General features: G+C 62.4%; 49 protein-coding genes and 1 riboswitch (2 of these 50 cut by a window edge). Of the genes, 38 read left to right on the forward strand and 11 right to left on the reverse strand.

Annotated elements, in window-relative coordinates:
- From N2597_RS16275 to N2597_RS16355, 17 genes are all read left to right on the forward strand, one after another.
- On the forward strand, positions 1 to 197 hold the 3' portion of the coding sequence (locus N2597_RS16275) for a hypothetical protein (protein ID WP_183598344.1). 142 nt of this gene lie to the left of the window's left edge; 197 of the gene's 339 nt are visible here — the last part of the coding sequence; its start codon lies off the left edge, out of view; its stop codon occupies positions 195 to 197.
- Between the two features lie 139 nt (positions 198 to 336).
- A complete protein-coding gene (locus N2597_RS16280; protein WP_009987986.1) occupies positions 337 to 543 on the forward strand; it encodes a hypothetical protein in 207 nt (68 codons plus the stop codon).
- Between the two features lie 153 nt (positions 544 to 696).
- Entirely contained in the window at positions 697 to 1,509 is an 813-nt protein-coding gene (locus N2597_RS16285) for a pseudouridine synthase (protein WP_096765037.1), read from the forward strand.
- Positions 1,510 to 1,514: 5 nt separating this feature from the next.
- The gene (locus N2597_RS16290; protein WP_183598356.1) at positions 1,515 to 2,210 is read left to right on the forward strand and encodes a phosphoribosyltransferase; all 696 of its coding nucleotides are present in this window, start codon (positions 1,515 to 1,517) and stop codon (positions 2,208 to 2,210) included.
- A 135-nt stretch (positions 2,211 to 2,345) separates the two neighbouring features.
- Entirely contained in the window at positions 2,346 to 4,088 is a 1,743-nt protein-coding gene (locus N2597_RS16295; protein ID WP_096765038.1) for an SLC13 family permease, read from the forward strand.
- An 86-nt stretch (positions 4,089 to 4,174) separates the two neighbouring features.
- Positions 4,175 to 5,119: a phosphoribosylaminoimidazolesuccinocarboxamide synthase gene (locus N2597_RS16300; RefSeq protein ID WP_039621884.1), complete on the forward strand. Its 945-nt coding sequence runs from the start codon at positions 4,175 to 4,177 to the stop codon at positions 5,117 to 5,119.
- A 107-nt stretch (positions 5,120 to 5,226) separates the two neighbouring features.
- Positions 5,227 to 5,829, forward strand: a complete 603-nt coding sequence (locus N2597_RS16305; protein ID WP_038690974.1) for a TetR/AcrR family transcriptional regulator — start codon at positions 5,227 to 5,229, stop codon at positions 5,827 to 5,829.
- 159 nt (positions 5,830 to 5,988) lie between these two features.
- Complete coding sequence (locus tag N2597_RS16310) at positions 5,989 to 7,200, forward strand: efflux RND transporter periplasmic adaptor subunit (protein ID WP_183598342.1); 1,212 nt, start codon at positions 5,989 to 5,991, stop codon at positions 7,198 to 7,200.
- 47 nt (positions 7,201 to 7,247) lie between these two features.
- Positions 7,248 to 10,358, forward strand: coding sequence for an efflux RND transporter permease subunit (locus N2597_RS16315; RefSeq protein ID WP_183598340.1), 3,111 nt, complete (start codon positions 7,248 to 7,250; stop codon positions 10,356 to 10,358).
- A gap of 152 nt (positions 10,359 to 10,510) precedes the next feature.
- A complete protein-coding gene (locus N2597_RS16320) occupies positions 10,511 to 11,950 on the forward strand; it encodes an efflux transporter outer membrane subunit (RefSeq protein WP_077991520.1) in 1,440 nt (479 codons plus the stop codon).
- A gap of 164 nt (positions 11,951 to 12,114) precedes the next feature.
- Complete coding sequence (locus tag N2597_RS16325) at positions 12,115 to 13,164, forward strand: LacI family DNA-binding transcriptional regulator (RefSeq protein ID WP_106795998.1); 1,050 nt, start codon at positions 12,115 to 12,117, stop codon at positions 13,162 to 13,164.
- Positions 13,161 to 14,183, forward strand: coding sequence for an ABC transporter substrate-binding protein (locus N2597_RS16330; RefSeq protein ID WP_096765040.1), 1,023 nt, complete (start codon positions 13,161 to 13,163; stop codon positions 14,181 to 14,183). The genes N2597_RS16325 and N2597_RS16330 overlap by 4 nt, the downstream gene beginning before the upstream one ends.
- Positions 14,184 to 14,250: 67 nt before the next feature.
- Entirely contained in the window at positions 14,251 to 15,078 is an 828-nt protein-coding gene (locus N2597_RS16335) for an ABC transporter permease (protein WP_077991516.1), read from the forward strand.
- The gene (locus tag N2597_RS16340) at positions 15,075 to 15,854 is read left to right on the forward strand and encodes an ABC transporter permease (protein WP_183598338.1); all 780 of its coding nucleotides are present in this window, start codon (positions 15,075 to 15,077) and stop codon (positions 15,852 to 15,854) included. The genes N2597_RS16335 and N2597_RS16340 overlap by 4 nt, the downstream gene beginning before the upstream one ends.
- Entirely contained in the window at positions 15,847 to 16,872 is a 1,026-nt protein-coding gene (locus tag N2597_RS16345) for an ABC transporter ATP-binding protein (RefSeq protein WP_183598336.1), read from the forward strand. Before N2597_RS16340 ends, N2597_RS16345 begins: the two co-directional genes overlap by 8 nt.
- A 4-nt stretch (positions 16,873 to 16,876) precedes the next feature.
- Entirely contained in the window at positions 16,877 to 17,797 is a 921-nt protein-coding gene (locus N2597_RS16350; RefSeq protein ID WP_183598334.1) for a nucleoside hydrolase, read from the forward strand.
- Entirely contained in the window at positions 17,794 to 19,581 is a 1,788-nt protein-coding gene (locus tag N2597_RS16355) for an adenine deaminase (protein ID WP_096765043.1), read from the forward strand. The genes N2597_RS16350 and N2597_RS16355 overlap by 4 nt, the downstream gene beginning before the upstream one ends.
- A gap of 172 nt (positions 19,582 to 19,753) precedes the next feature.
- Here N2597_RS16355 and N2597_RS16360 read toward each other — a convergent pair whose 3' ends face one another.
- From N2597_RS16360 to N2597_RS16385, 6 genes are all read right to left on the reverse strand, one after another.
- Positions 19,754 to 20,920 (reverse strand): M20 aminoacylase family protein, encoded by a 1,167-nt coding sequence (locus N2597_RS16360; protein ID WP_183598332.1) that lies wholly within the window; start codon positions 20,918 to 20,920, stop codon positions 19,754 to 19,756.
- Between the two features lie 91 nt (positions 20,921 to 21,011).
- The gene (locus tag N2597_RS16365; protein WP_077990385.1) at positions 21,012 to 22,517 is read right to left on the reverse strand and encodes a tripartite tricarboxylate transporter permease; all 1,506 of its coding nucleotides are present in this window, start codon (positions 22,515 to 22,517) and stop codon (positions 21,012 to 21,014) included.
- Between the two features lie 9 nt (positions 22,518 to 22,526).
- Entirely contained in the window at positions 22,527 to 22,988 is a 462-nt protein-coding gene (locus tag N2597_RS16370) for a tripartite tricarboxylate transporter TctB family protein (protein ID WP_009982366.1), read from the reverse strand.
- A 199-nt stretch (positions 22,989 to 23,187) separates the two neighbouring features.
- Positions 23,188 to 24,171 (reverse strand): tripartite tricarboxylate transporter substrate-binding protein, encoded by a 984-nt coding sequence (locus N2597_RS16375; RefSeq protein WP_038691001.1) that lies wholly within the window; start codon positions 24,169 to 24,171, stop codon positions 23,188 to 23,190.
- Between the two features lie 197 nt (positions 24,172 to 24,368).
- Entirely contained in the window at positions 24,369 to 25,703 is a 1,335-nt protein-coding gene (locus N2597_RS16380; RefSeq protein ID WP_086156360.1) for a sigma-54-dependent transcriptional regulator, read from the reverse strand.
- On the reverse strand, positions 25,700 to 27,574 hold the full coding sequence (locus N2597_RS16385) for a sensor histidine kinase (protein ID WP_245345039.1): 1,875 nt from the start codon (positions 27,572 to 27,574) through the stop codon (positions 25,700 to 25,702). Before N2597_RS16385 ends, N2597_RS16380 begins: the two co-directional genes overlap by 4 nt.
- Positions 27,575 to 27,685: 111 nt before the next feature.
- On the opposite strand from N2597_RS16385, the gene N2597_RS16390 reads away from it, so the two are divergent.
- Positions 27,686 to 28,348: a sulfite oxidase-like oxidoreductase gene (locus N2597_RS16390; protein WP_077990395.1), complete on the forward strand. Its 663-nt coding sequence runs from the start codon at positions 27,686 to 27,688 to the stop codon at positions 28,346 to 28,348.
- On the opposite strand, the gene N2597_RS16395 is transcribed toward N2597_RS16390, so the two are convergent.
- From N2597_RS16395 to N2597_RS16405, 3 genes are read right to left on the reverse strand one after another with little or no spacing between them, the layout of a single operon-like run.
- Entirely contained in the window at positions 28,333 to 28,956 is a 624-nt protein-coding gene (locus tag N2597_RS16395) for a hypothetical protein (RefSeq protein WP_406549664.1), read from the reverse strand. The two genes, N2597_RS16390 and N2597_RS16395, sit on opposite strands and share 16 nt — an antisense overlap.
- On the reverse strand, positions 28,956 to 29,690 hold the full coding sequence (locus tag N2597_RS16400; protein WP_077990397.1) for a CbtA family protein: 735 nt from the start codon (positions 29,688 to 29,690) through the stop codon (positions 28,956 to 28,958). Before N2597_RS16400 ends, N2597_RS16395 begins: the two co-directional genes overlap by 1 nt.
- Positions 29,691 to 29,703: 13 nt before the next feature.
- Positions 29,704 to 29,913: a CbtB domain-containing protein gene (locus N2597_RS16405; RefSeq protein ID WP_010060821.1), complete on the reverse strand. Its 210-nt coding sequence runs from the start codon at positions 29,911 to 29,913 to the stop codon at positions 29,704 to 29,706.
- A 232-nt stretch (positions 29,914 to 30,145) separates the two neighbouring features.
- Here N2597_RS16405 and N2597_RS16410 point away from each other — a divergent pair, with 232 nt between their 5' ends.
- The 4 genes from N2597_RS16410 (at position 30,146) to N2597_RS16425 (ending at position 36,710) form a co-directional block, all read left to right on the forward strand.
- The gene (locus tag N2597_RS16410; RefSeq protein WP_010060819.1) at positions 30,146 to 30,700 is read left to right on the forward strand and encodes a histidine phosphatase family protein; all 555 of its coding nucleotides are present in this window, start codon (positions 30,146 to 30,148) and stop codon (positions 30,698 to 30,700) included.
- 483 nt (positions 30,701 to 31,183) lie between these two features.
- Positions 31,184 to 32,755, forward strand: coding sequence for a putative bifunctional diguanylate cyclase/phosphodiesterase (locus N2597_RS16415; protein ID WP_183598328.1), 1,572 nt, complete (start codon positions 31,184 to 31,186; stop codon positions 32,753 to 32,755).
- Positions 32,756 to 33,072: 317 nt separating this feature from the next.
- Complete coding sequence (locus N2597_RS16420) at positions 33,073 to 34,251, forward strand: acetate/propionate family kinase (protein ID WP_077990403.1); 1,179 nt, start codon at positions 33,073 to 33,075, stop codon at positions 34,249 to 34,251.
- A 71-nt stretch (positions 34,252 to 34,322) separates the two neighbouring features.
- Positions 34,323 to 36,710 (forward strand): phosphoketolase family protein, encoded by a 2,388-nt coding sequence (locus N2597_RS16425; RefSeq protein WP_086156361.1) that lies wholly within the window; start codon positions 34,323 to 34,325, stop codon positions 36,708 to 36,710.
- Between the two features lie 50 nt (positions 36,711 to 36,760).
- Here N2597_RS16425 and N2597_RS16430 read toward each other — a convergent pair whose 3' ends face one another.
- On the reverse strand, positions 36,761 to 37,651 hold the full coding sequence (locus N2597_RS16430; RefSeq protein WP_096764351.1) for a helix-turn-helix domain-containing protein: 891 nt from the start codon (positions 37,649 to 37,651) through the stop codon (positions 36,761 to 36,763).
- Between the two features lie 116 nt (positions 37,652 to 37,767).
- Between N2597_RS16430 and pobA the strand changes: the two genes are divergently transcribed.
- The 15 genes from pobA (at position 37,768) to N2597_RS16505 (ending at position 56,205) form a co-directional block, all read left to right on the forward strand.
- A complete protein-coding gene (gene pobA / locus N2597_RS16435; RefSeq protein ID WP_183598326.1) occupies positions 37,768 to 38,940 on the forward strand; it encodes a 4-hydroxybenzoate 3-monooxygenase in 1,173 nt (390 codons plus the stop codon).
- A gap of 176 nt (positions 38,941 to 39,116) precedes the next feature.
- Positions 39,117 to 40,289: an ABC transporter substrate-binding protein gene (locus tag N2597_RS16440; RefSeq protein WP_183598324.1), complete on the forward strand. Its 1,173-nt coding sequence runs from the start codon at positions 39,117 to 39,119 to the stop codon at positions 40,287 to 40,289.
- Between the two features lie 66 nt (positions 40,290 to 40,355).
- Positions 40,356 to 41,219: a branched-chain amino acid ABC transporter permease gene (locus tag N2597_RS16445; protein ID WP_097604040.1), complete on the forward strand. Its 864-nt coding sequence runs from the start codon at positions 40,356 to 40,358 to the stop codon at positions 41,217 to 41,219.
- A 1-nt stretch (position 41,220) separates the two neighbouring features.
- Positions 41,221 to 42,225: a branched-chain amino acid ABC transporter permease gene (locus tag N2597_RS16450; RefSeq protein ID WP_106795992.1), complete on the forward strand. Its 1,005-nt coding sequence runs from the start codon at positions 41,221 to 41,223 to the stop codon at positions 42,223 to 42,225.
- Complete coding sequence (locus N2597_RS16455) at positions 42,222 to 42,986, forward strand: ABC transporter ATP-binding protein (RefSeq protein ID WP_077990433.1); 765 nt, start codon at positions 42,222 to 42,224, stop codon at positions 42,984 to 42,986. The genes N2597_RS16450 and N2597_RS16455 overlap by 4 nt, the downstream gene beginning before the upstream one ends.
- Entirely contained in the window at positions 42,967 to 43,683 is a 717-nt protein-coding gene (locus N2597_RS16460) for an ABC transporter ATP-binding protein (RefSeq protein ID WP_183598322.1), read from the forward strand. Before N2597_RS16455 ends, N2597_RS16460 begins: the two co-directional genes overlap by 20 nt.
- A gap of 331 nt (positions 43,684 to 44,014) precedes the next feature.
- Complete coding sequence (locus N2597_RS16465; protein ID WP_183598320.1) at positions 44,015 to 44,839, forward strand: cadherin-like domain-containing protein; 825 nt, start codon at positions 44,015 to 44,017, stop codon at positions 44,837 to 44,839.
- 593 nt (positions 44,840 to 45,432) lie between these two features.
- Positions 45,433 to 45,546: riboswitch (guanidine-I (ykkC/yxkD leader) on the forward strand.
- Positions 45,547 to 45,619: 73 nt separating this feature from the next.
- Positions 45,620 to 46,693: a putative urea ABC transporter substrate-binding protein gene (locus tag N2597_RS16470; RefSeq protein WP_183598318.1), complete on the forward strand. Its 1,074-nt coding sequence runs from the start codon at positions 45,620 to 45,622 to the stop codon at positions 46,691 to 46,693.
- A gap of 57 nt (positions 46,694 to 46,750) precedes the next feature.
- On the forward strand, positions 46,751 to 47,569 hold the full coding sequence (locus N2597_RS16475; RefSeq protein WP_039621946.1) for an ABC transporter permease: 819 nt from the start codon (positions 46,751 to 46,753) through the stop codon (positions 47,567 to 47,569).
- A complete protein-coding gene (locus N2597_RS16480; RefSeq protein WP_039621948.1) occupies positions 47,566 to 48,390 on the forward strand; it encodes an ABC transporter ATP-binding protein in 825 nt (274 codons plus the stop codon). Before N2597_RS16475 ends, N2597_RS16480 begins: the two co-directional genes overlap by 4 nt.
- Positions 48,387 to 49,208, forward strand: coding sequence for an urea amidolyase associated protein UAAP1 (locus tag N2597_RS16485; protein ID WP_183598316.1), 822 nt, complete (start codon positions 48,387 to 48,389; stop codon positions 49,206 to 49,208). Before N2597_RS16480 ends, N2597_RS16485 begins: the two co-directional genes overlap by 4 nt.
- A gap of 10 nt (positions 49,209 to 49,218) precedes the next feature.
- Entirely contained in the window at positions 49,219 to 49,869 is a 651-nt protein-coding gene (locus N2597_RS16490) for an urea amidolyase associated protein UAAP2 (protein WP_038691053.1), read from the forward strand.
- 2 nt (positions 49,870 to 49,871) lie between these two features.
- Positions 49,872 to 53,411, forward strand: a complete 3,540-nt coding sequence (gene uca / locus N2597_RS16495; RefSeq protein ID WP_183598313.1) for an urea carboxylase — start codon at positions 49,872 to 49,874, stop codon at positions 53,409 to 53,411.
- Positions 53,411 to 55,222 carry an allophanate hydrolase gene (atzF, locus tag N2597_RS16500; RefSeq protein WP_183598311.1) on the forward strand — a complete coding sequence of 604 codons (1,812 nt, stop codon included), beginning with the start codon at positions 53,411 to 53,413 and terminating at the stop codon, positions 55,220 to 55,222. Before uca ends, atzF begins: the two co-directional genes overlap by 1 nt.
- Positions 55,223 to 55,407: 185 nt before the next feature.
- Positions 55,408 to 56,205, forward strand: coding sequence for a creatininase family protein (locus tag N2597_RS16505; protein ID WP_088675100.1), 798 nt, complete (start codon positions 55,408 to 55,410; stop codon positions 56,203 to 56,205).
- Positions 56,206 to 56,224: 19 nt separating this feature from the next.
- Here the strand turns inward: N2597_RS16505 and N2597_RS16510 are convergent, their stop codons facing one another.
- Positions 56,225 to 57,175, reverse strand: coding sequence for a LysR family transcriptional regulator (locus N2597_RS16510; protein ID WP_088686153.1), 951 nt, complete (start codon positions 57,173 to 57,175; stop codon positions 56,225 to 56,227).
- A 181-nt stretch (positions 57,176 to 57,356) separates the two neighbouring features.
- Between N2597_RS16510 and N2597_RS16515 the strand changes: the two genes are divergently transcribed.
- Positions 57,357 to 57,671, forward strand: the beginning of a protein-coding gene (locus N2597_RS16515; RefSeq protein WP_077990464.1) for an ABC transporter substrate-binding protein. The gene runs 702 nt beyond the window's last position; 315 of the gene's 1,017 nt are visible here — the first part of the coding sequence; its start codon is at positions 57,357 to 57,359; the stop codon falls past the right edge of the window.

Raw genomic sequence — 57,671 nt, forward strand, 5'->3', positions numbered from 1 at the left:
CTTATGATGAGGCCCTGCCCCGCGCCAAGAATGCCGTCGCCCAGATTAGGGCCGAAGGGGCCGCTGCTGCCGGTGCTGCCCGCGAGCATCCAGCCGCCACGACAACGGCGCTGTTACTGGCTGGGGCCGTTGGCTTCCTCTTTGGTTACCTGCTTTCCGGCAGCCCGCAGCCGCAGCATCGCCATTGGTGGCGCTAATCCCCTACTCCGCTAAAAAATCATATTTTTACGCACCCGCCGATCCGTTTTTCGGTAGGGTGCGTAAATGCTTAGGTCTTAGAAAAACCAATTTTTAATGCAAGCAAGGGACCATAAAAAAAGCGAAAGGGAGGACAACATGGAAAACAAGAGGGCCAATTGCATCATTGAAGTCAGCGTCGATGGTGTTAATGGCCGTTACGCGGTCGGCATCATGAATATGCGTCAGGCACTCGAGCTGCCGGAAATGCCAAGCCTATCTTATACGCATCCCGACCCCGTCAAGGCCGCTGCCGGCATCGTGGTCAGCCGCAAGGAGCTGGCCGGATTCATGGCCTGCCGCTGAGACAGCGCAACCTCTTCAATGGCCTGACGGTGCTTTGTCAGAAGCACTGACGGCGGTCTGCAGCCCCATCGTTCCCTAGATATTGTTCGCCAAGCTGGAATCCTTGTGCCGTTCATGCCAAGAAACGGCATCGAAGCAGCACAGGGATAGCAGATGAGGGACCGTCGCCCATCGCATAAGAAGCGCGAGCGGCCAAAGCTCACCGCCGATGCTGCAGGCAAGCGGGTCACCCTTCCCCGCGCCCTTTCCAAGCTCGGTTATTGCTCCCGCACGCAGGCAGAACGACTGATCGCCGAAGGCCGCGTCTCCGTCGACGGCCGCACGGTCAACGATCCCTCGGCATGGGTCGACCTTGTGACGGCGAAGATCCGCGTCGACGGTCTCGTGATCGCCGCCGAGGCGAAGATCTATCTGATGCTCAACAAGCCTCGCGGGCTTGTCACCACCCGTCACGATCCCGAAGGCAGGCCGACGGTCTACGATTGCCTCAAGGATTTCGAAATCCCACATCTGTCGCCGGTCGGCCGGCTCGACAAGGCGAGCGAAGGCCTGCTGCTTTTCACCAACGATACCGAATTCGCCCAGATCCTGCTGGATCCGATCACACATGTGACGAAGACCTATCACGTTCAGATCGACCGCATCATGGATGACGAGGCGATTGCGGCAATGACATCGGGCATCCGCCACGACGGCGAGTTGCTGACGGCAACCGCCGTGCGGCGCCTGCGCCAGGGCGACAGGAATTCATGGATCGAGGTCGAGCTCGACGAGGGCCGCAACCGCCAGATCCGCCGCATGCTGGAGGCGCTCGGGACTGAATGTTTGCGCCTCGTGCGGGTCGCAATCGGTGGGCTCGAACTCGGCGAACTCCCAAAAGGCGCCGTACGTGCGTTGACCGCGGCGGAATTGCAGGCGCTCCACCGAAGTGCCGGCATGGAAAGGGCGAGACGTAGAACGACATGACGGAGATGGCGCCGCACGACTTCTGGCAGGAGATGCATCCACCCGGCACCTTTTGCTGCGATCGGGAATTCACCTCCTTCTATGTCGCCGCACTGGATGACGGTCGCCAGCTTCGCCTGCCGATCCGCATCCTGGGAGATGGTGAGCAAGCCCTCGCCTCATTGATCGTCAACCAGGCAAGCTTCGCCGTGCTCGATGCGCTGGCCGAAAACCTCGCCGAAAAGATCAGGCCCATGCGCATCGATGTCGTCGCCGGCCTCCCGACGCTGGGCCTGACGCTTGCGGCGGCCGTTGCGCAGAAGCTCGGCCACGCCCGCTACGTCCCGCTCGGCACCTCGCGCAAATTCTGGTACCGCAACGACCTCTCGGTTGCCCTGTCTTCGATCACGACGCCGACACAGGAGAAACGCCTTTATATCGATCCGCGCATGCTGCCGCTGCTGAGCGGACGGCGCGTCGGCCTGATTGATGACGTCATTTCCAGCGGCGCATCGATCGTCTCGGGGATCAATCTGCTCGCTGCCTGCGGCATCGAACCCGTCGTCATCGGTGCGGCCATGCTGCAATCCGAACGCTGGCGCGAAAGCCTTGCAGACGCCGGGCCGCAATGGACCGCGCGGACCGTCGGCGTCTTCTCGACACCCGTTCTGCAGCGCAACGCCGCAGGTCGGTGGCAGGTGCCCGCCCGGCCACAGACCTGAGGCTCGTTCAATCTTTGCCGGTCGGCGCCTCTGTACAGCGGATGCCGAACGATTACAGTCCGCCCGACGCATATCATCGGGAAGCGTGCAGCGGTCCGGGATAGCGTTTTCGTTCACGAAATACCGGATCCGTCCATGTCGTTCGAGCAAGCATCCCTGCTGATCCTTCTGCTGGCAATGCTTTTTCTCTTCTCGTTCGAGCGCGTCCGCATTGAAGTCGTCGCGATCGCTGGCCTGCTTGCCGGCTATGCACTCGGCCTTTATCCCGCCGATCAGATCTTTACCGGCTTCGCCAGTCCCGTCGTCATTACCGTCATCGAAATCCTGCTGATCGTTCAGGTCCTGTCGCGCGCCAAGCTCTTCGATAATCTCGCCGCGCGTTTCACGGCCGCAAGACCGTCGTACTTCAAGGTCATATCCGGCGTTTCGTCGCTTGCCGGCTTTATCTCCATCTTCATGAACAATATCGGCGCCTTTGCGATTACCTTGCCGGTGGCGCTACGGCTCGGCACGGCGCTGTCGATCCCCCGCCGTCAACTCGTCATGCCCGTCTCCTTTGCCGCCCTGCTCGGCGGTCTGGTCTCGCTGATCGGGACGCCGGCCAATCTGCTCGTCAGCAACGCGCTCGCCAGGACAACCGGAGCAGGCTTTCATTTCTTCGATTTCGCCTATGTCGGCCTACCGGTCGCAACCGCCGGCATTCTGCTGATGGCCTTTCGTATCCGGCGCCTGTTTCCCGAACCCGACGAAGCACCGGCAACGATCTCCCAGGGCACACGCCGAGTGGTCGTCGAGCGTCGCGTCCCGGACGTCTCGCCGCTGGTCGGCGTGCGGCTTTCCGAGTGTCCCGCCCGCTTCGCCATCAAACCGCACGCGCTGATCCGGGGCAACAATTTCGTTTTCGGCCCGCTCGACCAGTCGATTATAGAAGCCGGCGACGTGCTGCTTGCCGAAGGCGCCGATGCGGTCTTCGTCGAGCTCGCCGCAACGCAAGCGCTGATCGCCGACGCCCATCTGCATGGTCTCTCGCCGGATTTTGCCAGCATCGAAGCCGTGGTCATGCCGGAAAGCACGCTGGTCGGTTCGCGCATCCGCTCGCTGGAAGTCTTTCACCATCGCGGCATCGTGGTCACCGCCCTTTCCATGCGCGCACCGCGCATCGAGGGCCGCTTCCTCGACCTGCAGCTGTCGATCGGCGATATTTTGACGCTCGAGGGGCCACGCACGGCTATTGCCGAGGCGCTTGAGGAAAGCGAGTGCCTGCCGCTCGCTCCGACGGCTTCAGCCGAACCGGCCCTCCACTCCTGGCGGCCCTTCGCGCTTTTTGCCTGCGGCGTCGCCGCGTCGGCGGCCGGCCTGCATCCTGACATCGCTTTTGCCGGCGTCGTGCTGGCCCTTGCCCTTCTCAATCATCTCAATATCCGTCAGGCGATGGCCGATCTCAACTGGCCGATCATCATCATGCTCGCGGCGATGATCCCAATCGGCCAGGCGGTGGCAAGCACCGGCACGGCCGAAGCGATCGCCGGCTGGCTGAGCCTTGTCGTGCCGATTGGCCATCCGCTTTCCGGCATCGCCCTCATTCTCTTCCTTGCAATGGCGCTGACGCCCTTCGTCAACAATGCGACGGTCGCAATCGTGCTGACGCCGATCGCACTCGAATTTGCAAAGACGGGGCGACATGCGCCCGACGCCTATCTGATCGCGGTCGCCGTCGGCGCCTCTCTCGATTTCCTGACGCCCTTCGGCCACCACAACAACACGCTGGCGATGGGCATCGGCGGCTACCGCTTCAGCGATTTCCTGCGCGCCGGCTGGCCGCTCGCCGTCGTAAGTTATGGCCTGGCTCTGTTTCTCCTGGCTCTGTTCTGGCTGTGATGCGATAGTTGGCGCCTGACTTGACTTCCCCCGCGATGAAACTAGAGCAGGAAGCCTTCACCCAAACACAAGGACAGTCGAGCGCCGTGCGAATCCTCTCCGAAGCCCATTTCCCCGAATTGCCGAACTATTATCGCGGCAAGGTGCGCGAGAATTACGACCTTCCGGACGGACGCCGCATCATCATCAGCACCGACCGGCTGAGCGCCTTCGACCGCATACTCACCTGCATTCCTTATAAGGGCCAGGTGTTGACGCAGACGGCGCGCTATTGGTTCGAAGCGACGAAGGATATCTGTCCGAACCACGTCCTCGATTATCCCGATCCGAATGTCGTCATCGGCAAGCGGCTCGACATCCTGCCGGTCGAGATCGTCGTGCGCGGTTACCTTGCAGGTACCACTGGCACTTCCATCCTGACGCTCTACAAGAAGGGTGAGCGCGAGATGTACGGCATGCGTCTGCCCGACGGCATGCGCGACAACCAGATCCTACCGGAACCCGTCATCACCCCGACCAGCAAGGAATTCGATGGTGGCCATGACGAGCCGCTGACGCCTGACGAGATCGTCACGCGCGGTCTTCTGACCAGGCAGCAATGGGAAACGCTGTCGCGCTACGCGCTTGCCCTTTTTGCCCGCGGGCAGGAGATGGCAGCCAGACGTGGCCTGATCCTCGTCGACACGAAATATGAATTCGGAACCGATGGCGACGGCAACATCATCCTCGCCGACGAGATCCACACGCCCGACAGCAGCCGTTACTGGCTTGCCGAAAGCTACCCGGCAAGTTTTGCCGCCGGAAAGCGCCCCGACAGTTTCGACAAGGACTTCGTCCGCGCCTGGGTGGCAGAGCGTTGCGACCCCTATAAGGACGAGATCCCGGAAATTCCCACTGAACTGATCGAGCAGACCTCGGCCGTCTATATCAGGGCCTACGAGACGATCACCGGCGAGCGCTTTGTTGCCGACGACAGCGGCGAGACGCCGCTTGCGCGTGTCCGAAACAATCTCTCCCGCTATTTCCCTTGAAAAGACGACACACGAAGCCGCCGGGCCGAGCACCGGCTTGGCAGCTTTCGTGCAATCGCGCTAGCATCGGCAAAAAGGGATACCGGGCGCGGCCCGGCGGGGGACAGATGGCAAGAAGGCCGAGACGCAAGGCCGAGGAAACGCGAGAGGACATCTTGTCCATGGCGGAGATGCTGTTTCGCGAGCGTGGCTACGTCGCGGTGTCAATCGCCGATATCGCCGGCGCGCTCAACATGTCGCCCGCCAATGTCTTCAAGCATTTCCGTTCCAAGGTCGCACTGGTCGACGCCATCGCCGGACGCCATCTCGACAATGCCGCCGAGCGTTTCATCCCTCTCGACCAGGACATGCCCGCGAAAGAACAGCTGCTGCGCTTCGTCCTGCGGCTGCTGGAGGGCCATCTGCAGGATATACAGAAGAGCCCCTACATCTTCGAAATGGTCCTTTCGACCATCGAGGCCAAACTTGAAGCCGGCAATCGTTATCGGGCCTGCATCGAGGAAAAACTCGGCGAGATCATCCGCAAAGGCATGGCGGAAGGACGTTACCACTGCCGCGATCCCGAGCACGCGGCACATACCGTCGCCGATGTGCTGGCCTGCGTGCTGCACCCTATCCTCATCGTCCGCGACGACAAGGAGACGCTGGTGCGCCGCGCCGGGGAGATCGTAGGCTTCGTCGATGCCGCACTGCAAAATAGCGCTTGCTAAGTGACGATTGCTGACTTACGTCACTTCGAAAAGCTTTTGTTAGACTCGGATAAATGGCATTTGCAGCCAGATCAATCCTGACGCTTATCTAAGCCTGCGCTCGGCCCGGCCGAGCCCGTGGATCGAACGGCCGATTGCCACTGCATGAGGAAATTCAGAATGATACGGCGTGCCCTGCTCATCTCCTCGGCCCTAATGGCCGGCGCCCTGCTTGGCGCCTGTAGCGACAACGCCAGCAAACCGGCCGGCAATGCCGGCGCAGGCGCGGCGCAGCAGGCAGCACCCGTCGGCGTGGTCGCGCTGAAGAAGGCTAGTTTCCCGATCACCACGATCCTTCCCGGCCGCGCCGAAGCCTTCCAGACCGCCGATATCCGGCCGCAGGTGAGCGGCATCATCCGCGAGATCGCCTTCAGGGAAGGCGGCGAGATCAAGAAGGGCGACCTTCTCTATCAGATCGAGGATGCGCCCTACATCGCCGCCGTCGAGCAAGCCAAGGCGGCAATCGCCAAGGCCGAGGCGAGCGTCCCGAGCGCTGAAAGCAACCTCGAACGCTACCAGCGCCTCGTCGGCAGCGGCGCCACCCAGATCGAATACGAGACAGCCAGGACGACGCTTCTCCAGGCGAAGGCCGAGGTCGAATCCGCAAAGGCAGCGCTTTCCGCCGCGCAGATCGACCTCGATCACACCAAGATCGTCGCGCCCTTCGACGGCATCATCGACCAGACCGCCTACAATGTCGGCAACGTTGTCTCGGCCAACCAGTCGACGGCGCTGACGACAATCCGCCAGCTCGACCCGATCTATATCTCGCTGACGGAATCGAGCACCAACCTCCTGCGGCTGCGCGACGCGATGGCGGCCGGCGACATCAAGGGCGCGGAGAACGTCGCTTTCCACCTGATCCTCGAAAACGGCAAGGAATATAACCAGCAGGGCAAGCTCGACATGTCGAAGCAGGTTGTCAGCGAAACGACCGGCACCTTCATCATCCGCGTGCTCTTCCCCAATCCCGATCGCATCGTCCTGCCCGGCATGTATGTCCGTGCCACCGTCGAGCTCGGCGCCGAGAGCGGTTACGCGCTGCCGCAGCTGGCGACGAGCCGTGACGCCAACGGCCGGCTGACTGCGCAATTCATTTCCGCCGAGGGCAAGGTCGAAACCCGGGCCTTCGAGAACAGCTCGCCCTCCAACAATTCCTGGCTGGTGACCGAAGGCATCAAGGACGGCGATCAGCTGATCGTCAGCGGTCTGCAGTCGATCACGGCAGGCATGCCGGTAAAGCCGGTTCCGATGGAGATCAGCGACAACGGCGTTGTCGTGCCTTCCGAGCAGCCCGCCGCCGGTGACGCCGGAAAGCCCGCAGCGAAATAACCGCTTCGAGCCCGCACGTCACCGTCTCAGCCGCACAGGAACAACCGATGGCCAAGTTTTTCATTCGACGACCGATTTTCGCCTGGGTCATTGCGATCACCATCATGCTCGCCGGTCTGCTGGCGATCTTCACCCTGTCGATTTCGCAATATCCCGACATCGCCCCGACGACGGTCCGCATCAACGCCACCTATCGCGGCGCCAGCGCCGAAACTGTGGAAAAATCGGTGACGACGATCATCGAGGATGGCATGACCGGCCTCGACGACCTCACCTACATGACCTCGACCTCGTCCACCGGCTCGGCCAGCATCCAGCTCACCTTCGGAACCAGCATCGACCCCGACATCGCCCAGGTGCAGGTGCAGAACAAGCTGCAGCTGGTGCAATCGCAGCTTCCTGGGGATGTCATCGATGCCGGCATCAGCGTGACCCGTTCGACCTCGAGCATCCTGCTTGTCGGCTCGCTTGTTTCAACCGACGGCAAGCGCAACTCGGTCGATCTCGGCAATATCATGTCGACCTCGATCGAAGATCAGATCCAGCGCCTCGAAGGCGTCGGCAGCATCAACGTCTTTGGTTCCGGATACGCGATGCGCGTTTGGCTCGATCCCTTCAAGCTATTGAAATACCAGCTGACGCCGAGCGACGTCACATCGGCGATCCAGGCGCAGAACACGCAGGTCTCGGTCGGTTCGCTCGGCGCCCAGCCGACGATCCCCGGCCAGCAGCTCAACGTCACCATCACTGCACAGAGCCAACTGACTACCGTCGCCGATTTCGAGCACATCATTCTGAAAGTCGAAAAGGACGGCGCGACGGTGCGCCTCAGCGACGTCTCGCGCATCGAGATCGGCCAGGAAAGCTACGGCGGCAGCTCGCGTTACAACGGCTTGCCCTCCAGCGGTTTTGCGGTCAACCTCGCGATTGGCGCCAACGCCATCGATACCGCCGCCCGCGTGCGCTCCGCACTCGATGTCATCGGCCGCACCCTGCCGGAAGGCGTGAAGATCACCTATCCCTACGACACGACGCCATTCGTGGAACTGTCGATCGAAAAGGTCGTGCATACGCTGATCGAAGCGATCGTGCTTGTCTTCGTGGTGCTGCTCGTCTTCCTGCAGAATCTACGTGCGACACTCATTCCGACCATTGCCGTCCCGGTTGTGCTGCTCGGAACATTCGGCGTGCTGGCCGCCACCGGCTACTCGATCAACACTCTGACGATGTTCGCCATGGTGCTGGCGATCGGTCTTCTCGTCGACGACGCCATCGTCGTCGTCGAAAACGTCGAACGCATCATGTCCGAAGAGAAGCTTTCGCCGCTCGAGGCGACGGAAAAATCGATGGGCGAGATCACCGGTGCCATCGTCGGCATCGCCCTCGTGTTGACCGCGGTCTTCATTCCGATGGCCTTCTTCGGCGGTTCGACCGGCATCATCTATCGCCAGTTCTCGATCACCATAGTCTCGGCCATGCTGCTGTCGGCGCTCGTCGCCATGGTGCTGACGCCGGCACTTTGCGCCACGATGCTGAAGCCGGTCAGCGAACACAGGAAGCACCGTGTCGGCGACTGGTTCAACCGCAACTTCACACGCTCGACCAACGGCTATGTCAGGACGATCGGCTATCTCCTGAAGCGGCCCATCCGCGTCATGCTGGTCTTCCTTCTCATCGGCGCCGGCTGTGCCTATCTCTTCACTCGCCTCCCAAGCTCATTCCTGCCGCAGGAAGACCAGGGCGTGCTGCTAACCATCGTCACCACGCCGCCGGGCTCGACCACGCAGCAGACCCAGGCGGTCGTCGAGAAGGTCGAAAACTACTACCGTGAGAACGAGAAGGACGCCGTCGAGTCCGTCTTCGGCGCGCTGGGCTTCGGCTTCAGCGGCTCCGGCCAGAACAGCGCCATCGTCTTCACCAAGCTGAAGGATTTCTCTGAGCGCACCGATCCCAATCTGAGCGCCCAGTCGATCGTCAGCCGGGCGCTGCGCAGCTTCTTTGCAATGCGCGAGGCACAGGTTTTCGCGCTTCTGCCGCCGGCGATCCAGGGTCTCGGCGTGTCGAGCGGATTCTCCATGTATCTCGTCGATACCGGCAGCCATGGCAACGATGCTCTGACGGCCGCCTCCAAGCGGCTCATCCAGATGGGCAACTCGTCAGGCAAGGTCGTGGCGCTGCGCAGCAGCAACAAGGAAGTCGAGCCGCAGATGCGCATCGTGCTCGATCAGGAAAAGATCGGCGCCATGGGTGTCGACATCGCCTCGGTCAATTCGATGCTGTCGATCATTTTCACCGGCCGCGACGTCAACGACTTCACGCTGAACGGCGAGATCAAGCCGGTCTATGTCCAGGGCGACGCGCCCTTCCGCATGCAGCCGGACGACCTTGACCACTGGTACGCCCGCAACAATTCAGGCGAAATGGTGCCCTTCTCCGCCTTTACCAAAACCGAATGGGTGAAGGGCGCACCCTCGCTTGCCCGCTTCAACGCCGTCAGCGCCATCCCGCTTGACGGCGCCTCCGTCCCCGGGGTGTCCTCCGGCGATGCGATGAACGAAATGGAAGCGCTAACTGAACAGCTCGGCGGCGGCTACACGGTCGCGTGGCAGGGCATTTCCTATCAGGAACGCCTTTCCGGTTCGCAAGCGCCGATGCTCTATGCGATCTCCGTTCTCGTCGTCTTCCTCTGCCTGGCAGCGCTTTACGAGAGCTGGTCGATCCCCTTCTCGGTGATCATGGCCGTGCCTGTCGGCATTCTCGGCGCGCTGGCGGCGGCAACGCTCTTCGGCCAGGCGAACGACGTCTATTTCAAGGTCGGCCTGCTCACCACCATCGGGCTTGCGGCGAAGAATGCGATCCTGATCGTCGAATTCGCCAAGGATCGAATGGAAAGCGGGCTGGGACTTTACGAGGCGACGCTGGAAGCGGCGAGGCTGCGCCTGCGGCCGATCATCATGACCTCGCTCGCCTTCATTCTCGGTGTCGTGCCGCTGGCGATCGCGACAGGTGCAGGCTCGGCGGCGCAGAACGCTATCGGCATCGGCGTTCTCGGCGGCATGCTGGCGGCGACCATGCTTGGAATTTTCTTTGTGCCGTCCTTTTTCGTCGTCATCCGACGCATCTTTGCCACACGCGGCAAAAATGCGGCAGCAGTGTGATAAAAATGCACTGTGATAATGCTGTTCCGATTGCTACATTGCGCCCGACTGCTTCGGTGTGTGTTTTCAAGTGGGACAAAGGCGCGTCGCGCCGATAGTGAAGCATGAAGCTTCGGACAAGAATTGACTTGCTCGAGTACAGGAAGAAATGAATGGTATCTCTTCGTTTTGCCACACCGGCATTATTGTTATTGTTGTCGGGCTGCGTCGTAGGCCCGGATCATGCTCCTCCTGAAATGCCGCTGCCCGCCAAATTCGGAGAAGGCGGAACGAAGAGCGTCGGCGATGTTGCCACCGCAGCATGGTGGACCGCCTTCAATGACCCCAAATTGAACGGCTATGTCCAGGCCGGCCTCGAGCAGAACCTGACCGTCCAGCAGGCAATCGAGCGCATCAATGCAGCTTCCGCAAACGTTACCATTGCCGGCGCGGGCGGCCTGCCGAGCCTGAACGTCGGCGCCTCGCACACGATCAGCGGCCAGAAGGGCGAACTGCGCACGCAGTTCGACACGCGCAACACCAGTGCCGGCGATGTTCAGCTGAGCTGGCTGCTCGATCTCTTCGGCCTCTATAAGCGCAGCACCGAAAGCGCGGCCGCCTCGCTCGACTCTGCCTACGCATCCGCCGATGTCGCCAAGCTGACCCTCGTGCAGGATCTCGTCTCGAGCTACATCGACGTTCGTTTCTATCAGCAGCGCCTGGCACTTTCGAGGGCCAACCTGAAGTCTCGTCAGGAAACCTTCGAACTGACCAAGTTCCAGCTTGAAGCCGGCGCCGCCTCGCGGCTCGACGTCGTCCAGGCCGAAGGTCTGGTACAGTCGACGCTCGCCGAAATTCCCGGCCTTGAGACCAATATCCGCGTATCGGCCCATCACATCGCCACGCTGCTCGGCTTGCCGGCCTCGGCCCTTGTCAACGAATTGCTGAGGGGCGGTGGTCAACCGGTATACCGCGGCGGCATCAACTCCGGTATCCCGGCAGACCTGATCCGCAACCGTCCCGACATTCGCGTCGCGGAGCGTGATCTCGCTGCCGCAACGGCCAATATCGGCGTTGCCGAGGCGCAGCTTTATCCGAGCATTTCGCTCAGCGGCTCGATCTCGCCCTCCTATATCAACCAAAGGGGTGTGCATGGCGCTCTGACGCCTTGGTCCTTTGGCCCGACGCTGAACCTGCCGATCCTCGATGGCGGCCGCCTGCGCGCCAACGTCAAGTCGGCCCAATCCGAGGCTGCGACCGCTTACCTCAACTGGAAATCGACAGTGCTGACTGCCGTCGAGCAGGTCGAGAATGCGCTCGCCGCGGTCCGGCGTGACGCCCGCACGGTCGCTGCGCTTCAGGCCCAGGTAAAGACCACGCAGGAGACGCTCGAACTTTCTACAGCATCCTATAAGGACGGCGCCTCCTCGCTGCTCGACGTTCTCGACGCCCAGCGCCAGGTTTCGCTTGCCCAGGCAAGCCTTGCCCAGGCCGTCCAGCAGATGGCCAAGGACTACGTATCGCTGAACATCGCAGTCGGCGGCGGCTATGCGCCGGGCGGCCAGGTCACCGCGCCCGCGAAGCCGGCGCCGGCAAAGACTGTCAAAAGCTGATTGGCATTGCCTTTCTGGAAAATACCAAGCCCCGCGATCGTCTCGCGGGGCTTTTTTCATCCCGGCTCTGCACTGGATAATTGCGCAGAAGGGGTATTTGGATTCGACAAGGGGCATTCGCTGATATAAGGCTGATTAAACGATTAATCAGAGCAGCCTCAATTATGGCTTCATCGCGCCCGGGACCGAACCTTAGCAGGATAGCGACCTCGCTCGGCGTCTCCATTGCCACGGTTTCCAACGCGCTTTCCGGCAAAGGCCGGGTCTCCGGCCAGTTGGTCGAAAGAATTCGCGAACATGCCGCCGAACTCGGTTATGTCCCGAGCCAAGCCGGCCGGGCGCTCAGGACCGGCCGCAGCGGCGTTCTCGGCCTGGTGCTGCCTGACATCGCCAATCCGCTCTTCCCGAAGATCGCGCAGGCGATCGAATTCGCGGCTTCGGCCGCAGGCTATGGCGTGCTGATCGCGGATTCCCGCGGCGATGCCGCTGCCCAGGCCGAGGCGATCAACCGCCTGGTCGAACGAGGCGTCGATGGCATGGTCGTCATTCCCCGCCGCGCCACCCGCATTTCATCCGCCGCCTGTCCGGTCGCCATCATCGACACACCTTCGACGCCGGGCAACACCGTTTCCGCCGATCATTGGCAGGGTGGGCGCGAAATCGCTCTCCATCTCGCCGATCTCGGCCACCAGAAAATCCTCATCATCGGCAACAACCAGGAATCCAGCGTCCAGAACGACCGCGCCGGCGGCATTCACGCCGGCCTGCGCCCGGACATGCAGGCTGAAGCCCTGTGGATCGACAAGCTGGAGAGCGATGGCGGCAGCGGCTGTCCGCTCGGCCTCGCCGAAAGGGTGAGACAAGGTTTCACCGCTTTCGCAGCTCTCTCCGATCTGCAGGCGCTGCGCGCGCTGACGGAACTGCAGCAGGCCGGCATCAACGTTCCCGCCGATGTCAGCGTCACCGGCTTCGACGACCTTATCTGGTCGCCTGTTGTCACGCCGTCCCTGACGACGGTCAGGATGGACATGGACAGGATTGCCGGGATTGCCGTGTCCGCCCTGGCCGATACCATAAGCAAAAACTGCGCCCGGGAGGGCATGCTCGTTACCGCGGAGATCGAACGTGTCGCAATGCAATTGATCGTCCGCCAATCATCCGGGCCTTGTGAACCCGGCATTAAAAACCTAAGAGATGGAGAACACGTAAGATGAAAAAAGCTCTCATTGCTTCGGTGGCGCTTGCGGCGCTATCGCCGTTGAGTGCGGCTGCCGCCGAACGGACGCTGACCATTTCCGCCTATGCGTTCGCCCAGGACGATTTCAAGGCGCTGGTCTACGAGCCGTTCGAGGCCCAATGCGGCTGCAAGCTGGTGGTCGAGACCGGCAACAGCGTCGAGCGCCTGGCCAAGATGGAGGCCAACAAGGCCAGTCCCGTCGTCGATCTCGCCGCCGTTTCGATGGCCGATGCGCTGGCCGCCGCCCGCGCTGGCCTGATCGACAAGGTCGACAGTGCAAAACTTTCCAACTTCGGCAAGCTGTACGACATCGCCAAGGACCCGAACGGCGACGGTATGAGCGTCGGTTATACCTTCTACGCCACCTCGATCGCCTATCGTTCGGACAAGATGAAGATCGATTCCTGGGCCGATCTCCTGAAGCCTGAATATGTCGGCCACGTCGCCTTTCCGAACGTGACCACCAATCAGGGCCCGCCGGCCCTCTACATGCTGGGCCTGGCGCTCGGCAAGGACACGCCCGACCTGAAGGGGCCGATCGAGGCACTGGGCGAGAAGAAGGACGACATCGTCACCTTCTACGAAAAATCCTCACAGCTCGTACAACTGATGCAGCAGGAGGAAATCTGGGCGGCACCGATCGGCCGGTTCTCCTGGGCGGGCTTCACCAAGCTCGACGTGCCGGTCGCCTGGGCGACACCGAAGGAGGGCCAGACGGGCGGCATGAACGTGCTGGTGGTGACAAAAGGTTCAAAGAATCAGGATCTCGCCTTGCAGTTCATCGATTTCTGGCTCTCGACCGAGACCCAAACCAAACTCGCCGAAAAGCTGATCGACAGCCCTGCCAACCGCGAGGTCAAGCTTTCCGAAGCCGCCGCCAACAATCTCACCTATGGCGAGGATACGGCCAAGAGCCTAAAGCTGATCCCCTCGGCCGTCGCCCTCGACAACCGTGCCGGCTGGCTGAAGACATGGAACGACAAGGTCGGCCAGTAAGGCTGGCGTGAGAACCGGTCCCGGCGCCTCTGCCGGGGCCATCCAATCTCCGTTCGAAAGGCGCCTCATGTTCCAGAACCGCGCAGAAGCCATGGCGCTTGCCTTGCCGGCAGCCGTCTTTGCGACCCTTGTCTTTCTGTTGCCCGTCGCGATCCTGCTGTCGGAGGGCTTTCGCGCCGGTGGCGGCTGGACGCTGTCGGCCTATACCGATTTCTTTTCCGGGACGCTGAACCGCACCGTTTTCCTGCGATCCTTCCGGCTCGGTCTCGAAGTCACTGCGGTCTCGGCAATCATCGGCTATGCCGCCGCCTTCGCCATCGTCAATCTGCCGCCGAACGGCAAGGGCCGCATGATCGGCCTCATCACCCTGCCGCTGATGATCTCGCCGGTGGCCCGCACCTATGCCTGGATCGTCATTCTCGGCCGCACCGGCATCGTCAACCAGGCGATAACTGGCCTCGGCCTCAGCGCCGAACCGCTGCGGCTGCTGTTCACCGAAACCGCCGTCTTCATCGGCCTCCTGCAGCTCTTCCTGCCGCTGATGATCCTGTCGCTGATCAGTGCGCTGGAAAACATGCCGAGGGATGCGATACCGGCCGCCCGCGTGCTCGGCGCCAACTGGTTCCAGGTCTTCTGGAAGGTTATCTTGCCGCTGACCAGGGAGGGCCTCGTCGTCGGCGGTACACTCGTCTTCACCGGCTCATTGACGGCTTATATCACCCCCGCCGTGCTTGGCGGTTCCAAGGTGCTGATGCTCGAAACGCTAATGTACCAGCAGGTTTCCGTCGCCAATGATTTCGTCTCGGCAAGCGTCATCGCCTTCATCCTGATCGTCATGAGCTTTGCCGCCAACATCCTGCTGAAACGCCTTGCGACGGCGAGGAACCGCCGATGACCCTGCGCCTGTTTTCGCCCATCGTGCTTTTCCTTCTGCTGGTCTTTCTGATCGGCCCGTTCCTGATCATTATTGCCGCTTCCCTATCAGCCGGCGACACGCTGGCCTTCCCGCCGCGGGGCCTGTCGCTGCGCTGGGTGACGAAGGTCTTCGCCATCGAAAGTTTCCGCGACAGCTTCGCCATGTCGATGTTCCTTGCCGTATTCGGAACGCTCGCAGCCCTCGTCCTCGGCATCCCCGCCGCCTACGCCCTGTCGCGTTACCGGCTGCCAGCGGCAGAAACGGTCCGCACCGTCGTCTCGCTGCCGATCATCGTTCCCGGCATTATCGTCGGCCTGGCATTGCTGCGCTATCTCGTCGTTCCCTTTGGCTTCAACATCACGCTCGCCCTTTTCTTCGCTCACGCGGCGCTGGTGCTGCCCTATGCTGTGCGTGTCGTCTCCGCGAGCCTCGACAATCTGCGTTCGGATATCGAGGAAGCGGCCGTCCTGCTTGGTTCCTCCAGGCTCGGCGCCTTCTTTCGCGTCGTCATGCCGAATATCCGTGGCGGCATCCTGGCCGCCTTCATTCTCGGCTTCGTCACCAGCTTCAATCAGGTGCCTGTGTCGCTCTTCCTCTCTGGCCCTGGTGTGCGCACGCTGCCGATCGACATGCTGGGTTATATGGAAACCACCTACGACCCGTCCATCGCGGCGCTCTCCGCCCTTCTCGCCTTCCTCTCGATCGGCATCGTCTTCCTTGCCGAGCGCTTCCTGGGATTTTCGCGTTATGTCTGATGCCTATCTCGAACTCGACAAGCTGACGCTTGCCTATGGCGATACGGTCGCGGTGAAGGATCTCGATCTTGCGATCGGCAAGGGCGAACTCGTCGCGCTCCTCGGCCCCTCCGGCTGCGGCAAGACGACGACGATGCGCGCCATTGCCGGCCTGCTGACGCCCGCCTCCGGCCGCATCGGCCTCGACGGCGCCGATATTACCCGCGTCTCCGCCAACAAGCGCGCCATCGGCCTCGTCTTCCAATCCTACGCGCTCTTTCCGCATTTGACCGTCTATGAGAATGTCGCTTTCGGCCTGCGTCTCAAAGGCATCTCGGGCGCCGATCTTGACGCCCGCGTCGGCGCCGGCCTGAAATCCGTCGGCCTCGCCGCTTTCGCCGGCCGCAAGCCCGCCGAACTCTCCGGCGGCCAGCAGCAGCGCGTGGCGCTCGCCCGCTCGATGGTAATGGAGCCGAAAGTCCTGCTGCTCGACGAGCCGCTCTCCAATCTCGACGCCCGGCTTCGCCTGGAGATGCGCGCCGAATTGCAGCGCGTCCAGAGGGAGACCGGCGTCACCATGATCTTCGTCACCCACGACCAGGTGGAGGCCCTGGCGCTCGCGGACCGCATCGTCGTCATGCTGAACGGCGGCATCGAGCAGATCGGCACGCCGGAGGAGATCTACAACAACCCGGCCTCCGCCTTCGTCGCCGATTTCGTCGGCTTCGAGAATGTCTTCGCGCTGAAGGATGGAAAGCTTGCGACGCCGAACGGCCCGGTCGCGCTGCCCGCCCCGCCGCCGCAAACGGCGGCGGGCCTGGCCTGGCGTCCGAACGCGGTGGTCCTCGGCTCGGGTTCCTTTGCTGGAACGGTGCGCGGCACCTCTTTTGCCGGCAACAGCCGCGAATATCTCCTCGATACGCCGCTTGGGCCGATCAAGGCCGAGATCGATGCAAGCCTGCCGCCATACAGGATCGGCAGCCCGCTCACCTTCGATCTGCCGATAGCCGGCGCGGCCAACCTCAAACGGTTCGGGTGAGATCATGGGCGTCTGGATCGATACCGACATGGGCTTCGACGATATTGCCGCCATCCTGGTGGTGGCGCAGTCGGAATATGAGATCGACGGCGTCTCGCTCGTCTTCGGCAATGCGCCGCTGTTGCAGGTGAGAAAAAATGCCGCCGGTGCCGGCAGCGCCTTCGGCTGGACATTCCCGATGCATACCGGCCGCGCCATGCCGGTTCTCGGCAAGCTCGAAACCGCACAGGCGATCCTTGGCGAAGCCGGCATTCCGACCATCGGCAGGAGCCTGCCGGAGGCGGGGGCCCTTGGCGAAAGCGACGCTTTCGCAGCACTTTGCCTCTGGCTCGAAGGCGACGGGCCACACCGCATCCTGGCGCTCGGGCCTCTCACCAATATCGCCGCCGTGGCGCTCGCCCGTCCTAATCTTGCCGCCCGCATCGACGACCTCGTCTGGATGGGCGGCGGTGTCACATCGGGCAATCATACGGCGTCTGCCGAATTCAACGCGCTCGCCGATCCCGAATCGCTTGCGATCGTCATCGCCCATCGCCTGCCGCTGCGCATGGTCGATCTCGATCTTTGCCGCAGGGTGCTGGCAAAGCCGGAGGATGCCGAGGCGGTGCGCAATGCCGGTGGCGGCAATGCCGAACTGATTGCCGACATGTTCGCTGGTTATATAAGCATCGCCACCAGCCGCGGCCGCCCTGGAATGGCGATCTACGACCCCTGCGCCGCCGTCGCCTTCGTCGCTCCAGATATCGTCAGCTTCCGCCCGGCGCGCATCGACGTCGAGCTGCAAGGTCACTTGACGCGTGGTCGCACCGTCGTCGAGACCCGCGCCACTCATGCGACCTTCAATGCGCAATTCGCCGCCGACATCGATGCCGACAGGGCGCGCGCCATCATTCTGGCCGCCCTTGTCAACGAGGCACGCAAATGACCGTCACCTCTCGCCAAGAGCCCGCCGACCTCAACGATCCTGCCTTGCGCGCCCGCGCCGTTGCTGCTGCGCGCGGCGATGCCCCCTTCGACGTGCTGATTACCGGCGGCCGGCTGCTCGACGCTGTGACCGGCTTGATGCGGGACGCCGATATCGGTCTCGTCGGCACGCTGATCGCCAGCGTCCATGCTCCGGCAAGCCGCATGGATGCAGCCGAGATCATCGATGCGGCGGGCAGCATCCTGACGCCCGGCCTGATCGACACGCACATGCATATCGAAAGCTCGATGGTCACGCCCGCCGAATATGCGAGCGCCGTGCTGCCGCGCGGCGTTACCACCATCGTCTGGGATCCGCATGAATTCGGCAACGTGCATGGCCTCGACGGCGTGCGCTGGGCAATCGAGGCAGCGCGCTCACTGCCGCTGCGCATGATCCTGCTCGCCCCCTCCTGCGTGCCGTCGGCACCCGGCCTGGAACTCGCCGGCGCCGATTTCGATGCCGCCGTCGTCGCCGAGATGCTGCGCTCGCCGGCCGTCGGCGGCGTCGCCGAAGTCATGAACATGCGCGGCGTCATCGACGGTGACCCGCGCATGGCGGCCATCGTCAATGCCGGCCTTGCCTCCGGCAAACTCGTCTGCGGCCATGCTCGCAGTCTCGAAGGTCGCGATCTCAACGCCTTTATGGCGGCGGGCGTCAGCTCAGACCACGAACTCACCTCCGGCGCCGATCTTTACTCCAAGCTTGCCGCCGGCCTGACCATCGAGCTGCGCGGTTCTCACGACCATCTGCTGCAGGAATTCGTCGAGGTGCTGAACGGTCTCGGTCACCTGCCGCCCACTGTTACCCTCTGCACCGACGACGTCTTCCCCGATGAACTCTACGAAAGCGGCGGCCTCGACGATGTCGCCCGCCGGCTGGTGCGCTACGGCATGAAGCCGGAATGGGCGATCCGCGCAGCGACCTTCAATGCGGCACAGCGTTTGAAGCGCTCCGATCTCGGGCTCATCGCCGCCGGACGCCGCGCTGATATCGTCTTCTTCGAAGATCTCACCGAGTTCCGGGCGCGGCTGGTCATTTCAGGCGGCCGCATCGTCGCCCGCAACGGCAGCATGCAGGCCGCCGTCCAGCGGCTTGATACGGCACCGCTTGAAAATTCGGTGAAGCTTCCGCCACTCGTCGAAAATGACTTCCTCATTCCATCCGAAGGCGCGCGCGTCCGCGTCGCCACCATCGACCGCCCGCGCTTCACGCGATGGGACGCGACGGAGACGGAAGTCAGAGACGGTTTCGTCGTGCCGCCAACCGGCAGCGCCATGATCGCCGTCGCCCACCGCCACGGCAAGGCCGACGGCACCCCGCGCATCGGCTTCCTCACTGGCTGGGGCGACTGGCGCGGCGCCTTCTGCACCACCGTCTCGCACGACAGCCATAACCTCACCGTCTTCGGCGGCAACGCTCGCGACATGGCGCTCGCCGCCAACGCCGTCATATCAGCCGGCGGCGGCATGGCGGTCGCCAAAGACGGAAAGATCGAGGCGATCCTGCCGCTGCCGCTCTCCGGCCTCGTGACCGGCGCATCGCTAGCGGACACCGCTTCGACCTTCGCCGGCATCCGCAAAGCCATGGAAAAAATCGTCGACTGGAAGCCGCCCTACCGGGTCTTCAAGGCCTGCTTCGGCGCAACGCTCGCCTGCAATGCCGGCCCGCATCAGACGGACCGGGGGATTGCGGATGTGGTGACGGGGAGAATGATGAAAAGCCCGGTGCTGGAGATTCTGTAGGGCCGGGGCATGAACCAGACAATGATCGGCGTGCCCGATAGCCCCCTCATCCGCCCTAACGGGCACCTTCTCCCCGCTGGGGAGAAGAGGGAATCGAGACGTTGCCACAAGTCTCTTCTCCCCTCGGAGAGAAGGTGCCCGTTAGGGCGGATGAGGGGGCCGCAAACGCCAGCTAACCCTTCAACTCCCGCTCCACCAATGACACCCAATAAGCCGCGCCGTAGCCAAGCGCCTCATCATTGAAATCATAGGCCGTATTGTGATGCAGCGCCCCGCCCTCCGCCGGCCCGTTGCCGAGCCAGACGTAACAGCCCGGCGCATTCTGCGCGAAGAAAGCGAAATCATCGCCCGCCGTCGACGGCGGGAAGTTTGTCCGCACCTTCCCGAACACCGAGCCGGCCGCTGCGAGCGCCCGGGCAGTCGCATCCGCGTCATTGATCACCGGCGGGATCCGCCGCTCGAAATGATATTCGACTGATATGCCGTACATGGCCGCAGTCCCCTGCGCCAACCGGCCGATCTCGGTCTCCATCTGGTCCCGCACCTCGTGCGAATAGGCGCGTGCCGTGCCGCCGATCTCGACCAAATCGGGAATAACGTTCAGCGCCTTGGAATCGCCCGCCTGCAGGAAACAGGCGCTGACGACGGCCGGCTGCAGCGGATCGACCACGCGGCCGACGATCGTCTGCAGCGATGACAGGAAAGTGCCGGCGGCGGTGATCGGATCGCGGCCGAGATGCGGCTTGGCGCCGTGTGTGCCGACCCCGCGAAAGGTGACGCGCCAGCTGTCGGAAGAGGCAAGCTGCGGCCCCGCGACCACGGCGATCTCATCGACCGCAAGCCCTGGCATATTGTGCAGGCCGTAGACGGCATCGCAGGGGAAGAGCTTAAACAGCCCCTCCTCCACCATGCGCTTCGCGCCGCCGCGTCCCTCTTCGGCCGGCTGGAAAATGAAATGCACCGTGCCGGAAAAACCCCGCGTCGCCGCAAGGTGCCGCGCGGCGCCGAGCAGCATCGCCGTATGGCCATCATGGCCGCAGGCATGCATTTTGCCAGGCACGTTCGATTTATAAGGCCGCTCCGCCGTCTCAGTCATGGCGAGCGCATCCATATCGGCTCTCAACCCGATCCGGCGTATGCCATCGCCGACCTTGAGCGTGCCGACCACGCCGGTGCGGCCAAGGCCGCGATGCACCGTGACACCGGCCTCCTCGAGAAGCTTCGCGACGATGCCAGCGGTGCGCTCCTCCTCGAAACCGAGTTCGGGATGGGCGTGCAGATCGCGACGCAAGGTCGTGAGGAACGGCAAATCGTCCTTGATCCGGGCGGGGATGCTCATTGCCAGGATATCCCTTTATACGAAACGGGCGCCCAACCGGCGCCCGCGTCAGATCATCCTTGTTCATCAAACAAGCTGTGACTTCAAGCCCTCAGGCTTCTTCGACAAACACCTCCTCGCGCTTCTTCTTGACGCTCGGCAGGAACACGACAATCAGCACGGCAACCGCGATCGCCAGAAGCGTGGCGCTGATCGGACGGGTGACGAAGGTGGTCGGGTCGCCGCGCGACAGGATCATGGCGCGCCTGAGGTTCTCTTCCAGAAGCGGTCCAAGCACGAAGCCGAGCAGAAGCGGCGCCGGCTCGCAGCGAAGCTTTGCCAGCACGTAGCCGATGAAGCCGAAGAAGGCGACTGCATAGAGGTCGTAGACGTTCGTATTGACGCTGTAGACCCCGATCGAGCAAAAGGCCATGATGATGGGGAAGAGCACGTAATAGGGAACGGTCAGCAGCTTCACCCAGAGCCCGATCAGCGGCAGGTTGAGGATCACCAGCATCAGATTGCCGATCCACATCGAGGCGATGATGCCCCAGAACAGCGCCGGCTGCTCGGTGGCGACATTCGGCCCCGGCACGATGCCCTGGATGATCATCGCGCCGATCATCAGCGCCATGACGGGATTGGCGGGGATGCCGAGCGTCAGGAGCGGAATGAACGAGGTCTGCGCCCCGGCATTGTTAGCCGATTCCGGTCCGGCGACACCGGCAACCGCCCCCTTGCCGAATTCCTCCGGAGTCTTCGACATCCGCTTTTCCACCGTATAGGAGGCGAAAGCGGCCAGGATCGCGCCGCCACCCGGCAGGATGCCGAGTGCCGAACCGATCGCCGTGCCGCGAATGACCGGCGCGATCATCTCCTTGAATTCCTGGCGTGAGGGTAACAGGCCGGAGACTTTGGCCATCAGCACCGTCCGTGTCGACTCGCCCTCGAGGTTGCGCAGGATTTCCGCCACCCCGAAGACGCCGACGGCGAGTGCCACAAAATTCAGCCCGTCGGCATATTCGCGGATGCCGAGCGTGAAGCGCGGCGTGCCGGTGTAGATGTCGGTGCCGACGAGGCCGAGCAGCAGCCCGAGCGCCACCATCGCCAAGGCCTTGACGACCGAGCCGTGGGCAAGCGCAATCGACGAAACCAGGCCGACGATCATCAGCGAGAAATATTCCGCCGAGCCGAATTGCAGCGCAATCGCGGTGAGCGGCGGCGCAAAAATTGCAACCAGGAAGGTCGACACACTGCCGGCAAAGAACGAACCGAGCGCTGCGATCGCCAGCGCCGCCCCCGCCCTGCCCTTACGCGCCATCTGATAACCGTCGATCGCGGTAACGGCGGAGGAGGATTCGCCCGGCATGTTGATCAGGATTGCCGTCGTCGAACCGCCATACTGTGCACCGTAATAGATGCCGGCGAGCATGATCAGCGAGGAGACCGGTTCGAGCTGGAAGGTGATCGGCAGAAGCATGGCGATCGTCGCCGTGGCGCCGATGCCGGGCAAGACGCCGATCAGCGTGCCGAGCAGCACGCCGATCAGGCAAAAGAGCAGATTGTCAAACGTGCCGGCCGTCGCAAAGCCGAGCGCGAGATTGCTGAAAAGATCCATCATCGCCTCCTAGAACCGGACCCAGGGGCCGAAGCGCTCGAACGGCAGGCCGAGCCCATAGCTGAAGACAGCCACCGAAAAGACCGTCAGCAAAAGCGAAAGAATGATCGCAAAGAACACGTTCATCCTTTGCGATGCGAAGCAGGCGATGAAGGCGGTGAAGAACAGCGCCGGCGCAAATCCGAGCCCGCGCACGGTCAGCCCGAAGAAGACCGGAGCCGGCAAGATGAACAGCATGCCGCGCCAGGCAAAGGGGTCAATCGGCTCACCCTCCACGCGCAGCGCCTGAATGAAGATGATCGCGCCGAGCAGTACGAGCACGGCGGAAAGCAACAGCGGAAAATAACCAGGCCCCATGCGCAGTGTCGTGCCGAGGTCGAGCCCCAGCGACTGGAAGGCGAAGAAAGCGCCGGTCGCGACGAAAAGCGCGCCGCAGATCGCATTGGTGGTATCGAAACTGATGGATTTCATGGTGTCTCCTGGAGTTGGAGATGGTTCACGTGATGCCGTCACAAAGGAGCTAGCCCTCATCCGCCTGCCGGCACCTTCTCCCCACAAGCCGGGAGAGATATGCCGCCGGCCCCCTGCAGCTGCTATTGAGCACGCAGTCCCCTCTCCCCGTTTACGGGGAGAGGGTTAGGGTGAGGGGCTATTCCTGGCACATCCCTCACTAGTCGGCATATTCCCCGGCAGCCTCGATCACCGGCTTCCAGCGGGCGATTTCGCTTTCGAGCTTGGCCTTCAGCGCGGCCGGCGTCGCATCGGCGTCGGAGGACGGCGCCGTGCCCAGTTCGGCGAAGCGGGCGCCGACATTCGGATCCTTCAGCGCGACCTGCAGCGACTTCGACAGCCGCTCGTTGATCTCGGCCGGTGTGCCCTTCGGTGTATAGATGCCGTGCCAGATACCGACTTCGAAGCCCGGCAGGCCGGCTTCGACCGCCGTCGGAACATCCTTCATCACATCGAGGCGCTTAGGCGAGGTTACGGCATAGGCCTTGATCGTGCCGCCCGTTATTTGCTTCGTCGTGTTGGTCGTCTGGTCGCACATGATATCGACCTGGCCGCCGAGAAGATCGGTCATGGCAGGACCCGTGCCCTTGTAGGGAACGGTCGTCAGCGGCGTCTGGATGGCGCTCATGAACATCATGCCGCAGAGATGCGAGGCTGCGCCGATGCCGGCATTGGCGACCGTCACCTTGTCCTTGTTGGCCTTGACGTAGTCGATCAGCCCCTTGAGGTCGGCCGGCTCCAAGTCCTTGCGGGCGACGATCGTCATCGGCACCTCAGTGACGAGGCCGACATAGTCGAATGCGCCGAGCGTGTCATAGGCGAGCTTGCGGTAGAGCGTGGCGCTGGTCGCCATGCCGATATGGTGCAGGAGGATGGTGTATCCATCGGGATCGGCGTTCGCGACCCGGCCGGCGCCGAGCGTGCCACCGGCGCCGCCGACATTTTCGACGACGATCTGCTGGCCGAGATCCTTCGACATGGATTCGGCGACGAGGCGTGCGACGGTATCGGTCGGGCCACCCGCTGAAAAGGGTACGACCATGGTGATGGTGCGCTCGGGATAGGTTTGCGCCGAAGCGGCGCCGGCGAGAACAGACACCGCGGCAGCCGCGGTCAGGCCGAGCATGGCCTTCAGGATTTTCATCGTTTCCTCCCTGATGAAACAACCGCCGGCACATCCTCCGCGCCGGTTCCGATCGCTATTTGCCGCCGGAAAAGGTCCAGCTGCAACCGCCGCCACCGCTTTCACAAGACGAATTTGCGACAGTGCGATGCAGCATGGGTCGATTTGGAAACAAACGGCTCTCGCGATGGGTGGAAATCCACCCATCGGAATGTGGATCAGCCGTCGGTAATCAGCATCCGCTTGTCGAGGCCGTATTTCTGCATCTTTTCGTAGAGCGTCTTGCGGGAAATGCCGAGCGATTCATAAACCGGCCGAAGGCTGCCGCCATGCGCGACCAGCGCGCTGGCAATGACGCCTCGCTCGAATTCGGCGACTCGCTCCGCAAGCCCCATCGCCTCTTCGGCCTGCCACCCGCCATTGTCGAGACCGAGGACCAAACGATCGGCGGCATTCCTCAATTCGCGGACATTGCCGGGCCAGTCACGCTGGGCAATGTCGGAGATCACCTCCGGCGGCACGAGGAGTTCGTCGCGGCCGTAGCGGGCGGCCGCCTCTCGCACTAGTTGCAGGAAAAGCAGCGGAACGTCCGGCCGTCGTTGAGACAGCGACGGCACGTGCAGCGTCGCAACATTCAGCCGGTAGAAGAGATCGGCACGGAAGCGGCCGGCTGCCACCTCCGCCTCGAGATCCACCTTGCTCGTCGCAATGAAGCGGACGTCGAGCGGCACGATCTCGTTCGACCCGAGCCTGGAAATCACCCGCTCCTGCAGCACCCTCAGGAACTTCGCCTGCAGGTCAAACGGCATGGAGCCGATCTCGTCGAGCAGGATGGTGCCGCCGCGCCCGTGCTCGAATTTTCCGTAACGCGGCCTGACCGCTCCCGGAAAGGCGCCTGGCTCATGACCGAAAAGCTCGCTCTCGATGAGATTCGCCGGCAGCGCGGCGCAATTGATAGCGATGAACGGCCGGCTTGCCCGGGCACTGATGTCGTGAAGCGCGCGGGCCACCACCTCCTTGCCGGCGCCGGTCTCGCCGACAATAAGCGTATCGGCATCGCTCGCCCCGATCGCCCGGATGCGGTAGCGCAGATCCACCATCACCTGTGTACGCCCCGGCAGCCGCGCCTCGATATCGTCGCGTTTGCCCGCGACCGCCTTCAGCAGCCGGTTTTCGAGCACGAGGCCACGCCGCTCCATTGCTCGCCGAATGACCCCTGCGAGCATTTCAGGCGTGAACGGCTTCTCGATGAAATCATAGGCGCCTTCGCGCATCGCCTTCACCGCAAGCTGGACGTCGCCGTGGCCGGTGACGAGGATAACTGGCACTTCCTGATCGATCTCGCGGATTTTCTGCATCAGCGTCATGCCGTCGATACCGGGCATGCGGATATCGCTGACGACGACGCCGGGAAAGCTGTAGCCGATCAGCTCCAGCACATGATCGCCGTTCGAAAAGGTCTCGACGCTGAAGCCGGAAAGCTCCAGCGCCTGCGCAGTCGACCGGCGCAACTCTTCTTCGTCGTCGACAAGCAGGATCTTCGCTTCGTTCATTCCGCCGCCTCCGGCATCAGCCCTGCCGCCGACCGCAGCTCGATGCGGAACACCGCGCCCCCTTCGGGATGATTGGCGGCGGCAAGGCTGCCGCCGAAATCCTTGACGATGTTATAGGAGATCGAAAGCCCCAGACCGAGCCCCTTGCCGACGCCTTTCGTCGTGAAGAACGGATCGAAGATGCGCTCGGCAATCGCCGCCGGCACACCCGGCCCATGGTCGCGCACGGTCAGCACTACCTTGCCGGCCTCCTCGAAAGCCGACACTTCGATGCGCCTGTCAGCCAGTCCTTCGACCGCATCGGCGGCATTGGAGATGACGTTCACCAGCACCTGCTGCAGACGCACCGAACCGGCACGCACGACCGGCGGCTGCGTTCCGAGGTCGAGCCGGAGCTCGGCGTCCGCCGCCTTCAGCCGCCATGCGACGATTTCCAGCGTATCACGCATCGCATCGTCGAGAGCGACCGGCCCGAGTTTCTCGTTCGGTTTGCGGGCAAAGTTGCGCAGGTGCCGGCTGATCGAGGCCATGCGGTCGATCAGACCGCCGATCCGCCTAATATTGTCCCTGGCCTCCTCCATTCGCCCGCGGTCGATCAGCACGGCGGCGCTGTCCGTATAGGTCTTGGCTGCGGCGAGCGGCTGATTGAACTCATGCGAAAGAGCCGCCGACATCTGCCCGAGCCCGGCAAGCTTGCCGGCCTGGATCAGATCGGCCTGGGTCTGACGAAGCTGCTGTTCGGTCAGCCGTCGCTCTGAAATCTCCTCCTCGATGCGGCTGTTGACGCGGGCAAGATCGGCGGTGCGCTCCTCAACCCGGCGCTCCAGCTCGCCCTGCGCCTCAGCCTGCATCTGCATGCGCTCGGCAAGCCGCGCCCGCCGCTGGCGGAGCACAGCGACGGCGAGCGCGGCGATACAAAGGATGAGGAAGACGGCCACCAGTGCCGTGCGCGCCTGGGCGCGGATGGAGCTCGTTTCCATCAGCACGTTCACCGTCCAGTCCTCGGCCGGCATGTAATGCGACAGCACGAGATATTCGCTTGCGCCCCGATCACTTGCCAGCGTCATCAGCTCGTGCTGTTCGAAGCGGTGACGCACCACCGGCAACCCGGTCAGCCTGGCATTGGCATAACGCCGCGAGGCTTCCGTGCGGGCGATGCGGTCGGACGTCAGCGGCAGGATTGCTCCGTAGAGCCATTCCGGGCTTCCCGACATGAAGATGATGCCCTCCGGATCGGAGACGAAGATCTTGTATTCCCCGCCGCTCCAGGAGGATTCGATCATGTCGATATCGACCTTGAAAACGATGACGCCACGGATGTCAGCCCCGACCCTGATCGGCGCCGAGAAATAATAGCCGCGTTTCAGTGAGGTTGTGCCGAGCGCATAAAACCGCGCCTGCCGCCCCTCGATCGCCTCCTGGAAATAAGGCCGATAGTTGAAATTTTGCCCGACGAAGCTTCCCGGTCCATCATAATTACTGGCGGCGATCGTCTCCCCATCCGGCTTCACGACATAGATGTCGGACGACTTCAACAGCCCGTTGATCTCCTTGAGGTAGAGATTGGCAGTCTCGCGCAACGCCCCGTCGTCGGGGGTGCTGACCAGCTCCTTGATATCGTCGTGATCGGCAATCAGCGCCGGCAGCGCCTCGTAGCGATTGAGGTGGCCGCTGAGCGCCGAAACCGCGAGACGCAGCGTCGTTCCAGCCTGCGCCGAGGCTTCTTCCATGTAGGCGCGCGTCGCAATCGCGCTTCCATAGGTGAAGAAGGCGAAAATGATTATCGGCACTACCAAAAGCGCCGCTATCGCGCGATATCTCGAAGACAGATCCGGCTCCTCCCTTTCTGCCTCCACTCCCCAGCAAGGCACGCCCGACGGGCTCCAAGTCTAATGATACAGACGGGGATTTCCAAGGGTCTGCCGAAACTTGACACCCGGGGAGCCGAATGCCCTATTGCGGCATCCCAAGGAGACCCGCTCATGAGCGACGACCAGACGCCCTCCGACAGCAAGCTGACCAGTTCCAAACGCCGCTGGGCGGCGGAGGGAAAATTCCTGACCGGCCGCGTCAGCCGTCCTGAAGCCGAGCGCCTGCCACCCGGTCAGCACCTCGTCAAGAACTGGCCGGTGCTCGATCTCGGCCAGCAGCCGGTCATCTCCACCAACAGCTGGCGGCTCGATGTCCGCGGCCTGGTCGAAACACCGCTCACGCTCAACTGGGCGGCCTTCCAGGCGATCGAGCAGAGCACCAAGGTCAGCGATATCCACTGCGTCACCACCTGGTCGCGTTACGACAACAACTGGAAAGGCGTTTCGACGCGGGATCTGCTCGATCTCGCCATGCCGAAGCCGGAAGCGGCCTACGTCCTGCTGACGAGTTATGACGGCTACACCACCAACCTGCCGCTTGCCGATTTCGCCGCCGAGGACGCGATCCTGGCGACCTCATGGGAGGGCCTGCCGCTGACATCAGACCATGGCGGCCCGATGCGCCTGGTCGTGCCGCATCTATATTTCTGGAAAAGCGCCAAATGGCTGCGCCAGATCGAGCTGATGCCCGCCGACAAGGCCGGGTTCTGGGAAAAGAACGGTTACCACATGTATGGCGATCCGTGGCGCGAACAGCGCTATTCCGACGACTGAGCTTTCGGCCGCAAGACGCGTCTAAGCACAAGGCCGGCAAGACCGAACAGGGCAGCCAATCCTGTCAACGATGCCATGCTGGCAGGATGAAGCGGCACTTTGCTCCAATTTGGCTTGACGATGTCGGCGGTGTTGAAGGCCTCGCCGCTGAACTGGCAGGTGATGAGCGCGAGCCCGCGTCGCGCCATATCCGCGTCGATTGCCGAGATGATTTCACCCGCCGCGGCCGCCTCCCGCGGCATCTCCCGCATCGACAGCAATACAGCTTTCGTCGCCGCAAGATAGGCATGGGCGCATTCGTTGAAAGGGCTTTCCTCGTCCGTCACGCTGCCCGGCATCCGGCCCCACAGACAATAGGAATACTGGATCTCGGCGTAGTTCAGGACGCGGCGGAACGGTTCGTTGGTATCGACCGCCCGCGACGCCAGCCCGATAATCCCGCTGCGGTAATCGGAAATGACCGCCATCTCGCCGTGGGAAATGGCGGGGATCTCGAGGCCGGCATGGCTACCGTCGGCGCTGCGCTCATGGGCAGACGTGTTTCCCGCAAGCAATGGGAACAGGCTTGCGATCAGAGCGAGAGCCGCAAACCTGCCGATGCGCCGGATCACCGGAAGGCGGGCCGCAGCCCGCCCTTGAGGGCAAGCCGTCTTTCCGCGAGCGCTCCGAAGGCAAGGCCGAGCGTTGCCCAGAGAATCGCGTGCATGCCGAGCGAGGTCGTGCGGAACCGCCAGAGTACCATCGCCGAGAAATTCTCCGGCACTTCGTTGATCGGGGGCAGCAGATAAAGCACGACGCCGATGAAGACGAGATAGGCGAGAGCGGCGACGATCGCGCCGTTCCAAAGCCCGAAACGCTCGGAAAGGCGGCGCGACAGCGCCACGGCGGCAATCAGCGCCGCGACCGAAACGACGATCATCAGGAAGAACAGCTCCGTCCTGACGCCGATCGTGTCGGGGTTGCCGACCGCCGGCGGGTTGGCCGGATATTTGATACCGGGAACGAGCACGATCGCCACGAAGGCGGCGATGGCGATGACAGCAGAGGTGCCACGCGCCGAAAGAGCGCTGAAGCGCCCGTGCACGAAAGCAAAGGCGAGGGCAAATAGTCCGCCGACGGCAACGCTGTAAGCCATGACGCCGGTGAAGAGGCCGAGACCGGCCTGCGTGGCGCGGCTGACGACTTCAGGTTCGGCCGCTTGCCCGGCCGCCTGCGCGCTCGCCTCTTCGAAGGCGATTGCCGCATCGACCAGCGGTTCGCCGAAGATATGGGCGAAGGCGAAAACGAGAATGCCAGCAATCACGCCCGCGAACATGCCGCGAAGCAAAAGGTTTCCAACCATGTCGGGAACTCCCTCAGTGGCAGGGAAAGCCGAGAAGGTGGCGGCCGTCATGCACGAATTCATGCACATACATGCCGTTGAACAGCGCCATCGCGCCTTCCTCGGTGCCGACGAAATAGATGGCGATGAGCATCAGCAGGCCGCCGAAGATCGCCCAGGGCAGGATTTCGCCGACCGGGATCGGCGCTGGTGCCGCGACGGGCGTGAAAGTGGTGTCAGACATGTATTCCTCCGGAATGACGCGTTCAGTCGAAAGAGTGCTTGTGCGGCAGGGTCTGACTTCCAGCGCGAAGAGCTTTCGACACGCTGGTCACAGTGGCGCGACCGCGCCGGATTTCCACCGGCTTCCAAACCCGCAACAGCCCGGTTATATCTGCACGCCGAAGAGACTGTCAACGAAACTTCACGAAACGCCTAAGGGCCATCCCCACCGCTATCCGGAGATCAGCACGACCGTGAACACGCGCCTCACCTGGATCTGCCACGGCGCGACGGCGGCGAGTCGCAAGGCCCTTTTCCCGCTCGACGAACCGCTGGAAGGCAAGGCCGCTGAAGAAGCTGGCGGGATGGCCGTCCTCCCCCGTGCCGACCGTATTGTCACGAGCCCCGCCTTGCGTGCCCGCGAGACAGCCGAGGCGCTGCGGCTTCAGGCCGGGATAGAGCCGTCGCTTCGCGACTGCGACCATGGCCGCTGGGCCGGCAGGCCGATCGCGGCGATCGAGGCGGAAGAGCCGGAAAGCCTCATGGCCTGGATGACCGAGCCGGCAGCAGCACCGCACGGCGGCGAGAGCCTTGTTGATCTGCGAAAGCGCGTCGTCGGCTGGATGGACACCCAATCGGCCCTCGGCGGTCACGTCATCGCCGTCAGCCATGCGGCTGTCATCCGGGCGGCCGTCGCACATGTGCTTCAGGCGCCGCCTTCCTCCTTCTGGCTGAGCGACGTCGAGCCGCTCGCCATCCTTCGCATGACCAGCAACGGCAGCCGCTGGTCTCTGCGCTTCCAGCATTAGAGAACCCGCATTTTATCCAGCCTTACACAAGCAAATTGTGTCATCCCTGTTGAACCCGGTTGCCCGGGGACTACCTTCCTTGTCCCAAGGAGATGGAAGAATGACATATGATTGGAGTGGAGAACGGACGCGGCGCCTGCGTTTTATGCGCTTCGCCACGTTCACGGTTCTGGCCGGTCTCATCGTCAGCGTTCCGCTGCTGATCGTCACCGCCTGACGCACGAGAAAGGGCGAGCATGCGATAGCACGCTCGCCTTCGTTCTTCATCCTATCTTTGCAGTACCAATCACCTGCGGCAATTATTCTCCTTATGGTCGAGATCCGTCAAACAGCCGCCACGCAATTCCGGTTGTATCTCAATACCATCGGGGCTTCTGATGCCGCAGCGGCAAACCCGCCCCTCTGAAAATTCGCCTTCTGGTTTCAACGAACATTTCAGACTTTTGTGATATCACCACGCGGGGTGGAGATGGAGAAGGCATTATGCCGGTGTTTTTCCAGAGCAGAGCCGGAAGGCAATGCATGTCGATCGTCGGTTTGGGGATAACCCTCTGGCTCCTCGGTACGCTGCTCCGGTTCGACGACAGCCTCGTTTCATTCATGACCCATTTCCGCGCCTATGGCGCCGACAAGCTCGTTCTTGGGCTCGGCATCGCTGGCGCTATGAGCTTCGTCTATTCGGTGCTGCGTATTGCCGACCTGCGCAAGGAAATGGAATTGCGCGTCGCCGCTCAGGCGAAGGCCGATTGGACGGCAACTCATGACCATCTGACCAAGCTACCGAACCGCTACGCCTTCGAGCGCAAGGCTCTCGCACGGCCTATCAAAAACGACGAGGCCGAAGTCGAGGAATGGGACGACAACGTCACCATTTTCTCTGTCGATCTCGACGGCTTCAAGAAAGTCAACGATCTCGTCGGCCACAAAGGCGGCGACGTGTTGCTCATCGAAGTCGCCAGGCGCATCTGCGCGCTCGGCAATGCAGATTGCGTCTACCGCTTTGGGGGCGACGAATTCATCATCGTCGCCTTTGCTTTGACCGCGCAACGGGAGGAGCGTTTCGCCAGGCTGCTGATCCAGGCCGTGACCCGACCGATCCATATCGATGGCTTTGCCGTCGAAGTCGGCGCCAGCGTCGGCTACGATCGCTGGGCTGAGGGAACCGAACCGCTGGAAGATGCCGCCCATCGTGCCGACCTCGCCATGTACGAGGCCAAATCACGCGGCCCCAACCATTTTCTCGCCTTCGAAACCTCAATGCAGGACAAGGTAGCCGAGCGCGCCTCCTTGGAAACCAGACTGCGCGCCGCAATCGCCAGTAAAGACATTAAGCCCTTCTATCAGCCGCTGATCGACCTGAAGACCGGCCAGCTCTGCGGTTTCGAAGCGCTCGCGCGCTGGGCGGGCGAGGATGACATCCACATTCCGCCGCCGGTCTTCATCGACATTGCCGAGGAAACCGGCATGATCACCGCCTTGTTCGAGGATCTGCTCGCCCAGGCCTGCAGCGACGCGCTCACCTGGCCGGCGCATGTCATGTTGTCCTTCAACATCTCGCCAGTGCAGATGGAAGACAAGCTCTTGACATCCCGCATCCTCAAGGTGCTGTCGGCAACCCGGCTGCCGCCGCAACGCCTGGAAGTGGAGATCACCGAGAACGCGCTGATTCAGGATCCCGCCATCGCCGCCGTCATTCTTGAAGAACTGCATGCTGCCGGCATCCAGATCGCCCTTGATGATTTCGGCACGGGCTATTCGAGCCTCGCCCAGCTCGCCCGCTACCGCTTCGACAAGATCAAGATCGACAAAAGTTTCATCGCCACCTATCGCGACGACGAACGCCAGGAAAAGATCGTCCGCGCCATGCTTGGTCTCGGCAGAAGCCTCAATATCAAGACGACTGCGGAAGGCGTCGAGGAGCATGGCCAGCTCACCTTCCTGCTGCAACTCGGCTGTGACATCGGCCAGGGCTATCTTTTCGGCAAGGCGATGCCCGCCGCCGAGGCGGACACCTTCATCCGCGACCGCAACGCCAATCTGGCATCCACGGCCTGACGAGGCTTTAAGCGCGTCGCATTCAGTTTGATTTATGCGACGCGCTAGAACACCTGCCGCAGGATCATGGGAAGCATCGCGATGAACCTCTCAAGACGTCCTCACCACCCACGCCCGTAAGTCACTGACGGCAGAGCATTGCCCGCTGCGGGATGGCTGAGGGGCGCATTCATGAAAGGTGCCGGGTTACAATCCGAATGCATCAAGAGGGCCGGGCGGGCCCGCAAATACGCGTGACGGACGAATAGATATCTTTCCATCAGAAGTCCCGGCACTAAGTTCGGTCATCATTATGCCTGCGCGGAACTGCTAAAGACATGTCATCGACCGACCTGCTTCTGACCTTCAATGCCGGCTCTTCTACCGTCAAAATCGGCATCTTCTCGATTGAGAGCGCCGAAGCACGACACATCGGCAAGTGCGTCATCGATTTTCGTGCCGACCCACTCAGCCTCAGCCTGAACAAGGGACTGCAGACGTTCGACCTGCCGCTGAAGGCGGAGGTAACGGACGACCTGCACGGCGTCATCGATGAGACCTTCGGGCTTCTCGCCAACCACTTCGACATGACCGCCGCGCACGCCGCCGGTCACCGCGTCGTCCATGGCGGCGACCGCTTCACGAGGGCAGCCGCCCTCGACACCACCACAATCGATGCCGTCGAAGCGCTGATCCCGCTCGCGCCGCTGCACCAGCCGCAAGCGCTGCGTTTCATTCGCGCGCTCAGACATGTGAAGCCGCATCTTGTCCAGACAGCCTCCTTCGACACCGCCTTCCATGCCACGCAGGATGATCTCGTTCGCCGTCTCGCCATACCCCGTTCCCTGCATGACGAGGGCATCAAGCGTTACGGCTTCCACGGGCTTTCCTATAAATTCATCGCTGGTGAACTTGCCGGCAAGGCGCCGCAGGCTGCCAAGGCGGTGGTCGCCCATCTCGGCAGCGGCGCCAGCCTCTGTGCGCTCGACAAGGGCATCAGCCGCGATTGCAGCATGGGCTTTTCGACGCTCGACGGCATCCCGATGGCAACGCGCCCGGGCTGGCTCGATCCCGGCGTCATCCTGCATCTGGCAGGAGAGAGAAAACGCTCCCTGGGCGAGATCGAGGATCTGCTCTATCACCGCTCGGGCCTGCTCGGCGTTTCCGGCATCAGCGCCGACACGCGCGACCTGTTGACGGACGGACGGCCGGAAGCGCGCCAGGCGATCGACCTCTTCACGCTGCGCATTGCCGGCGAGATCGGCCGCATGGCGGTAACTCTCGGCGGCCTCGATGCTGTCGTTTTCACCGCCGGCATCGGCGAAAATCAGCCGGAGATCCGCGCCGGCGTGGCGAAACACCTCGCCTGGTTCGGCCTTTCGATCGACGAAGAGGCGAATGCCGGCAATGATTTTACGATCAGCGCCGGGGAAAGCCGCGTGGCTGCCCATGTCATCGCCACGGACGAGGAACAGGTGATCGCCGACGAGGCGCTATCCCTTCTCGCCGCCCGCTGATCCAGATCAATGGCGCGCTGGCGTCAGCGGCTAGAAATAACGTTAAAGGCGTTTTCGAACGGGAGAGACCCATGGAAGAGCATGTCGCAACCGCCGCCGCCCTGACCGATACCGAACTCACCCTGATCGACCGCTACTGGCGGGCCGCCAATTATCTCTCGGTCGGCCAGATCTACCTGCTTGCCAATCCGCTGCTGCGCGAGCCGCTGAAGGCGGAACACATCAAGCCCCGCCTACTCGGCCACTGGGGTACGACGCCCGGCCTCAACTTCATCTATGTGCATCTCAACCGTGTGATCCGCGCCCGCGATCTCGACATCATCTATATGTGCGGCCCCGGTCACGGTGGGCCCGGCATGGTTGCCAACACCTATCTCGAAGGCAGCTATAGCGAGATCTATCCCGATATTTCCGAGGATGCCGAAGGTATGCGCAAGCTCTTCCGGCAATTCTCCTTCCCCGGCGGCATCCCGAGCCACGCGGCACCGGAAACGCCGGGCTCGATCCATGAGGGTGGCGAACTCGGCTACGCCCTCGTCCATGCCTATGGCGCCGCCTTCGACAATCCCGACCTGATCGTCGCCTGCGTCGTCGGCGACGGCGAGGCCGAAACCGGGCCGTTGGCGGCGAGCTGGCATTCAAACAAGTTCCTCAATCCCGCCCGCGACGGCGCCGTGCTGCCGATCCTGCACCTGAACGGCTACAAGATTGCCAACCCGACCATTCTCGGCCGTGGCGGAGACGATGATCTCCGCCGTCTTTTCGAAGGGTACGGCTACGAACCGTTCTTCGTCGACGGCCATGAACCGCGCGATATGCACCAGCAGATGGCCGCGACGCTGGACAGTGTCTTCGGCCGCATCCGCGAGATCCAGAAGCAGGCCCGAGGGGGCGAAACCGCGGAGGGTTGCCCGCGCTGGCCGATGATCGTGCTGCGCAGCCCCAAGGGGTGGACCGGCCCAAAGGAGGTTGACGGCAAGATGGTGGAAGGCTTCTGGCGCGCCCACCAGGTGCCGGTCTCCAATTGCCGCGGGGATGACGGCCACCGCAAGATCCTCGAGGACTGGATGCGCGGCTATGATCCGGAAGACCTGTTCGGCGCCGACGGCCGGCTGAAACCCGAATTGCGGGCGCTTGCGCCTGTCGGCAAACGCCGGATGGGCGCCAATCCGCACGCCAATGGCGGGTTGCTGCGCAAAGAGCTCGATGTTCCCGATATCAGCGACTACGCTGTCGTGATCGGCAAGCGCGGCAGCGCGATGGTGCAATCGACGGAGATCCTCGGCCATTACCTGCGCGACACGATGAAGCGCAACGAGGCGGCGGCGAATTTCCGTATCTTCGGTCCCGACGAAACGGAATCGAACCGCCTCGGCAGCGTCTTCGAGGTCACCGACCGCGTCTGGATGGAGGATATCGAGCCCTATGATATCCACCTCTCCCGCAATGGACGCGTCATGGAGGTGCTCTCCGAACATCTCTGCCAGGGCTGGCTGGAAGGTTACCTCCTGACCGGCCGCCACGGCCTCTTCTCCTGCTATGAGGCCTTCATCCACATCATCGATTCGATGTTCAACCAGCACGCCAAATGGCTGAAGGTGACGCGCGAGCTTGAATGGCGAAAGCCGATCTCGTCGCTGAACTACCTGCTGACCTCGCATGTCTGGCGCCAGGACCATAACGGCTTCAGCCATCAGGATCCCGGTTTCGTCGATCTCGTCGCCAACAAGAAGGCCGATATCGTTCGCATCTACCTGCCGCCGGATGCCAACACCCTGCTCTGGGTCGGCGACCATTGCCTGCGGACCTATGACCGCGTCAATGTCATCGTCGCCGGCAAGCAGCCGGAGCCGCAATGGCTGTCGATGGACGAAGCGATGAAACATTGCGAGGCAGGCATCGGCATCTGGCACTGGGCAAGCAACGAGGAAGATGCCGTCGCGCCGGACCTCGTCATGGCCTGCGCCGGCGACGTGCCGACGATGGAGACGCTTGCCGCCGTCGACCTTTTGCGCAAGGCGGTGCCGGCGCTAAAAATCCGCACCGTCAACGTCGTCGATCTCTTGGCGCTGCAATCCAGGGACCAGCACCCGCACGGCCTGACCGACGACGCCTTTGACGCGATCTTCACGCCGGACAAGCCGGTGATTTTCGCCTATCACGGCTATCCCTATCTCATTCACCGCCTGACCTATAAGCGCACCAACCACGAAAACATCCACGTCCGCGGCTTTATCGAAGAGGGCACGACCACGACGCCCTTCGACATGACCGTGCTCAATGAACTCGATCGCTACCACCTCGCCATCGAAGCGATCGAGCGCGTCCCGGGTGTCAAGGAAAAAGCAGGCGAAGCCCTCGCCGCCTTCCGTCGCAAGCTTTCGGAACACCACGACTATGTGCGCGAACATGGCGAGGACATGCCGGAGGTGCGGAACTGGACATGGCCGGCGACATGAGACATCGGTGACTGACGCCTGCGAATGCGCTGTCACCGGACGCCGAAACCCTATGCGCGGTCGAGTCGGGCCTTTTCCGTCATGCGCCAGACTCGCGGCGTTTCACCGGCATATTTCAGGAAGAAGCGCGAGAAATACGCGGGGTCGGCAAAGCCGAGGCGGAATCCGATTTCCTGAACGCTGCCCAGAGTAAAGACCAGCTGACGCTTCGCCTCCTCAATGAGTTTGGCGGCGATCAACTCGTGCGGCGTGCTGCCGGTCATCGACCGGACGATCCGGGTGAGATGCGTCGGCGACACCCCGAGCTCCCTGGCATAGAAGGATGCAGGCTTGTGGGATCGAAAATGCTGTTGAATGAGCTCGCCCAGCATGTCCATCCGTCGCTCGTTTTCGCTTGAGGCAAGCTCGCTCGAATTACCGTCATGAGAAATCCGCGCTGTCAGCCGCAGCGCCAAGGCGACGTAGGCTGCCAGCACTTCGTTGCGGCCGCTGCGGCGGTTTTCAAATTCGTCGCCTAGTCGCCGCAACGTCTGCATGACATGAATGCCGTCGGCATCACGCGGATCGAGCGGCGTCAGATGCGGCGCCGCCAGCCATTCGCCGAGATGGCTGCGCTCGCCGGGCGGATGGCTGAGATGGGATCGCAATATGGTGATGACAAGACCGTCGATATCGCGTGAGAAGCGAAAGCCGTGATGGAGGCCGGGCGGAACCGTAATGACCGCCGGCGGACGGATGACATGGCGCCTGTCGCCGAAGATCGCATCACCCGAACCGGCTTCGATGTACAATATCTGAAAGAAGCTCTCGTGGCGGTGCAGTGCAATTTCCCATTGATGCAAGCTGCTCCGGGAGCGAATTGTTTCGCAATGCAACCAAAATTCCGGCGATCGTCCGACGTTTTCGCCGTAGAGCTCGTAAGTCGGTATATGCCTGCTCATTGGCTCCCTCCCGCGCGGATGTTCGATTAGTGCAATTTTTTGGCCGGAATGTCCATTGTGGCGATCCGGTCGGCGCGGCAGAATCTGATAAAACGCAAAAAGCTGGGAGGAAGCATTTGCGAACTCAAGTCGCCATCATCGGTTCGGGACCAGCCGGCTTACTGCTGGGTCAGCTTCTGACCGAAGCCGGCATCGACAATGTCATTCTCGATCGCGTCAACAAGGATTACATCCTCGGCCGGGTGCGCGCCGGCGTTCTGGAGGAAGGCACTGTCGGGCTGCTGGACCAGGCCAAAGCCGGAGCGAGACTGCATGCCGAAGGCCTGCCGCATAACGGCTTCTCCCTCGCTTTCGACGGACGCGACCATCGCATCGATCTGCATGAACTCACCGGCGGCCGGCGCGTCACTGTCTACGGCCAGACCGAGGTGACGAGCGATCTGATGGCGCAGCGCGAAACAAGCGGCGGCCTGTCGATCTACGATGCCGCCGATGTCACGCCGCATGGTTTCGATGGCCGCTCTCCATTCGTGACCTATACAAAGGACGGCGCTGCCAGGCGCATCGATTGCGATTTCATCGCCGGCTGCGACGGCTTTCATGGCGCGAGCCGCAAAGCCGTCCCGGAACGGGCGATCCGAAGTTTCGAGAAGGTCTATCCGTTCGGCTGGCTGGGTCTGCTTGCCGACGTGGCGCCGGTGAGCCCCGAGTTGATCTACGCCAACCATCCCAGGGGCTTTGCGCTCTGCTCAATGCGTTCGGCGACACGCAGCCGCTATTATCTCCAATGCCCGCTCGACGAGAGGGTCGAGGACTGGAGCGACGACCGCTTCTGGGACGAGCTCAGACGGCGCCTGCCGGCGCATCACGCCGAGGCGTTGAAAACCGCGCCGTCCTTCGAGAAATCGATCGCGCCTTTACGCTCCTTCGTCGCCGAGCCGATGCGTTTCGGCCGGCTTTTCCTGGTCGGCGACGCCGCCCATATCGTGCCGCCGACCGGCGCCAAGGGGCTGAACCTTGCGGCCAGTGACGTGCATTACCTTTTCTCCGGGCTGATCGAGCATTACCGCGAAAGCTCGGATCATGGCATCGACGCCTATTCGCAGGTTGCACTTGCCCGTGTGTGGAAGGCGGTGCGGTTTTCCTGGTGGATGACGACGATGATGCATCGTTTCCCCGATACCGGTGATTTCGATCAGAGGATTCAGGAGGCGGAGCTCGACTATCTCACGCATTCCCGCGCCGCCTCGACGGTCCTTGCCGAAAATTATGTGGGGTTGCCATTCTGAAGGATTGCGGATGAAGGCTGCGCGCATCCGCAGAACCACCGAGTGCTCGGGACGCAGAACCATAACCAGGAAATCATGTGTTTGGGGATTTATTTCATTTTACATCACCATTTCGCATGAGAAGCTAACATGAAATTCAATACGGCGCCGGAGTACGCCGAAAAGGGAGAGAGAAAATGAGGAAGCTGTTTCTGGCCGCCGCTGCGGCCATCGTCCTGGGCACGAGCGCCTATGCCGACACCATCAAGGTCGGCGTCATCGGCCCATTCTCCGGTCCGTTCGCGCTTCAGGGCAAGAACTTCAAGGCGGGGATTGACGCCTATATGGCCGTTAACGGCAGCAAGGTCGGCAACGACACGGTGGAGATCGTCTATCGCGACGTGCCGCAGGCCGATCCTGCCCAATCCAAGGCGCTTGCCCAGGAACTGATCGTCAAGGAAAAGGTCCGGTATCTCGCCGGCTTCTATTTCACCCCCGACGCCATGGCGGTGACACCGATCCTCAAGCAGGGCAATGTGCCGATGATCATCATGAACGCCGCCACCTCGGCGATCGTGACCAAGAGTCCGCTCGTCGTGCGCACCTCGTTTACGACCTGGCAGACCTCGACGCCGATCGCCAAGGTCGCCTTCGACGCCGGCGTCAAGAAGGTAATCTCGGTCGTCAGCGATTACGGCCCGGGCGTCGATGCCGAGAATGCCTTCAAGACCGGCTTCGAAAAGGCCGGCGGTCAGGTGGTCGAGGCGATCCGCATGCCGCTTGCGACCAACGACTTCAGCCCGATCATGCAGCGCATCAAGGATTCCGGCGCTGAGGGCGTCTTCGCCTTCCTGCCGTCGGGACCGACGACGCTCGGCTTCGTCAAGGCTTACAACGAGAACGGCCTGAAGGCTGCCGGCATCAAGTTCTTCGCGCCCGGCGACCTGACCCAGGAATCCGATCTGCCGGCGCTCGGTGATGCCGCACTCGGCATCCAGACGACCTTCCACTATGCCGTTTCGCACGACTCGCCCGAAAACAAGGCCTTCGTCGAGGCGGCCACCAAGGCGATCGGCAACAAGGCCGAACTCTCCTTCCCCGCAGTCAGCGCCTATGACGGCATGTATGTCATCTACAAGATGATCGAGGCGACGGGCGGCAAGCAGGATGCCGAAAAGGCTGTCGATGCGGTGAAGGGCCTTGCCTGGGTGAGCCCGCGCGGCCCGGTTTCGATCGATCCGGAAAGCCGCCACATCACGCAGAACATCTATCTGCGCGAAGTCGCCAAGGCCGACGACGGGACCTACATCAACAAGGAGGTCCAGACCTTCGAGAAGCAGGGCGATCCGGGCCTGGCGGCAGCCAAGTAACATCCGGCGTCAGAACATGCGGCGGGCTTGGAATCTTAGGTCCGTCGCATTCAAGCAGGTAGTTCCATGCAGACAGTCTTCAGCATAGCCGTCGACGCGCTAGCCTATGGCATGGTGCTCTTCGTGATCTCGATCGGCCTTTCCGTCACCATGGGGCTGATGCGCGTCGTCAACCTGGCGCACGGCGCCTTCGCCATGATCGGGGGCTACATCGCCTCCTATGCCGCACGTGACCTCGGCCTCGGTTATGCCATGGCGATCATCGCTGCCGTAGTCGCTACGATCATCATTGCAATCCCTCTCGAGCGCTTCCTCTACCGTCGGATCTACGGCGCGCCGGAACTGACCCAGGTGCTGATGACGATCGGCATCACTTTCTGCATCATCGGCATCGCCAATTACCTCATGGGACCAACGCTGAAGACCATACCGCTTGCCGCTGCACTGCAGGGTTCGGCCGATCTTGGCTTTCGCACCATCCCCGTTCACCGGCTTTTCGCGATCCTCTGCGGCCTGGCCGTGGCGCTGGCGCTCTGGTTCGCGATCGAAAGGACCAGCTTTGGCGTCAAGCTGCGCGCCTCGGTTGATGATGCGGCGATGGCGGCGGCACTCGGCGTACGCACCGAGATCATCTATGCGGTGAGCTTTGCCATCGCCGTCGGGCTTGCAGCCTTCGGAGGCGTGGTCGGCGCCGAACTCCTGCCGGTCGAACCCTATTACGCGCTGCGCTACATGGTGACTTTCCTGGTCGTCGTCTCCGTTGGCGGCGCCGGCTCCATTCCCGGCGCGCTGATCGCCTGCCTGCTGCTCGGCGCGATCGATACGACGGGCCGCTATCTGATGCCGGAGTTCGGGGAATTCTTCTTCTATCTTGCCGTGATCGCGATCATCTGCGTCTTCCCGCGCGGCCTTGCCGGGAGGGCGAAGTGAGATGGCGCTTGTGTTGAACAACGAAAACGGACGCCTCCAGCAACGGCGCAATTATGTCAGCCGCGATCTCGCCGGCATCATGGTGATCATCGCCGTTGCCGCCATCGGCTATTTCGCCTTCCCTGATAATCTCGCGCTTCTGACGCGGATGATCACCATCGCGCTGCTCGTGCTCTCGCTCGATCTCGTGACCGGTTATTGCGGCGTTGCAACGCTCGGCCATGCAGCCCTGTTCGGCTCCGGTGCCTATGCCGCCGGCATCCTATCGGCGCATTGCGGCATCAATGATCCGCTGCTGATGCTGCTTGCCGGCATTGCCGGCGGCGTAGCTTCCGGACTGCTCAGCGGCGCGATCATTCTGCGCGCGCATGGCCTGCCGCAGCTCGTGCTGTCGATTGCCCTCATCCACCTCTTCCACGAATTCGCCAACAAGGCCTCCTCATGGACAGGAGGCAGCGATGGACTTTCCGGCATCGCGCCCGATCCGGTCCTCGGCTTTTTTGAATTCGATCTTTATGGCCGCACCGCCTTCTTTTTCGGAATGACGCTGCTGCTTGTTGTCTTCGTGCTGCTGAGATTGCTGGTGCGTTCACCCTTCGGCATGCTCTGCCGCGCCATCAAGCAGGACCCGTTGCGTATCCGCGCCATGGGTGGTTCGCCGAAGGGCGCGCTCATCAGGATGTACGCCATCTCGGGCGCGGTTGCCGGGGTCGGCGGCGCCTTGAACGCGATCTCGACGCAGGTCGTCGGTCTGGACAGCCTGTCCTTCACGCAGTCGGCGGAGGCGCTTGTCATGCTCGTGCTCGGTGGGACCGGATCTCTCTTCGGGGCGCTCTCCGGCACGATCATCTTCATGCTCTTCGAGGACTATGTCTCGGCCGCCAATCCCTTCCACTGGCTGACCATGGTCGGTGCGCTCTTGATCGCCGTCGTGCTCTTCGCGCCGAAAGGGCTTTACGGAACGGCCGCAAATTTCATTGACCGCCGCAGGGAGCAGCGCTCATGAGCCATGTCTTCGAAGTCGCCAATCTCCGGAAAGCCTTCGGTGGCCTTGCAGTGACCAACGATGTTTCGCTGGCGATGGCGCCCGGCGACCGCGTCGCGCTGATCGGCCCGAACGGCGCCGGCAAGACCACCTTCGTCAACCTCGTCACCGGCAATCTCCCCCCCGATTCCGGCGAGGTCCGCCTTGGCGGCGAAACGGTGACGGCAGTCAATGCGATCGGCAGGGTCAAACGCGGCCTCGTCCGCTCCTTTCAGGTGACACGGCTTTTCCAGGACATGACGCCCGCCGAACATGTGGGGCTCGCTGTCCTGCAGCGGGACGGAAAGACCTGGAACATGTTCGGAAATTTCCTCTCGATGCCCGATGTCATGGCCGAGATCGACGACCTCCTGGGAAAGCTCGGACTGACGCCGCTGATGCATCGCAAGGTCAGCGAGATTGCCTATGGGCAACAGCGGCTTCTGGAACTCGCCGTCGCTCTGGCGCTGAAACCGAAGGTGCTGCTGCTCGACGAGCCGGCCGCCGGCGTGCCGCAGAGCGATACCGGCCGCATCGAGCAAGCGCTGGCCGATCTGCCCGCCGATCTCGCCGTGCTGATGATCGAACACGACATGGATCTTGTCTTTCGTTTTGCCAAACGCGTCATCGTGCTGGCAGCCGGCGCGATCATTTTCGACGGCCGACCTGAGGACGTCACCAGGGATGCGCGTGTGCGCGAGGCCTATCTCGGGAGTTATGCCAATGCCAGCCCTGTCGCTTAAGGTCGAAAATCTGTCGGCCGGATACGGGCCGACGCGGGTGTTGGAAGGCATTTCCTTCTCCGTGCCGGCAGGCGCAAGGCTCGCCGTGCTCGGCCGCAACGGCATGGGCAAGACAACGCTGCTGGCGACGCTCGCCGGTCAGACCCGACGCTATGAGGGCCGCATCACCCTTGGCGATACGGATGTCACAACAGCACCAAGCGCAACACGCGCGCATAAGGGTCTCGGCTATGTGCCGCAGACACGCTGCGTCTTTCCGACGTTGACGGTCGAAGAGAACCTTTTCGTCGGCTTGAAGGCGCGGCCGAAAACGGCGCTGGAGGAAGCCTATGCACTGTTCCCGCGCCTGAAGGAGCGCCGCCGCAACCTCGGCAACCAGCTCTCCGGCGGCGAACAGCAGATGCTTTCAACGGCCCGCACCATTCTCGGCCGCCCGTCCGTGCTGCTGCTCGACGAACCGCTCGAGGGGCTTGCCCCCGTTATCTGCGAGGAACTGATGGCAGCCTTCGCCGATCTCGCGCAGTCAGGCGACATGACCATCCTTCTTGTCGAGCAGCGGATCCAGAGCGCGCTGGATTTCGCCGATCAGGTCGTCATTCTCGAACGAGGGCGGCTGGCCTGGGCGGGAACGCCGGCGGACCTGTCCAGGGACCACGAAGCCGTCGAAAGCCTGCTCGGAGTGGGAGGCCTGCATTGAAGCAATCAATGCCGTATCGTCATGATGACGTCATCATGAGCCCGGCATTATTACGCTGCCTGAAATATTCAGGCTGGCCGAAATTGACGAAATCTTGAACAGGCAGAAAATACCGCATTCCCCAAAGCGGCATCAGAGTAAGACAGACATAAATATTCATTTCCAAGGGAATAGACGCCTGCGTCGCTCCCTTTACTTGGATCTTTGAACTCCAGATAAATTGCGTCTGTTGGATTTAACCGGCTGAACTGGTCAGACGCTCGTCAAAATCTCGTTGCCAAGCACCCGACAGGGTTGCATGTTTAAACAGAACTTCAGACGGGAGGTAGAAATGGCAAACCACAAGCCGGTCGCAGCGGACGTATACCAGCCCATTTTCGACATCGACAAGCCGGTTGACGGCAACATCCTCGACGGTTCCAGGGATGCCGACGGAGATCTTGTGCGTGTCAACTTCGTGAACGGGCAGCGAATTCCGCAACCGGCCAATTCGGACGGACGGACTACGACGACGATCGAGGGAAAATACGGCACGCTAACCGTCTATTCCGACGGCTACTATACCTATGAACTCGATCACTCCAATCCGGTGGTATTGGCGCTCGGCCCGGGAGATCAACTCGTCGATCAGTTCAATTTCAAGATCTCGGACGGCAAAGGCGCTACCGACTTCGGCTTGCTCAATATCGCAGTCGATCTGCCGGAGCGTGGCGACATCTTCGTCAATTTCGAGGATGTCGGCAAATATGATTTCCCCACAGGCTACAAGGGCTTCGATTGGGGCGCTTGGCACGATGGTGACGATGCAGCGATACAAAAGGAAGCCGACGGCAACCATTATCTGTTAGGCGGCGCATTCTGGACACCCATCCAGGCCGCCGATGGCGGCACCTTCCAAATAGAGCAATTCAGCGTGGCAAATGGCACATCCGATTATGACAACGTTCTGACGATCGAAGGTAGGCTGAACGGCGATACCGTGTTCTTGGTTACGGTCAACGTGACCGCTGACAGCATTCATGACCCGCAAGTGATTGATCTCAGCGCCTATGGCCAAATCGACTATCTCGTGCTCGACACCGAGCCCGTCATCAACGAAACGAGCGGCCCCGATTATTATGGCGCGCAATACGACAACTTCCACTTTGTCGTTTGAGAGAGAGGAAGCGAGCGCCCCATTGCCAAACATTGCATCTTTTCCAGCGCTCGCTGCAGCGACGATCCAGTAGCGATTTCTTGCGATAGCTGATCCACCTGCAGCCTGATAGCGTTAGATCGTCCGAGGAGGGACGATTATGCTGGGTTGGAGGAAATGATGCAGTCAATGGGAATCAGGTTAGCCGCGGTCATGTTCTCGCTGGCCTTATGGGCTCTAATTATTGCCGCTGCATCCCATCTTTGGGCGATGAAAATGCCCATATTGCATTTTGTGCTGTACAGATAGTGCTGCCTCCCGCGTTGGCGAGGCAAAAAGGCCAGCCTTGTTACCTACGCGCGCGTTTCAACGGAAGACCAGGCAACTGAAGCTCAGGAGCCTGAATTCCGCTCAGCCATCTGCTTGAGGAAATCGAAAGAGCGCTCATTCAATCATTGCGCAATGGCGAAGGCCGCTGCCACAATCCCTTTGTCTAACACTGCACATTTTTCGCGCAAAATGCTTATGCAGCCGATTTCGAAAGCAAGCCGGCAATCCCCTTTCGAGATAAATCAACCAGTTACGATCTGGCACACTGCTTGCTTCGATATCTGTGAGTTGGTGGCTAGGGTTCCGGCGCTCCGTACGGGAGCGTGCTGGTCCGAGAGCCACCACCGGCTGGGAGAGAAATCCCACCGGATGCACGGCGGGACAAAAGCCCGGGAGACCTCGTAAGCCAAGGGATTGGCGGCGCGATGGTCTTTGCCGATCCCTTTTTGAAAAAGCAAAAGGGGAATTTCTATGCAGACTTTTTCGAAGATTCTCTCCGTAACGGCCCTTTCGGTATCGTTGGCTTTCGGATTGGGCTCTTCCGCCGGCGCAGCGCCGAAAACCAGCTTCAAGGTCGCCTGGTCCATCTATGTCGGCTGGATGCCCTGGGGCTATGCGAGCGACCACGGCATCGTCAAGAAATGGGCCGATAAATACGGCATCAATATCGAAGTCACCCAGTTCAATGACTACGTCGAGTCGATGAACCAGTACACGGCGGGCGCCTTCGATGCCGTGACGCTCACCAACATGGACGGCCTGTCGATCCCGGCCGCCGGCGGGGTCGACACGACGGCCGTCATCGTCGGCGATTTTTCGAACGGCAATGACGCCGTCATCCTGAAGGACAAGGCGAGCCTCGGCGACATCAAGGGCCAAAACGTCAATCTCGTCGAGTTTTCCGTCTCGCACTATCTGCTCGCCCGTGCGCTCGAAAGCATCAAGCTGAGTGAGCGCGACGTGAAGGTGGTCAATACATCGGACGCCGACATGGTCGCAGCCTACAAGACGCCTGATGTCAGCGCCGTCGTCAGCTGGAATCCGCTCGTCTCCACCATTCTGGAGGATCCCAGCGCCAAGAAGGTTTTCGACAGCTCGCAGGTCCCGGGCGAGATCATCGACCTGATGGTCGCCAACACCGACGTGCTGAAGGAAAATCCGAACTTCGGCAAGGCGCTCGCCGGCATCTGGTACGAGACGGCCGCACTGCTGCGGGCCGACACAGCCGAAGGCAAAGCCGCCCGCGAAGCCATGGGCTCTGCATCCGGCACCGACCGTGCCGGCTTCGAAGCCCAGCTCGCCGCAACCAAGCTATTCGACAAACCGGCCGACGCCGTTGCCTTCACCGCTTCGCCCGGCCTGCCGAAGACCATGGATCTCGTCCGCAGCTTCCTTTTCGAGAAGGGTCTGCTCGGCAATGGGGCGCCGTCTGCTGACGTGATCGGCATTGAGATGCCCGACGGCAAGGTGCTGGGTGATACCGGCAACGTGAAGCTCCGCTTCACCGAGACCTACATGAAGTCAGCGGCCGACGGCTCGCTCTGATCAGAACGGCGGCGCGGTTCGGCCGCGCCTCCTCTCCTTCTCAGCGGAGCATTTCCCATGCGTTGGATCAACACGAGGCCGAGCCGGGGTGCGCAGCTTGCCTTGACGCTGCTGCCCTTCGTGCTGCTTGCCCTTGCCTATGCCTTCGGCTCGGCTGCGCGACTGGCGGAAAACGCCAATGACAAGCTTCTGCCGAGCCTTGCGGGCTTCGCCGATGCGATCAACCGCCTGGCCTTCGTTGCCGACCAGCGCACAGGAGACTATCTGCTCTGGTCGGATACCGGAGCAAGCCTGATCCGGCTGCTCTCCGGCCTCGGCATCTCGACGGCGATCGCGCTTCTCATCGGCATGCTGATCGGCATGCTGCCTTATCTGCGAGCACTGCTCGCCCCCTTCATCGCCGTGATTTCCATGGTGCCGCCGCTCGCCCTTTTGCCGATCCTCTTCATCGTCATGGGGCTCGGCGAAACCTCGAAGATCGCCCTCATCGTCATCGGTGTAGCGCCGACGATGATCCGTGACCTGGCTCTGAAGGCGCTGGAGCTGCCGCGCGAGCAGATCGTCAAGGCCGAGACGCTTGGCGGCTCCTCCTGGCAGATCGGCCTGCGGATCGTGCTGCCGCAGGTCCTGCCGCGGCTGATCACTTGCCTCCGACTGCAGCTCGGTCCCGCCTGGCTGTTCCTCATTGCTGCCGAAGCGATCTCTTCGGATTCCGGCCTCGGCTACCGTATCTTCCTTGTCCGCCGCTATCTGTCGATGGATATCATCTTCCCCTATGTCGTCTGGATCACGCTGCTTGCCGTGGTCATGAACGCCCTGCTCGACCGCTTGCGGATCGCCGTGTTTCCCTGGTCGGAGCTGGAGAAGCAGGCATGAGCGAACTGAAGATCGAACGGGTCTGGAAAGAATATGGCGACCAGATCGTGCTGGAAGACGTGTCGCTCACCGTCGCTTCGCGCGCCTTCGTCGCCCTTGTCGGCCCCTCCGGCTGCGGCAAGACGACGTTTCTGCGCATGCTGCTCGGCCAGGAGCAGCCGACGAAGGGTAAGATCCTGCTCGACGGCGAGCCTCTGCCGTCGGAGCCGGGGCCGGATCGCGGTGTCGTCTTCCAGCGCTACTCCGTCTTCCCGCATCTGACGGTGCTCGGCAATGTGCTGCTCGGCAGGGAATTTTCCGCCGCGCGCTACAGGGCCAAGCTCTTCGGCGCGGCCCGCCGCAATGCGCTTGAGGAAGCGGGCCGGCTGATCGCCGAGGTGGGTCTTGCCGGTTCCGAAGGCAAATACCCGGCCCAGCTTTCGGGTGGCATGCAGCAGCGCCTTGCGCTGGCCCAGGCGCTGATCATGAAGCCGAAAGTGCTGCTGCTCGACGAACCCTTCGGCGCGCTCGATCCGGGCATCCGCGCCGAGATCCACACGCTGATGAAACGGCTCTGGCATGAGACGCAGATGACCGTCGTCATGGTCACGCATGACATGCGCGAAGCCTTCACGCTTGCGAACCGCGTCGTCGCTTTCGAACGCCGCCGCAACCGGCCGGAGGAAAGGGAGCGCTACGGCGCTACCATCACCAAGGATATTTCCATCTGGCCGCCGCGCCTTGCCGGCCAGCCATCGATCTTCAGCCCCGACCGGGACGGCCCGGTCGCTTCCCTGGGGCACAGCCGGGACGACCTGGCACCATCAGGAGAGATGCAATGATGCATGTGGGACGCTCACCCGAAGAAATCGCCGCCAACCGCGCGCGATATGAGGAGCATCAGAAGAAGGGGCTGGAATTCGCCCCCAAGGCGCTGCCCGGCCCCAGCCCCTTGCCGGCGCCGGCCATCGACGCCGCCGCTATCATCCACCGGGAAACCGTCCCCGGCGGCTGGTATTGGTCGACGAAAGTTTCGCGCGGCGAGGCGATCCGCATCGATCAAGCGGAGGGCAATTCCACCCTGGCGCTCGTCGCCTGGAGCGCCGCTGATACCAGCGAACGGATCAATCTGGTCGATACCGCCAAGGTCCAGTGGACGACAGCGCTCGGCAGGGGCCGCGTGATCTTCTCCGACATGGGCCGCGTCATGTTCTCGATGATCGAGGACAGTTCCGGCGCTCATGACTGTCTGATGGGCGGCTCGACCGCTGCCTCGAACGCGGCGAAATATCCGGGCGAAAAGACGCGCAATACCCGCGACAACCTGATCCTCGTCGCCGGCAAGCTCGGTCTTACCCGTCGCGATATTCCCGGCATCCTCAATCTCTTCGCGCCCGTGCGTCTTGCCGAGGCCGGCGGCTTCGGCTGGCAGGCCAAGCGTTCCAACAGCGGCGATTATGTCGAACTGCGTGCCGAGATGGACATGCTGGTCGGCTTTTCCAATTGCCCGCATCCCCTCGATCCGGATCCGAACTACCAGCCGAAACCTGTTGTCATCACGCGCTACAAGGCTGCAGTCCCGGCTGCGGACGATCTTTGCCGCACGGCAACCGCCGAAGCGGTGCGCGGTTTCGAAAACAACGCCTTGATGCAGGCCTGAGGAGAAGACGATGTCCGATTTCATCCAGACCTCCCCTGCCCGCGCCGTGGAAAATGCCGCGCAGGATCACTTCATCGCAGCCGAAGCGCCGTGGTCCGGCATCGTGCGCAAGGGCCAGATCATCCGTATCGAGGATAGCTACGGCCAACAGGCGATCGACACGCTTTTCTATCGCGCCGATGATTTCTCCGAGCGCTATTCCAACCAGGACACGATGCGCATGCAGGGCGCCGCCTATGTCGGCATCGGCACGAAGATCATGTCGAGCGAAGGCAATGTCATGCTGACCATGACGGCCGACAGCTGCGGCCGCCACGATACCTCGGCCGGCGCCTGCTCCTGCGAGAGCAATACGGTGCGCTTCGGCCACGGCACGAAATACCTGCATGCCTGCCGCGACAACTTCCTGCTCGAAGTTTCGAAACACGGCATGGGTAAGCGCGATATCGTGCCGAACATCAACTTCTTCATGAACGTGCCGATCCAGCCGACCGGCGAGATGACGATCGTCGACGGTATTTCCGCGCCCGGCGACTATGTCGAACTCGTCGCCGAGATGGATGTGCTCTGCGTCATCTCCAATTGCCCGCAGGTCAACAACCCGTGCAACGGCTTCGATCCGACACCGATCCGGGTGCTGATCTGGGATGGCGAGGCCTGATCATGTTCAAGAAAATCCTGATCGCGAACCGCGGCGAAATCGCCGTGCGGGTCATCAAGACGCTGCAGCGCATGGGCATTGCCTCGGTCGCCGTCTATTCCGATGCCGACCGTTTCGCCAAAGCGGTGATGATGGCCGACGAAGCCGTCCGTCTCGGCCCGCCGCCGGCCGGCGAAAGTTACCTGAATGTCGATGCCGTCATCGCCGCGTGCAGGTCGACGGGAGCGGAAGCCGTCCATCCCGGCTATGGTTTTCTCTCCGAAAATATCGGTTTTGCCGAGCTGCTTGCCGCCGAAGGCATCGCCTTCATCGGCCCTCGGCCGGAGCATCTATCGGCCTTCGGCTTGAAACATACGGCCCGCGAACTCGCCAAGGCGAGCGGCGTACCGCTTCTGCCCGGTACGGGCCTGTTGTCGAGCGCCGAGGAAGCGCTTTCCGCAGCGGAAGCGATCGGCTACCCGGTGATGCTGAAAAGTACGGCCGGCGGCGGCGGCATCGGCATGCAGCTCTGCGCCGATCCGGAAAGCCTGAAGGCTTCGTTCGAGAGCGTGCAGCGCACGGCGCGCGCAAGCTTCGGCGACGCACGCGTCTACATAGAACGCTTCGTGGCGGAGGCCCGGCATGTCGAGGTGCAGATCTTCGGCGACGGCAGAGGCAACGTCATCGCGCTCGGCGAGCGGGACTGCTCGCTGCAGCGGCGAAACCAGAAAGTGGTCGAGGAGACCCCTGCCCCCGGTCTTTCTGCTGCAACCCGTGGCCGCCTGCACAAGGCAGCCGTCGATCTCGGCGCTTCGGTTTCCTATGAATCGGCAGGCACGATCGAATTCATCTACGATCCGCTGCGCGAGGAATTCTATTTCCTTGAGGTCAACACGCGTCTTCAGGTCGAGCATCCCGTCACGGAAGCCGTGTTCGGCATCGACCTCGTCGAGTGGATGATCCGCCAGGCCGCGGGCGAAGACGTGCTCTCCGGCGCCAAAACACTAGGGCCGAAAGGTGCAGCGATCGAAGTGCGCGTCTATGCCGAGATGCCGCATGCCGACTTCCGCCCGAGCGCTGGGCTGCTGACGGAGGTCGTCTTTCCCCAGGACGCGCGCATCGACGGCTGGATCGAAACCGGCACGGAGGTGACGCCCTTCTACGACCCGATGCTTGCCAAGGTGATCGTCTCCGCCGAAGACCGCCCGACGGCGATCGAAAAGCTGAAGAAGGCTCTTGCGGAAACATCGATATCCGGCATCGAGACCAATCTCGATTATCTCAGCGCCATTGCCGGCTCCGAACTCCTCGCCGGCGGCAAGGTGGCGACGACGGCGCTGCGCGATTTTTCCTTCGTGCCTGACGTCATCGAGGTGATCGCGCCCGGCGCCCAATCAAGCATTCAGGAACTGCCGGGCCGGCTTGGCCTCTGGCATGTCGGCGTGCCGCCGAGCGGCCCTATGGACGAGCGCTCCTTCCGCCACGCCAACCGCCTCGTCGGCAATGGCGACACGGTTGCAGCACTGGAACTGACGGTGTCCGGCCCGGTGCTGAAGTTCCACACCGATACGGTGGTCGCGCTTGCCGGCGCCAGAATGGCGATGAGCGTCGACGGCGAGACAATGCCGCATGACGTGGCCGTGATGATCCGCGCCGGTCAGATCCTCTCGATCGGCAGCATCGATGGACCGGGGCAGCGCGCATACCTCGCCGTCGCGGGCGGTTTCGCCGCCCCGATCGTCCTCGGCTCGCGCGCCACCTTCGGCCTCGGCCAGTTCGGCGGCAACGCCACCGGCACGCTGAAGACCGGCCACGTTCTGCATCTTGCCCGCAAGGCCGCGGCCGAGCCGCCGATGCCCGCGACGGAGCCCGCTGAACTGACGCGGGAATGGGATGTCGCCGTTGTCTACGGTCCGCATGGGTCGCCGGATTTCTTTCAGGACAGCGATATAGAAACGCTGTTTTCGACGAGCTACGAGGTGCATTTCAACAGCGCCCGCACGGGGGTGCGCCTCATCGGCCCCGCGCCGAATTGGGCGCGCAGCGACGGCGGCGAGGCTGGCCTTCATCCCTCCAACCTGCATGACAATGCCTACGCCATCGGCGCAATCGACTTCACGGGCGACATGCCGATCATCCTCGGGCCCGACGGGCCGAGCCTCGGCGGCTTCGTCTGCCCGGCGGTGATTGCCCGTGACGAGCAATGGAAGATGGGTCAGTTCAAGCCTGGCGACCGGATCCGCTTTCATCCCGCCGTGCGGCCAGAAGATCCGGTCGCCGGCCCAGTCGTGCATCGGGCAAGGGAGGAGGCGGGCTCGCCGATCATCGGCAAGCGCGACGACGGCCCGGTCTCCGTCGTCTATCGCCGCCAGGGCGACGACAATCTGCTCGTCGAATATGGACCGATGACGCTCGACATCGCCCTGCGGCTGAGGGTGCACCTGCTGATGCAAGCCGTATCGCAGGCACGGCTGCCCGGGATCATCGATCTCACGCCCGGCATCCGCTCGCTGCAGATCCACTATGACGGCACGACACTGACCCGCAAGCTCCTGCTCGGCCTCCTGGCAGAGATCGAGGCGGGCCTGCCGGCCGCGCAAGACGTCAAGGTGCCGAGCCGCATCGTCCATCTGCCGCTTTCCTGGAATGACCCGGATGCCGAGCTCGCCATGCGCAAATATCAGGAACTCGTGCGGCCAAACGCGCCCTGGTGCCCTGATAACATCGAGTTCATCCGCCGCATCAACGGTCTGCCGGATGAACAGGCGGTGCGCGATATCGTCTTCGACGCCAGCTATCTCGTGCTTGGGCTCGGCGATGTCTATCTCGGCGCACCGGTTGCGACACCGGTCGATCCGCGCCATCGGCTGGTGACGACAAAATACAATCCGGCCCGTACCTGGACGCCGGAAAATGCCGTCGGCATCGGCGGGGCCTACATGTGCATCTACGGCATGGAAGGCCCTGGCGGTTATCAGCTTTTCGGGCGTACCATCCAGGTCTGGAATACATGGAGGCAGACGCCGGTGTTTGCCAAGGACAAGCCGTGGCTGCTCGACTTCTTCGATCAGGTCCGCTTCTTCCCCGTCAGCCACGAAGAGCTGACCGAAGCCCGCGCCGCCTTTCCGCATGGAGGATATCCGGTCAGGATAGATGAAAGCGAGTTCTCCTATGGCGCCTATGAGACCGGGCTTGCCCGCGAGGCCGCCGCCATAGGCGCCTTTAAAGCGAGGCAGCAGGCTGCATTCGAAACGGAGCGGCAACGCTGGAAGGAACTCGGCCTCGACAGCTTCACCGTCGATGAGAGCACCGGCGCCAGCCTTACCGGCGAGATACCGCAGGGTTGCTTCGGTGTCGAAAGCGCCGTGCCGGGCAACGTCTGGAAGATCCTCGTCGAAGAAGGGCAGCCGGTGGCCGCCGGCGACACATTGGCCATCATCGAATCCATGAAGATGGAAATCAACGTCACCGCACATGCCGGCGGCCGCGTCCGCGATCTGCGCGCCGGCCCCGGTCGCAATGTCAAAGCCGGCGATGTGCTGGTCATTCTGGAGGAAATCTAATGCTCCCCACCATTCTTGATCTTGCCTCGCTGCGGTCCGCCTATGTGGCGGGCCTGTCCCCGCTCGAGCTGGTGGAAGAGGTCATCGCAAGATGCAGTGCGTCCGACGATCCGGCCATCTTCATCACGATGACGCCCGAGGAAGAATTACGCGCCGCCGCCCGCGAGCTGGTGGCCCGCGCGCCCGAACCGAACAGCCTGCCGCTCTGGGGCGTTCCCTTCGCCGTCAAGGACAATATCGATGTCGCCGGCCTGCCGACGACGGCTGCCTGCCCAGCCTTCGCCTATCACCCGCAGGCGGATGCGACAACGGTTGCACGGTTGCGGGCGGCCGGCGCCCTCGTGATCGGCAAGACCAATCTCGACCAGTTCGCAACGGGGCTGAACGGCACGCGCTCGCCGCATGGCGCGCCGCGTTCGGTTTTCGATCGCAACTATGTCTCCGGCGGCTCCAGCTCTGGTTCGGCCGTCGCCGTGGCGGCCGGTCTGGCAAGCTTCTCGCTCGGAACCGACACGGCCGGTTCCGGCCGCGTGCCGGCCGCTTTCAACAACCTCGTCGGCATCAAGCCGACGCCGGGGCTGGTGCCCAATGTCGGCGTGGTGCCGGCCTGCCGCAGCGTCGATGTCGTCACCGTCTTCGCCGCGACGGTCGGCGACGGCATCGCCATCCGCGGGATCATGGAAGGCTATGACGCCCGGGATCCGTTTTCACGGCAAGCCACACCGGCGAGCCTGCCGTCGACGCGCCCGCGCATCGGTGTCCTCGATGGTGCGGAACGGGAATTTTACGGCAACAGGCAGGTGGAGGCGCTCTATGACGCGGCAATCGAAAGGGCGCGGTCGCTGGGTGCGGTGATCGTGCCCTTCGACTACGCGCCTTTCCGGCAGGCGGCCGAGCTGCTCTACAATGGCCCCTGGGTCGCCGAGCGGCTGGCGGCGGTCAAGGAATTCCTGGCAACGAATGACGGCGACTTCGACCCGACCGTGCGAGTAATCATCGAAGGGGCAAAGGCCTACGATGCCGTCGACGCCTTTGAGGGCCGCTACAGGCTGGAAGCATTGCGGCAGAAAACAAGGGCCGAATGGGAGAAGGTGGATTTCCTGATGCTGCCGACATCCCCCACCACCTACAGCGTCGAAGAAATGCAGGCGGACCCGATCGTCAAGAACAGCCATTTCGGCCGCTATACCAATTTTGCGAACTTGCTCGATTGCGCGGCGATCGCCATTCCCGCCGGCTTTGACGCAGACCGTCATCTGCCTGCAGGCGTGATGCTGGTGGGACCCGCCTTCACCGATGATGCGCTGGCGCCCTTTGCCGACGCCCTGCACCGCACGGCGGAAGCGGGAATGGGTAGGGACCGCAACATAGCGCTGCCAGAGGAAAGCCGCGTTTCACCGCCGGCCGACGACTTCGTCCCGATCGTCGTCGTCGGTGCCCATCTGACTGACATGCCGCTGAACCACGAACTGACGCGAACGGGCGGATACAGGTTGAGAACGGGACGAACGGATGGCAGCTACCGCCTCTTTGCCCTCCCCGGCACGATCCCGCCCAAGCCCGGGCTGGTGCGCGATCCGGCCTTTGCCGGCGATGGCGTGGAGATCGAGATCTGGGCGCTGCCACCGGCCGCATTCGCCCGTTTTGTCCAGAACATTCCAGCGCCGCTCGGCGTCGGCAAGATCACGCTCGACGACGCGAGTTGCATCACGGGATTCCTGTGCGAGGCGCATGCGGTCACGGGCGGCCGGGAGATCACCGAATTCGGCGGCTGGCGCAACTATGTTCGCTCAATCAGTCCGGTGGCGTGAAGGGAGAGAGGATGCGAGGATTTCTATCGAAGGCAGCACAGCTTCTTCTGAGGGGTCTCATTGCCAGGACCTGCGCGATCTCGGCGAACAAGCCTCAAAAAGGCATCGGTCCGGCCGCAAATTGATGCTTTTCGCGCGCACTAATTTTCCCTACTCACTGCTTGAAAGCAACGAGAGGTGCGGCGATGGCGATGCCATTCTACTGGAACGAACTCAATACCGGCGATTTCGCCGGCCTTTCGCCCGACACGACCATTGCCATCCTTCCGATCGCCTCTACGGAACAGCACGGTCCGCACCTGCCGATCGCGACCGATGTTGCAATTGCCAACGGCATGCTGGCTGAGCTTCGAAAGCAGAAGCCCGCCGATCTCGATTTCCTTGTTCTGCCGACGCAGGAGATCGGAAAGGCGAATGAACACGTTTATGGGCCGGGAACGCTGTCGCTCAGCGCAGAACTCTTGATTCCGGTCTGGACGGCGATTGGCGCCAAGGTGGCCGAAGCCGGCATCCGCAAGCTGGTGATCGTCAATTCTCATGGCGGCAACGTCGATATCATGAGCATCGTCGCGCGCGAACTGCGCGTGCGTCACCAGATGGCCGTCGTCTCCACGCAATGGGGCCGCTTTGGACACCCGGAGGGGATGATCGGCGAACAAGAGCTGAAATACGGCATCCACGGCGGCGAGGTGGAAACTTCGCTCATGCTCCATTTCCGGCCGGACCTGGTGCGGATGGACAGGGCGGAGAACTTCACCTCGAAGGCGGAGTGGATGCGCGGGCAATCGAAATACATCCAGCCGCTGCCGCCGCATTCGCTCGCCTGGATCGCCCACGACCTCAATCCCAACGGCGTCGTCGGCGACGCGTCGCTCGGCACCGCCGAGAAGGGCGAAGCGATCTGCCGCCACCAGGTCAAAGGGTTCATCGAACTGCTCCATGACCTGAAGCGCTACCCGCTTTCCAATCTCTATTCGAGATAGGTCTGCGCCGCGGCACCGCTCACATCGCTGCGGGTTTTTCCGCCGCGATGTGGCCTTTGGCCTGCAATTCCTCCACCAGACCGGCGAGTTCAGCCAGGAGATATTCGACGAAGAGACTGGTCGCGGAATCGAGCGGCGCGCGGGCGCGGGCAAAAAGCTTCATCGGCTGGTGGCGGGCATGCGGCTCCGCGATTGGCCGGAAGACCAACTCGCCCTGGCGGCATTCGGTGATGACGTCGAGCGGATTGAGGATCGTCAGCCCCGCTCCCGACTTGACCAGCTTCTTCAGCATCTCCGAGGCATTGGTTTCGAGCACCGGCTCGACATGCACGTCGAGGCGCGCGAGCGCCAGATTGATCACATCGCGCAGGCTGGTGCCTTGCTGCGCCAGCACCAGGCGCTCCTGGACGATATCCGCCAGGTTGATCGGGCCGGACCCGATCAGGTGGTGACCGGGGGGCAAAACCACACCGATCGGAATGTCGAAATTGCCAAGCGTCCGGATGCCGGGCGTTGCCGGAATATTGAAGCCAAGGCCGATATCCACCTCGCCTGAGATCACCGGGTTGACGGTCATCGTACCGGCGTCGTTGCGCAACTGCATGAAGACACGCGGATGCTCCGACTGGAACCGGGCAATGATGTCGGGCAGCGGACCTGCCGCCAGGCCAACCGTGGTGACGATGCGGACCTTGCCGGCCTGCTGCATCTTCAGGCTGCGGATGCGCCCCTCCAGCCGCTCGTAATTCTTCAGCACCTCGCGAATATGTTCGATGCAAAGTTCGCCGGCGGCCGTCAGCCGCAGACCGCGCGGCAGGCGCTCGAAGAGCGGCGCGCCCATCTCCTCCTCCAGCGCAAGAATTTGCCGGTTGATCGCCGACGACGCCACGTTCAGCCGCGCCGCCGCCTTGCGGATCGAGCCGGTGCGGGCGATCTCATTGATGTAGATAAGCTTTCTGGAATGCAGCATCGCAACCTCGTTGCATAAAAATAAAGCAGACGCACAAATTAGGCACAGGCTTTCGCTGAGATGCCGAAAAGGCATCATTGCGCACGAAATTTGATGCTTTTCAAAGAGCAACGCAACCGCTCCTATGAGGAAAATGGAACGTCGCGATGGGCGTTCCGCGCTCAGAAGGGGAACGCAGATCATGGCCGATGCACTGAAGAACTGGGGCCTTTCCGCACTTGCCGGTCTTGGCGGCGCGCTTGCCGCCATGGCCTCCGCCCATGCGGCCGACAAGGTGAGTTACGGCACGAACTGGCTAGCCCAGGCCGAACACGGTGGGTTTTACCAGGCGGTCGCCGATGGCACCTATGCGAAACACGGCCTCGACGTGACCATCGTGCAGGGCGGCCCGAACGCGGCAAACAGCGCGCTTTTGATCTCCGGCAAGATCGACTTCTACATGGGCGGCCCGCAGGGCGAAATCTCGGCCGTCGAACAGGGCATTCCGCTCGTCGAT

The organism is Rhizobium sophoriradicis (assembly GCF_025200795.1).
GTDB classification, from domain to species: Bacteria; Pseudomonadota; Alphaproteobacteria; order Rhizobiales; family Rhizobiaceae; genus Rhizobium; species Rhizobium sophoriradicis.

Excerpts from the sequence above, each read along its gene's own strand:
- N2597_RS16280 (WP_009987986.1), top strand. The coding sequence starts at position 337 with ATGGAAAACAAGAGGGCCAATTGCATCATTGAAGTCAGCGTCGATGGT.
- N2597_RS16285 (WP_096765037.1), top strand. The coding sequence starts at position 697 with ATGAGGGACCGTCGCCCATCGCATAAGAAGCGCGAGCGGCCAAAGCTC.
- N2597_RS16290 (WP_183598356.1), top strand. The coding sequence starts at position 1,515 with ATGGCGCCGCACGACTTCTGGCAGGAGATGCATCCACCCGGCACCTTT.
- N2597_RS16295 (WP_096765038.1), top strand. The coding sequence starts at position 2,346 with ATGTCGTTCGAGCAAGCATCCCTGCTGATCCTTCTGCTGGCAATGCTT.
- N2597_RS16305 (WP_038690974.1), top strand. The coding sequence starts at position 5,227 with ATGGCAAGAAGGCCGAGACGCAAGGCCGAGGAAACGCGAGAGGACATC.
- N2597_RS16310 (WP_183598342.1), top strand. The coding sequence starts at position 5,989 with ATGATACGGCGTGCCCTGCTCATCTCCTCGGCCCTAATGGCCGGCGCC.
- N2597_RS16315 (WP_183598340.1), top strand. The coding sequence starts at position 7,248 with ATGGCCAAGTTTTTCATTCGACGACCGATTTTCGCCTGGGTCATTGCG.
- N2597_RS16320 (WP_077991520.1), top strand. The coding sequence starts at position 10,511 with ATGGTATCTCTTCGTTTTGCCACACCGGCATTATTGTTATTGTTGTCG.
- N2597_RS16325 (WP_106795998.1), top strand. The coding sequence starts at position 12,115 with ATGGCTTCATCGCGCCCGGGACCGAACCTTAGCAGGATAGCGACCTCG.
- N2597_RS16330 (WP_096765040.1), top strand. The coding sequence starts at position 13,161 with ATGAAAAAAGCTCTCATTGCTTCGGTGGCGCTTGCGGCGCTATCGCCG.
- N2597_RS16335 (WP_077991516.1), top strand. The coding sequence starts at position 14,251 with ATGTTCCAGAACCGCGCAGAAGCCATGGCGCTTGCCTTGCCGGCAGCC.
- N2597_RS16340 (WP_183598338.1), top strand. The coding sequence starts at position 15,075 with ATGACCCTGCGCCTGTTTTCGCCCATCGTGCTTTTCCTTCTGCTGGTC.
- N2597_RS16345 (WP_183598336.1), top strand. The coding sequence starts at position 15,847 with ATGTCTGATGCCTATCTCGAACTCGACAAGCTGACGCTTGCCTATGGC.
- N2597_RS16350 (WP_183598334.1), top strand. The coding sequence starts at position 16,877 with ATGGGCGTCTGGATCGATACCGACATGGGCTTCGACGATATTGCCGCC.
- N2597_RS16355 (WP_096765043.1), top strand. The coding sequence starts at position 17,794 with ATGACCGTCACCTCTCGCCAAGAGCCCGCCGACCTCAACGATCCTGCC.
- N2597_RS16360 (WP_183598332.1), bottom strand. The coding sequence starts at position 20,920 with ATGAGCATCCCCGCCCGGATCAAGGACGATTTGCCGTTCCTCACGACC.
- N2597_RS16365 (WP_077990385.1), bottom strand. The coding sequence starts at position 22,517 with ATGGATCTTTTCAGCAATCTCGCGCTCGGCTTTGCGACGGCCGGCACG.
- N2597_RS16370 (WP_009982366.1), bottom strand. The coding sequence starts at position 22,988 with ATGAAATCCATCAGTTTCGATACCACCAATGCGATCTGCGGCGCGCTT.
- N2597_RS16375 (WP_038691001.1), bottom strand. The coding sequence starts at position 24,171 with ATGAAAATCCTGAAGGCCATGCTCGGCCTGACCGCGGCTGCCGCGGTG.
- N2597_RS16380 (WP_086156360.1), bottom strand. The coding sequence starts at position 25,703 with ATGAACGAAGCGAAGATCCTGCTTGTCGACGACGAAGAAGAGTTGCGC.
- N2597_RS16390 (WP_077990395.1), top strand. The coding sequence starts at position 27,686 with ATGAGCGACGACCAGACGCCCTCCGACAGCAAGCTGACCAGTTCCAAA.
- N2597_RS16400 (WP_077990397.1), bottom strand. The coding sequence starts at position 29,690 with ATGGTTGGAAACCTTTTGCTTCGCGGCATGTTCGCGGGCGTGATTGCT.
- N2597_RS16405 (WP_010060821.1), bottom strand. The coding sequence starts at position 29,913 with ATGTCTGACACCACTTTCACGCCCGTCGCGGCACCAGCGCCGATCCCG.
- N2597_RS16415 (WP_183598328.1), top strand. The coding sequence starts at position 31,184 with ATGCCGGTGTTTTTCCAGAGCAGAGCCGGAAGGCAATGCATGTCGATC.
- N2597_RS16420 (WP_077990403.1), top strand. The coding sequence starts at position 33,073 with ATGTCATCGACCGACCTGCTTCTGACCTTCAATGCCGGCTCTTCTACC.
- N2597_RS16425 (WP_086156361.1), top strand. The coding sequence starts at position 34,323 with ATGGAAGAGCATGTCGCAACCGCCGCCGCCCTGACCGATACCGAACTC.
- N2597_RS16430 (WP_096764351.1), bottom strand. The coding sequence starts at position 37,651 with ATGAGCAGGCATATACCGACTTACGAGCTCTACGGCGAAAACGTCGGA.
- N2597_RS16440 (WP_183598324.1), top strand. The coding sequence starts at position 39,117 with ATGAGGAAGCTGTTTCTGGCCGCCGCTGCGGCCATCGTCCTGGGCACG.
- N2597_RS16445 (WP_097604040.1), top strand. The coding sequence starts at position 40,356 with ATGCAGACAGTCTTCAGCATAGCCGTCGACGCGCTAGCCTATGGCATG.
- N2597_RS16450 (WP_106795992.1), top strand. The coding sequence starts at position 41,221 with ATGGCGCTTGTGTTGAACAACGAAAACGGACGCCTCCAGCAACGGCGC.
- N2597_RS16455 (WP_077990433.1), top strand. The coding sequence starts at position 42,222 with ATGAGCCATGTCTTCGAAGTCGCCAATCTCCGGAAAGCCTTCGGTGGC.
- N2597_RS16460 (WP_183598322.1), top strand. The coding sequence starts at position 42,967 with ATGCCAGCCCTGTCGCTTAAGGTCGAAAATCTGTCGGCCGGATACGGG.
- N2597_RS16465 (WP_183598320.1), top strand. The coding sequence starts at position 44,015 with ATGGCAAACCACAAGCCGGTCGCAGCGGACGTATACCAGCCCATTTTC.
- N2597_RS16470 (WP_183598318.1), top strand. The coding sequence starts at position 45,620 with ATGCAGACTTTTTCGAAGATTCTCTCCGTAACGGCCCTTTCGGTATCG.
- N2597_RS16475 (WP_039621946.1), top strand. The coding sequence starts at position 46,751 with ATGCGTTGGATCAACACGAGGCCGAGCCGGGGTGCGCAGCTTGCCTTG.
- N2597_RS16480 (WP_039621948.1), top strand. The coding sequence starts at position 47,566 with ATGAGCGAACTGAAGATCGAACGGGTCTGGAAAGAATATGGCGACCAG.
- N2597_RS16485 (WP_183598316.1), top strand. The coding sequence starts at position 48,387 with ATGATGCATGTGGGACGCTCACCCGAAGAAATCGCCGCCAACCGCGCG.
- N2597_RS16490 (WP_038691053.1), top strand. The coding sequence starts at position 49,219 with ATGTCCGATTTCATCCAGACCTCCCCTGCCCGCGCCGTGGAAAATGCC.
- uca (WP_183598313.1), top strand. The coding sequence starts at position 49,872 with ATGTTCAAGAAAATCCTGATCGCGAACCGCGGCGAAATCGCCGTGCGG.
- atzF (WP_183598311.1), top strand. The coding sequence starts at position 53,411 with ATGCTCCCCACCATTCTTGATCTTGCCTCGCTGCGGTCCGCCTATGTG.
- N2597_RS16505 (WP_088675100.1), top strand. The coding sequence starts at position 55,408 with ATGGCGATGCCATTCTACTGGAACGAACTCAATACCGGCGATTTCGCC.
- N2597_RS16510 (WP_088686153.1), bottom strand. The coding sequence starts at position 57,175 with ATGCTGCATTCCAGAAAGCTTATCTACATCAATGAGATCGCCCGCACC.